Source organism: Amycolatopsis jejuensis, assembly GCF_000717335.1.
Lineage (GTDB): Bacteria > Actinomycetota > Actinomycetes > Mycobacteriales > Pseudonocardiaceae > Amycolatopsis > Amycolatopsis jejuensis.
The window spans coordinates 1-43,439 of record NZ_JNYZ01000052.1 but is presented as its reverse complement, the minus strand read 5'-3'; the positions used below and the strand labels follow the sequence as shown (position 1 = coordinate 43,439).

Here is a 43,439-nt window from a genome sequence, read left to right as displayed (position 1 = left end):
ACGGTCTGAATGGCTTGTCAAGGCATCTTTCCCGCCTTGACAAGCCATTCAGACCGTCGTGACAATCCAGCTTCGGGGTGCCCCCAACGCAACAGTTCCCAGCCCCCCACCCACCGCGACGGACAACAGCTCACGAGGACGAGAACGCGTCCAAAATCCGCTGCGCCCCCAACGTAGCCGTCAACTCCCCCTCCCGAACCGCCCTCTCCACCTCGGCGACCTCCCCCCGAACCCCGGGATGCCCGATCAACCGGTCGAGCAACTGCTCCCGGACCATCGCCCAGGTCCACTCCACCTGCTGCCGCTTCCGCCGCTCGGCCAGCTCCCCCGACTCACCCAGCACCTCCCGATGCCGGCCAACCGCCGCCCACACCTCGTCGAGCCCCCGCCCCTCCAGCCCGCTGCAGGTCAGCACCGGCGGCACCCACAACGCATCCCGGCCGTAGATCATCCGCAGCGCACCCTGCAGCTCTCGCGCCGCCCGCTTGGCGTCCCGCTCGAACGGACCGTCGGCCTTGTTCACCGCGATCACGTCAGCGAGCTCCAGCACGCCCTTCTTGATGCCCTGCAGCTGGTCGCCGGTGCGGGCCAAGGTCAGGAAGAGGAAGCAGTCGACCATGTTCGCCACGGTCACCTCGGACTGCCCGACCCCGACCGTCTCCACCAGCACCACGTCGAAGCCCGCGGCCTCCATCAGCACGATCGTCTCGCGGGTGGCGCGGGCGACGCCGCCGAGCGTGCCCGACGTCGGCGACGGGCGGATGAACGCGTGCGGGTCCACCGCGAGCCGTGCCATCCGGGTCTTGTCGCCGAGGATCGAGCCGCCGGTGCGCGTGGACGACGGGTCCACCGCCAGCACCGCGACCCGGTGCCCGGCCGCCGTCAGGTCCGTGCCCAGCTGGTCGATGAATGTCGACTTACCGACTCCGGGTACGCCGGTGATCCCGACCCGTTTCGCCCCGCCGGCGTGCGGCAGCAGCTCGACCAGCAGCTCCTGGGCCTGCCGCCGATGGTCCGCACGATGCGACTCGACCAGCGTGATGGCCTTGGACAGGGTCCCCCGGTTGCCGGCGAGCACGCCCTTCGCGTAGTCGCCGACGTCGATCCGCCGCGGCAAGGTTCAGGACTCCTGCGCGGCCAGCTGCTCGAGCAGGTCGATCGCGGCGTCCGCGAGCACCGTGCCCGGCCCGAAGATCGCCGCCGCGCCTGCTTCGCGCAGCTCGGGGTAGTCCTGCGGCGGGATCACGCCGCCGACGACGACCATGATGTCCTCCCGGCCCAGTTCGGCCAGCTCGTGCCGGAGCGCGGGCACCAGCGACAGGTGCCCGGCGGCCAGCGACGACACTCCGATCACGTGCACGTCCGCCTCCGACGCCTGCCGCGCGACCTCGGCCGGGGTGGAGAACAGCGGGCCGACGTCGACGTCGAAGCCCAGGTCGGCGAACCCGGTCGCGATCACCTTCTGGCCGCGGTCGTGGCCGTCCTGGCCCATCTTCGCGACCAGGATGCGCGGCCGTCGTCCCTCGCCCTCGGCGAACTTCTCGACCAGCTCACGGGCCTTTTCGACGTTGTCCGACTTCCCCACCTCTTCCCGGTACACGCCGGAGATCGTGCGGATCTGGCCGGAGTGGCGGCCCCAGATCTTCTCGAGCGCGTCGGAGATCTCGCCGACCGTCGCCTTCGCGCGCGCGGCGTCGATGGCCAGCGCGAGCAGGTTGCCGTCGTTCTGCGCGCCTTCGCTGAGCCGGCGCAACGCGTCGTCGGTCGCCTGCGCGTCGCGCTCTTCGCGCAGCCGTCGCAGCTTGTCCAGCTGCTGCGCGCGTACGCCCGCGTTGTCGACCTTCAGCACGTCAATCTGCTCATCGTCGGTGACCTGGTACTTGTTCACGCCGATGACCGGCTGTCGTCCCGAGTCGATGCGCGCCTGCGTACGCGCGGCAGCTTCCTCGATACGCAGCTTCGGGATGCCTTCGTCGATCGCGCGCGCCATACCGCCCGCGCCCTCGACCTCAGTGATGTGCGCCCACGCCTTGCGCGCAAGGTCGTACGTGAGCTTCTCGACGAAGGCGCTACCGCCCCACGGGTCAATGACGCGCGTGGTGCCGGATTCCTGCTGCAGCAACAGCTGCGTGTTACGTGCGATGCGTGCGGAGAAGTCGGTGGGCAGCGCCAGCGCTTCGTCGAGAGCGTTGGTGTGCAACGACTGCGTGTGCCCCTGCGTGGCCGCCATCGCCTCGACGCAGGTGCGCGTGACGTTGTTGAAGACGTCCTGCGCGGTGAGAGACCAACCTGACGTCTGAGAGTGCGTACGCAGCGACAGCGACTTCGAAGACTTCGGATCGAACTGCTTCACCAGCTTCGCCCACAACAGCCGCGCCGCACGCAGCTTCGCGACCTCCATGAAGAAGTTCATGCCGATGGCCCAGAAGAATGACAGCCGTGGCGCGAACTTGTCCACGTCCAGCCCGGCTTCGACGCCCGCGCGGATGTACTCGACGCCGTCCGCAAGCGTGTACGCGAGCTCCAGGTCGGCCGTCGCCCCGGCTTCCTGCATGTGGTAACCGGAGATCGAGATGGAGTTGTACTTCGGCATGTGCTGCGAGGTGAACGCGAAGATGTCGGAGATGATCCGCATCGACGGCTGCGGCGGGTAGATGTAGGTGTTGCGGACCATGAACTCCTTGAGGATGTCGTTCTGGATCGTCCCCGCGAGCTGCTCCGGCTTCACCCCCTGCTCCTCGGCCGCGACCACGTACAGCGCCAGCACCGGCAGCACCGCGCCGTTCATCGTCATCGACACCGACATCTGGTCCAGCGGGATGCCATCGAAGAGCTGGCGCATGTCGTAGATCGAGTCGATCGCCACGCCCGCCATACCGACGTCGCCGGACACGCGCGGGTGGTCGGAGTCGTACCCGCGGTGTGTCGCCAGGTCGAACGCGACCGACAGGCCCTTCTGCCCGGCCGCAAGGTTGCGCCGGTAGAAGGCGTTCGACTCTTCGGCGGTGGAGAACCCGGCGTATTGGCGGATGGTCCAGGGCTGGTTCACGTACATCGTGGGGTACGGCCCGCGCAAGTACGGCGCGATGCCCGGGTACGTGCCCAGGAAGTCCACATCGGACAGATCGGCGGCGGTGTACACCGGTTTCACGCCGATACCCTCGGGTGTTTCCCAGGCCAGCGCGTCCGGGCCCTTGCCGGTGGCGTCCTGCACGGCCTGCGCCCACGCCGCGCGGTCGCCCGGTTCCGGCGTGCCGAGCGGGATATCGGCGAAGTTCGGGATGCTCATGCGGACACTCCCAGCTGTGCATGGAGGCTGGTCAGGACTTCGAGCGCGTCGCACCCGGCGTACAAATTGCCGCTGACCCCATCGTACGTTCCCTTGCCCGCGAGCAGCACGTTTTGCGCGCCGAGCGACGCCGCGACGGACTCAGCCTGCTCCTCGTACGCCGCGTCGGTACCGCACAGGCAGGCGACTTTCGCGCCGCTCTCCCGGAAAGCGCCCGGCAGATCGTCCGTCGCACCCGGGTTGACCGGCTCGATTCCACCCGCTTGCAGCAGGTTCGCCGCGAACCCGGCCCGCGCGGTGTGCGCGGCTACCGGGCCGAGCGTGGCCAGGAAGACCTTCGGCCGCTCGCCGTGTTCGGCCAGGTAGGCGTCGGACGCGTCACGCAGCTTCTCGTACGCCTCGGCGTACCGGTGCCGCGGCAGCCCACCCTCCACAGTGGACGGGGCAGGTTCGCGGACGACCGGTTTCTCGGCCAGATTCGGGAACTCGCTCACGCCGGTCAGCGGATCCCGTCGCGTGGCCAGCCGGTTCGCGCGCTTTTCCCAGGTCTGCGCCAGCCGTTCGGCCAGTGCACCGGACGCGAGCTCGGCCTCGATGCCACCCGCCGCCTCGATCGCGGTAAACTCGCGCCACGCGGTTTCGGCCAGCTCGTCGGTGAGCTTCTCGACGTACCAGGAGCCACCTGCCGGGTCGATCACACTGCCCAGTTTGGACTCTTCGATGAGGATTGCGTTGGTATTACGGGCAATCCGTGCGGAAAACGCGTCCGGCTGGCCGATTGCCGCGTCGAACGGAAGCACGGTGACGGCGTCCGCGCCGCCGACGCCCGCCGCGAAGCACGCGACGGTGGTCCGCAGCATGTTCACCCACGGGTCGCGCTGGGACAGCATCGACGGCGACGTGACCGCGTGCTGATGCATGCCGCGTGCCTCGGCGGGCGCGCCGGAAACGTCGAGCACCCGGTCCCACAGGCGGCGAGCGGCGCGGAACTTCGCGATGGTGAGGAACTGGTCCGCGCTCGCGGCCAGGCGGAATTCGATCTGGGCAGCCGCGGCAGCGACGTCGAGACCGGCTTCGGTGAGCGCGCGCAGGTACGCGACACCTGACGCAACCGTGGCGCCGAGTTCCTGCGCGTCCGAACCGCCTGCTTCGTGGAACGGCAGTCCGTCGGCGACGACCGTACGCACCTTCGGGTACTTCGCGGCAACCTGCGCGGCCAGCGCTGCTGCTGGGCCCAGCGGGAGAGCGTGGCCTGTACGCGCGGTAGTGCCGATCGGGTCGGCCCCCAGCGTGCCGACGGCTTCGCTGGCCGGGACCTCGCGCTCGGCGAAGAGGTCGAGGAGCGCCTGAGCGGCGGCTTCGTACTCGACGCCCGCTTCGAGCACCACTGGCGCGAGGCCGACGTACACCTCGTTCAATGCATCTGCGAGCGCGGAGATCGGCAACGCGCCTTCGCCGAGCCGTAGCCACACCGAGGAGGCGCCACCTTCGAGGTCGGCGAGGATCGCTGTGTTGACCGCGCGCGCGTCGGAGCCACCGTGGCGCACCCGGACGTCCCACCCGGTCTCGACGACGCCTTCCGCCCGCGCGCCGCGTACGAACGGCGGCAGCCCAGGGAAGCCGAGGTCGCCCGAAGCGTCTTCGGCGGTGTACAGCGGCTGGATCTCGATCCCGTCGTACGTACGCGAGACGAGCTTGCTCTCCGGCGCACCCGGGAAGTCCTCCGGGAGGCGGCCGCTCTTGCGCAGCACCCCCGCCACCAGCTCCTGCCACCGGGCGCGATCCGCGGCGGGGAACTCCGCGGCGAGCGCGAGCCCGGGCTCGGAGTGCGGTACCGACTCCGGACCAGCCACGTTCGTCATACCCAGTGATGGTAGAGGCACGCCACTAGCTGCACCTGTGACTCTGCTCGCCCCCCGTACGGGTGATAGCCGCGAGGCGGCACTGGGTCGAAGACTGTCGGTGCCTTGCGCCACAATCAAGGGGTGTCGTCGGAAAACAGTGGGCAGGACAGCACCGGCCCGGGCAGTGCGGGGTCGGCAGGCGGCCAGCGCGTGGTCGCCGGGCGATACCGCCTGCGCTCCGTGCTCGGCGCGGGGTCGATGGGCACCGTGTGGTCGGCCTACGACGAGTTCCTGCACCGCCCGGTGGCGGTCAAGGAGATGAAGGTGCCGCCGGGCATCCCGGCGGCGCAGGCGGATGAGCTGCGAGAACGCACGCTGCGCGAGGCGCGGGCGATCGCCGTGCTGTCACATCCGAACGTGATCATTCTGCACGACGTCGCCCGCGAGCACGACGAGCCGTTCGTGGTGATGGAGCTGCTGCCCTCGCGCAGCCTGGCGCACATCCTGCGGGACCACGGCCCGCTGAGGGTCGAACAGGCAGCAGCAGTCGGCATCGCGGTGGCGGCCGCGCTCGAAGCCGCGCACGAGGCAGGCATCACCCACCGTGACGTGAAGCCGGGCAACGTGCTCGTCGCCGCCGACGGCCGGATCAAGCTCACCGACTTCGGCATCGCGCGCAACGTCTCGGAAGCCACCATGACGCGTACCGGGATCATGCTCGGTTCGCCCGCGTACATCTCGCCGGAAGTCGCCTCGGGCGGCGCGGTCACCGCGAACGCAGACCTGTGGGGCCTCGGCGCGACGCTGTTCGCCGCAGTCGAAGGCGCCCCGCCGTACGACGCCGACGGTGACCCGCTGGAGACCGTCGGCAAGGTCGTCAACGGCAAGGTGCCGCGCCCGAAGCCGGGCCCGCTGTCTGACGTGATCACTGCGCTGATGAAGAAGGAGCCGGAAAAGCGGATCTCCCTGCGCGAGGTACGCCACCGGCTGTATCCGATGCAGGGGAAAGCCGCGCTGGACCTGTTCGGGCCGCACCTGTTCCGTACTCCGGACGGCAAGAAGACGGCCGCGCATCTTGATGCCACGGACACCCAGGTGGTCAAGACGGTCGCCCCGGCCCCCGAGCCTTCCGACGAGTCCACCCCGCTGGCCGCCGATCCTGGTCCGTTGCCGTTCATGAACCGCTCCGGTGGGACGGGGTCCTTCGGTGGGCCCGCGGCGCCGGGTGGGGCCGGGTTCGGCGGGTTTGCCGGAGCCGGTGGATTCGCCGGATCGACCGGGACGGGCGGGTTCGCGGGATCGGGAGGTACCGGTTCTGGCGGGTTCGCTACGCCTGGCGGAACCGGCGGAACCGGCGGATCGGGTGGGGGCTCGGGATCGGGTGGGTTCGGCGCCGCTGGTGGAGCTGCCGGGTCTGGTGGGGCTGCTGGATCGGGCGGGGCTGCTGGATCAGGTGGGTTCGCTGCGTCCGGCGGGCCCGGTGGAGGCTCCGGATCGGGTGGGTTCGCTGCCGCCGGTGGGCCCGGGGCTGGTGGGGCCGGGTCAGGTGGGTTCGGTGCAGCAGCCGGGGCCGCCGCGTTCACCGGGGCTGCCGGAGCGGGCGCGCCCGGCGGGTTTGCCGGGCAAGCAGGACCTGCGGGTCAAGCAGGACACGCGGGTCAAGCAGGGTTCGCCGGACCAGGCGGAACCGGCGGAACCGCAAGGACCGCCGGACCGCCGCTGCCCATGCCAGGTCCGCCACCACCACCCCTACCACCCCCGGCACCGGCCCGACGCAGTGGCAAAGCGACAGCGGTGCTGACGATCGCCGCGGTGCTGGTGTTCGCCGTTGCGGGGGCGGGTGGTTTTGCTCTGGCGCGCGTGGTGAGCGGGCAGCCACTGCTACCGCCGACGGGCTCGGCAGCGGGGATCCTGGCCACCCTCGGCGGCGCGGCCGACCCTCAGGCGCCACTGAAACTGGTCAGCCAGACGGGAAACGCAAGCCCGACGGCGAACGTCTCGCGGGAGAGTGGATACACCCTCTCCGTGCCGGAGGGCTGGCAGCAGTTCGTCGCGTCGAGGAAGTCGACGTTCGGCACTTCTTCGGTGGTGCAGTACATCTCCCCGGACGGCCGCCAGTCGCTGCGCTTGGAACGGTTCCCGAACTTCGCGACAGACCATTCCGCAGGCGATCAACTGGACGCGCTACGACAATCGTCGTCACAGGATTCTTTCACCATCGCCCGCCCGGAAACGCCCACGAGCTATGGCACCGAAGTCGCGTACCGCACCCTGGAGCACTCCCGGGACCACACGCAATCGGGAATCACCCGTGCGACGTTCGCTTTGATCAAACCGTCGGGCAAAGACCTGTGGCTGCTCTCGCTCACCGTCCCGGCCGAACAAGAAGACACTGCCGCGGCAACATTCGGCCAGATCGAACCCACCCTGCGCTTCCCCACCATCCCCTAGCCGCACGGCCCCACCCACCGGACCGGGCACCCAGCCCCCGCCCTGCACCCCGATCCGAAACACGTCACAATCCAGCTTCGGGGTGCTCCCCCCGCGACAGTTCCGGCCGATCCAACCCAGCGGGATAACGCCGCGCAGATTCCGCGCCCTGCGCAAGCCTCCGCAACCCCTCGAACAACCGATCCCCCAGCACCGTCCCCACCACTGCCGCCTCCACGATCCGATCCACTGACGGCAGTGCGTCCAGCGTGTCCAGATCAACCTGCGCCACCTGGTCGGCCAGATCGGCGTAATCCCCGATCCCGTCCAGCAGTTTCACGTGGCCGAGTGCGCGGATCGTGCACAACGTGCCGACCAGGGCAGGCGCCACCGGGTGGTTCGGGCCGAACTGCCAGCCGTGTTTGCGGGCCAGCTCCGTCACCACCTCGAGCGCCCATTCCCGATCGTCCGGCGGGACGTCCGCGGCCAACCCGGTGAGCGCTCGTTGCGCGATGCCCAGCGCCTTGTGCGTCGGCTGGTGTGCATCCACCGCGGCGACCACGTCTCGGACCGTCGCCACCGACAGGCCGCCCACCTCGACCATCGCGCGGATCAGCCGTAGCCGCTGCACGTGGTTTTCGCCGTATCTGGCCTGGTTGGGGCTCGTCCGCTCGCCGGGCGGGAGCAACCCTTCCCGCAGGTAGTACTTGATCGTCGCGACCGGAATCCCGGACTCGGCACTCAGCTCCGCCATCCGCACGTCTCGACCTTACTTCCGGGAAATACCCTGAGGACTTCTCAGCATGGATAGCTTAACTTCCCATAACGGAGAGCATAACTATCCATTCTGGGAGGACCTCATGACCACGACCCTCGACCCACCTGCCGCACCCCCGCTCGGCGCCCGGTTGAGCACCTGGCACCGCCCGTCCCTGCAGCTCGCGGGCGTGCTCGCGGTTGCGACCGTCGCGTGCATCATCGCGTTGCTTGCCGACCGGCGGACCGTGCTCGGCGCGCCGGTGTGGGCGAAGCTGTTCAAATTCGCGATCTCCGGCGGGCTCTACTTCTTCACCTGGAGCTGGCTCGTCTCGCTCCTGCCTGCCCGGTTCCGCCGCGTCGCGAACGGCGCGACCACGCTCGCGAGCGTGCTGTTCGCCGGTGAGTACGCCGTGATGCTCCTGCAGGCGGCCCGCGGACGGCCGAGTCACTTCGGCAACGCGACCCCGCTCGACGCCGCGCTGTTCGGCGCGATGGGCGTCATGGTGACGATCATCTGGGTCGCCACGCTGGTGGTCACCGTTCTCCTGATGTTCACCAAGCTCGAAGACCGCGGCGTGCACTGGGCGGTGCGGACCGGCGCGGCGCTGTCGATGGTCGGCGCCGGGCTCGGGGCGCTGATGACCGGGCCGACGCCGGAGGAGCAAGCCGTGATCGCGGCCACCGGACACTCCGACCTCGTCGGCGGGCACAGCGTCGGCGTGGCGGAAGGCGGTCCGGGCCTGCCGTTGCTCGGCTGGAGCACCACCGGCGGCGACCTGCGGATCCCGCATTTCGTGGGGATGCACGCACTGCAAGTGCTGCCGCTGCTGGCTTTCGGCCTCAGTGTGCTCGCCACGCGGGTGCCGCGGCTGAACAGCGCGGTGCGGTCGCGTCTCGTGTGGACCGCGACGGCCGGGTACGCCGGTCTCGTCGCCCTCGTGCTGTGGCAGGCCGAACGCGGCGAACCGCTCATCCGCCCGAGCGCTCCGACGCTGATCGCGGCCGGGCTGCTCGTCGCGGCCATTGCCGCCGCCTCGGTGGCAGCGATCTTCATGCCGGTCCGGAAGGCAGCCCGGTGAGCGACCTGACGGTTTTCGCCTGGACCTTCCCAGTCGCCGTACCGTTCTGGGCGCTGATGATCCTCCTGCCCGGCTGGCGATGGACCCGCCGGATCATGACCTCGCGGTGGGTACCCCTGCTGCCGCTGGCGTGGTACTTCGTGCTCGCCATCCCGCATTTCGGCGAGCTGTGGAGGGCGGTGAGCCAGCCGGATCTCGGGGTGCTGCAAGCATTTCTGAGCACCCCGTACGGCGCCGCGCTGATCTGGGCGCACCTCGTCGCGTTCGATTTGTTCCTCGGCCGCTGGATGTTCTTCGAGGCTCGCGCGCACGGCGTCCGGTGGTGGGTGCTCAGCCCGATTCTGGTGCTGACGATCTTCCTGTCCCCGTTCGGGCTGGTCGCATTCCTCGCGGTACGCAGTGCCCGGATACGCTCGGGCGCATGAGCAACCTGGAGGAGGCGGCCGCGGCCGTCATCGCCGAGCACACCGGCGCCGAGCGCCACGACATCGCCGTGGTGCTCGGTTCGGGCTGGCGCCCGGCCGCGGAGGTGATCGGAACCGCCGATACGGAGATCCCGTTCGGCGAGCTGCCGGGCTTCACGCCGCCCGGCGCGGTCGGGCACGGCGGTACCGTGCGGTCGTTGCAGATCGGCGGCAAACGTGCGCTGGTGCTGCTCGGCCGCACGCATTACTACGAGGGCAAGGGCATCGACCCGGTGGTGCAGAACGTGCGCACGGCCGCCGCGGCGGGCGCGAAGACGGTGCTGCTCACCAACGCGGCCGGCGGCTTGCGCGAGGGCATGAACGTGGGCCAGCCGGTGCTGATTTCCGACCACCTCAACCTCACCGCGCGCTCCCCGATCGTCGGCGCGAACTTCGTCGACCTCACCGACCTCTATGCCACCCGGCTGCGCGACCTGGCCAGGGAGATCGACGGTTCGCTCGAAGAAGGCGTGTACGCCGGGCTTCCCGGGCCGCATTTCGAAACGCCCGCCGAAATCCGGATGCTGCGCACGCTCGGCGCGGACCTGGTCGGCATGTCGACCGTGCTGGAGGCCATCGCCGCCCGCGCGGCCGGGCTCGAGGTGTTCGGCCTGTCCCTGGTGACGAACCTGGCCGCGGGCATGACCGGCGAACCGCTGAACCACGAGGAGGTCCTCGAAGCGGGTCGCCAGTCGGCCACGCGGATGGGCTCGCTGCTGAAGGAACTCGTGACCCGCGCCTGACCCCCGCGAGCGCCCCAATGTGGCATTGGGTGCGTCACATGCAACCAATGTGGCATTGGGTGCGTCACATGCAACCAATGTGGCATTGGGTGCGTCAGATGCACCCAATGCCACATTGGGGTCGCGACGTCAGGCGAAGTCCGGCAGTTGCGCAGCCACCTCCTCCGGCGACGGCATGGCCGCGACTTCTGCAGCCAGCGCACGCACCACGTCCGCCACCGCACTGTCGGACAGCAACCGCCGGGCGTTTTCGCGGACCGCGTCCGTTGTGACCTCCTCGCCGAGCAGTTGCGCACCCGCTCCGACGGCTGTCACGGCCTCGGCGTTGGTGAACTGGTCTGCCCCTTGCGGCAGCACCAGCTGCGGTACCCCGGCGGAAAACGCACCCATCGTGGTGCCGCTTCCGCCGTGGTGCACCACCAAATCGACGTACGGCAGCAGCTCCGACTGCGGCACCCATGCCTCCAGCCGGACATTCGGCGGCACCTCGCCGAGCGAGGCGACGTCGACGGCCGGGCCGGTCGCGACGAGCACGTCCACCTCCAGCGCAGCCAGCCCCTGCAGCGCCGAGACGAGCAGTTGCGCCTGGCTGGCCATGGTGGTACCCAGCGTGAGGTACACCAGCGGGCGGCTGCGGTCGCGGCCCGCGATCCCGGACGGCAGGTCCGCCACTTCACTCCAGCCGATCGGGCGCAACGGCACGCGCCGGGCGCCGAGGTGCACGTCGGCGGCCTGCACCGACGGCGGGCAGATGTCGACGAACGGGTGGCCCCAGAAGAAGTGACTCTCGCCGGTGAGCCCGGCTTCGGTGGCGAGGGCGTCGATCTGCCCGCTGATCGCCCCCATGATCTCGCCGCCGGAAACCCGGCCGAAGCCGTGGGCCACCGCCGGAACCCCGGCGCGGAAAGCCGCGAAGGCCCCGCCCGGATTGCCCATTTCGTACACGAGCAGGTCCGGTTTCCGCTCGGCGATCAGCGGCGCGAGGTCGGCCGCGAACCGGGTGGGCAGCACCCGGCCGAACACCTGGCCGATCATCGCGGTGACCTCGTCCGGTGGGATGTCCTCGCGGCGGCGGGGTTCTCCTTCGAACGCGCCGGCGAACGCCTTCTGCAGCGTCAGCCCGGCGGCGGCCGTGTCGAGACCGGCCTTTTCGAGCGTGGGATGGAAGTCGGGGTCCGTCGCGAAGACCACCTCGTGCCCCGCGGCACGGGCGGCGACGGCGAGCGGCAGCAACGGGTACAGGTGGCCGTAGGAGGCAAGGGACGTGAAGATCATGCGCACCACCCGAGCTTATCGTTGACCGCCACCCGTTTTGCCGTTTCCGCGTAGGCTGTTCCGGTGTCCGACAGCCTCGCTTCCGAACTCCGTGACGCCGTCTACCGCTGGATCACCGAAGATCCGGACCCGGCAACGCGGCAAGAAATGACCGCCGTCCTCGCCCGCGCGATCGGACGGGAACCCGGTGCGGCCGCCGAGGTCGCCGACCGCATGGCGGGTCCGCTGGAATTCGGGACCGCGGGGTTGCGCGGGCCGGTGCGCGCGGGGCCGAACGGGATGAACGTCGCCGTGGTCACGCGGACCACCGCGGGGGTCGCGGCGTGGCTCACCGCGCACGGGCACGTGGGCGGAGTGGTCGTGGTCGGCCGCGATGCGCGGCACGGTTCGGAAGCCTTCGCCACGGCCGCCGCCGAGGTGCTCACGGCTGCCGGATTTGCGGTAAAGGTACTGCCGCAGCCGTTGCCGACGCCGTTGCTGGCGTTCTCCGTGCTGCATTACGGCGCCGTCGCCGGGGTCCAGATCACGGCGTCGCACAACCCGCCCGCGGACAACGGGTACAAGCTCTACGACGCCACCGGCGGCCAGATCGTGCCTCCGTCCGACGGCGAAATCGAGCGGGCCATCCAGTCGGCACCGCCTGCGCGAAGCGTTCCGCGCGCGCCTGGCGCCGAGGTCGTCGACCCGCGTGCCGCGTACCTGTCCGCCGTCGCCGCGCTCCCCCACGGCACCTCGCGGGAGTTGCGAATCGCGGCCACCGCGCTGCACGGCGTCGGCGCAGAGACCTTGCAGGCGGCGCTTTCCCGTGCCGGATTCACCGACGTACACCTCGTCCCGGCGCAGTCCGCGCCCGATGCCGACTTCCCCACCGTCTCGTTCCCGAACCCCGAAGAGCCTGGCGCGACCGACCTTCTGCTGGAGCTGGCGTCCGAAGTGGACGCTGACCTGGCCGTGGCGCTCGACCCGGACGCCGACCGCTGCGCATTGGGCGTCCGCGGCCCGGACGGCTGGCGAATGCTGCGTGGCGACGAAACCGGCGTGCTCCTCGGCGCCCGTCTGCTGTCCACAACGGACAATCCGGACCCGCTCGTGGCGACCACCATCGTGTCCTCGTCGCTGCTCGGGGAGCTGGCGAAGGAAAAAGGCGCGCGGTACGCCGAAACGCTCACCGGGTTCAAGTGGCTCGTCCGGGCGGGCGACGGGCTGGTGTTCGCGTATGAGGAAGCGCTCGGCCTGTGCGTGAACCCGGCCTTTGTGCGGGACAAGGACGGGATCGCGGCCGCGGTCGTCGCCGCGGACCTGGCCGCCTCGCTCAAGTCCGAAGGCCGCGGTCCGCTCGACGTCCTCGACGACATCGCGACCCGCCACGGCATCCATCTCACCGACCAGGTTTCCTTGCGGGTCAACGATCTTGCCGTACGCGGACGGCTGATGGCCGCGCTGCGGTCGGCGCCACCGGCCAGCCTCGGCGGCGTCGGGGTGACGCTCGAAGACCTGCTGCCGTCGGCGGACGTGCTGCGGTTGAGCGGCGACGGCGTACGCGTGGTCGTCCGGCCGTCCGGCACCGAGCCGAAGCTCAAGGCGTACCTGCAGGTGGTCACGCCGGTGACCGGCGACCTGGCCGACGCTCGGCGCAGCGCCGCGGAGGTGCTCGCTGCGGTACGCGACGACATCACCGCGCTGCTGCGCTGAGCCGCGGCCGATGGGAGGCTTCGGGGTATGGCAACGCTGTTGATCGTGCACCACACGCCGTCGCCGTCGATGCAGGCGATGTTCGAGGCAGTGCTCGCCGGGGCGAACCATCCGGACATCGAGGGCGTCGACGTGGTGCGCCGTCCCGCACTCGGTGCGACGGTCGCCGACGTGCTCGCCGCCGACGGTTATCTCCTCGGCACTCCGGCGAATCTCGGCAGTATGAGCGGGGCACTGAAACATTTCTTCGACACCATTTACTACCCGTGCCTGGATTCGACGAAAGGCCGCCCGTTCGGGGCGTACGTGCACGGCAACAACGACACGTCCGGGACCGTGCGGCAACTCGACGCGATCACCACCGGGCTCGGCTGGAACCGCGTCGCCGAACCGGTGCTCGTGACGGGTGAACCGGACAAAGCCACACTGGAAGCATTGACCGAACTCGGCGGAACCCTTGCCGCCACGCTCATGTGAGCAATTCCTGCTCGGCTGAGCAGGAATACCGGGGCGCATAAAAGAGGCCTGTCACCGGAAGCCCTGGGGGTCGACCTCCGGCAACAGGCCAGGTCGAGGGTTCGCAAGCAAGGCGATCAACCTCGACACCCCCAGAATACTACAAACAGGCGATCATGACGACCCTGCACCGGGCCACTGATCGAGCACGACTGGGGTACAAGGGCACCGTCCGAGTCCTTTCTTCCCGCCACCGGCCGTCGAAACCGGGTACCGCAGGCACGATTGACCCACCGGCGGGGCCCGCCGGAATTGTTTCCGCCGTGCTTTTCCACGGCCTGGCACAAAAAGGAATCCGACGATGACTTTCGAACCCGACGCGATCGTGGTCGGCGCGGGGCTGGCCGGCTTGGTCGCGACGCACGAGCTGGTGAAGGCCGGGCGCCGGGTGCTGGTGCTCGACCAGGAGAACCGCGGCAACCTCGGCGGGCAGGCGTTCTGGTCGCTCGGCGGGCTGTTCTACGTCGGCAGCCCGGAACAGCGGCGGCTCGGGATCAAGGACTCCTACGACCTCGCCCTGCGCGACTGGATGGACTCCGCCGGCTTCGACCGCGAGGACGAGGACCACTGGGCGCGGCAGTGGGCGGAGGCGTACGTCCGCTTCGCCGCCACGGAGAAACGGCAGTACCTGCGCGATCTCGGCCTCCGCGTGACCCCGCTGGTCGGCTGGGCCGAACGCGGCGGCGGGATGGCCGGCGGGCACGGCAATTCGGTACCGCGGTTCCACGTCACCTGGGGCACCGGGCCGGAGGTCGTGCGGGTGTTCCGCGAACCGGTGCTCGACGGAGAGCGGCGCGGGCTGGTGCAATTCGCGTTCCGGCACCGGGTCGACGAGCTCGTGGTGGAGGACGGCGCGGTCACCGGCGTCCGCGGCAGTGTGCTCGAACCGAGCGAAGAGCCGCGCGGGCACGAGTCGTCGCGGGTCACCGTGGGCGAGTTCGAGTTCCGCGCGAAGGCAGTGCTGGTGAGCTCGGGCGGGATCGGCCACAACCACGAGCTGGTCCGGCAGAACTGGCCCGTGGACCGGCTCGGCCCGGCGCCGGCCACGATGGTCGCGGGCGTGCCTGCCCACGTGGACGGCCGGATGATCGGCATCAGCGAAACCGCGGGCGCGAACGTGGTGAACCGCGACCGGATGTGGCATTACACCGAGGGCCTGCAGAACTGGAACCCGATCTGGCCGAACCACGGGATCCGGATCATCCCCGGTCCGTCGTCGGTGTGGCTCGACGCGACCGGCGCCCGGCTGCCTGCCCCGGACTTCCCGGGTTTCGACACGAACCGCACCCTCAAGGCCATTCTCGCGACCGGGTACGACTACTCGTGGTTCGTGCTCACCGAGAAGATCCTGGCGAAGGAGTTCATGCTGTCCGGGTCGGAGCAGAACCCGGACCTCACCGAGAAGAGCATCGTCAAGGCCTTGCTCCGGCGGTTGTCCGGCGGGCCGCCGGGACCGGTGCAGGCGTTCAAAGAGCACGGCGCGGACTTCGTCGTGGCAGGCGATCTTCCGGCGCTCGTCGCCGGGATGAACAAGATCGCCCGCGGTCCGGAGCTCGATGTGTCCACTGTGGAGCGTCAGATTGTCGCGCGGGACATGGAGGTGGCGAACAAGTACTCGAAGGACCTGCAGCTGATGGCGATCGGCAACGCCCGCCGCTTCATCGGCGACCGGCTCGCCCGGGTCACCAAACCACACCGGATGCTCGGCCGGCCGTTGATCGCGGTGCGGCTCAACATCCTGACCCGCAAGACGCTGGGCGGCATCCAGACCGACACCGATTCACGCGTCATCCAGGCGGACGGCTCGCCGCTGCCAGGCCTGTACGCAGCCGGTGAAGTGGCGGGTTTCGGCGGCGGCGGGGTGCACGGGTACAACGCGCTGGAAGGCACGTTCCTCGGCGGATGCATTTTCTCCGGTCGCGCTGCCGGCCGGGCAATGGCGGCGGCATGACCGTGGCCTGGCACCCCGGCGATGCGGGGTGCCAGGCTCGTCAGGTCACGCCGGGCTGATCATCCCCTGCACGGTGGACGGCACGTCCGCGAGCGGGACCTGGAGCTGCTCGCGCGTCGCGAGGCTGCGGACCGTGACCGCGCCCGCGGCCCAGTCCTCCTCGCCCACGATCACGACTGCCGCCGCGCCCGCCTTGTCCGCGCGGGTCAGCTCCTTGCCGAGCTTGCGCAGCTCCAGCGGGGTCGACGTGCGCAGCCCCGCCTTGCGCAAAGCCGTCGCGACCTCGCGAGCCGGGTCCGCCAGCTCCTCGGCGACCGGGATCACCACCACGTCGACCTCGCTGCGCGGGGCGGGCGTGAGGTCGTGCGTGTCGAGGAAGTCCATGAGCGTGACGTCGCCCATGCCGAACCCGATCCCCGGGATCCGCTCCTTGGTGAACAGCGACGCGAGGTCGCCGTACCGGCCGCCGCCGAAGAGGGCGCGGCGGTTCTGCGGCGAGGTGTCGAAGACCTCGAACACCGTCGACGTGTAGTACGCCAGCCCGCGCACGATCAGCGGCTCGTACCGGACCAGGCTCGCCGCGCTGCTGGACAGCACCTTCACCAGATTCGACTCCGCCTTGACCTCCGCGGGCAGCTCGTCGAGCAGCGCCGGACCGGCGCCGAGGACCTCGGTGAGCTTCTCGAACTGCTTGTCCGGCAAGCCGATTTCCTCGGCGCTCGCCGCGTGGTCGTCCGCCGACGTCTTCTCCCAGCGGTCCACGAGCGTGAACACCTGCGGCAGGTGGTCGGGCGAGATGCCGACGACGTCGGTGAGCGCCGACGACAGCAGGTTCCGGTCGTTCACCCGCACCGCGAACTTGTCCGGGCCCGCGCCGACCGCCCCCATCAGGTCGTGGATCAGCTCGAACATCTCGATCTCGCAGTTCGCGCTTTCCGAACCGAAGATGTCGGCGTTGATCTGCCAGTGCTCGCGGACCCGGCCGCGCTGCGGACGTTCGTAGCGGTGGCAGTTCGGGTGGCTGTACCAGCGCACCGGGAACGACAGCGACTTCGCGTGCCCGGCGATCATCCGGGCCACCGACGGCGTCATCTCCGGACGAAGCGCGAGCCGCTCGCCGCCCCGCGTGGTGAGGGTGTACAGCTGCTGGTCGGCGATTTCCTGGCCGGATTTCCGCTCGTAGATCTCGGCCTGCTCCAGCACCGGACCGTCGTAGCGGAGGTAGCCGTAGCGCTCCAGTACGTCGTAGAGATGGCCGAAGACCTGCGTGCGGACGGACATTTCGGCGGGGAGGAAGTCTCGGGTCCCCTTGACAGGCGCAGTCGACAGGTATTCAGGCACGTCATCAAGCTTAACGACCCGGTGCGAACGGTTTCGTCAGGGGAACGCGACGCCGTACGCGGTGAGCAGCATCGCGGCGCCGAGCAGGACCGCGCCGCCGGTGGTCACGCCCATGCCGAGCCGGGTGCGCAGCATCGCGAGGAAGAACCCGCCGGACTGCGCGAGTACCCCGAACAGCAACAGGAAACAGGCCACCCAGCGCGTACCGTCGGACAACCCGCTGGTGGCGAGCAGTTGCAGCGCGACGAGGGTGAGGACGAGCAGCACCCCGGCGTGCGCGTGCCCGGCGCGGAACAGCCCGCGCTGCTTGTCGGTGAGATCGCCGCGCCGGAGCACTCCGGCGAGTGCGTAGCCGCCGTACATGACCGTGGGCAGCGACACGAGCGCGATGACGGTGAACAGCTGAATCGGGCCGTGCATGAGGTCCTCCTTTGCTCCGGCCGCAACTGTAACAGTGTTTTAAAACGCTGTCACCAAACTTCCTCCGCGTTACCGAGGAGCACCCCAATGTGGCATTGGGTGCATGTGACGCACCGAATGCCACATTGGGTGCGTCAGATGCACCGAACGCCACATTGGGTGCGTCAGATGCACCCAATGCCACATTGGGTGCGTTGAGAAGGGAAGCGCTATGCCCGCTGGAAACGCAGGGTGAAGGTCGCGCCGACACCCGGTCGTCCGGCCGCGGCAATGGTGCCGCCGTGTCCCGTGACGACCTCCTGCACCAGCGCCAGTCCCAGCCCGAACCGGCGTCCTTCACCGTTCACACCGTGCGCGAAGCGTTCGAAAAGCCGCTCCGCGTCCTGCTGAGGGAAGCCCGCGCCGGTGTCGCGGACCCGGAGTTCGACATGCTGGGCGTCCGGGTTCTCGAGGCTCACCTCGATCGAGCCACCCGGTGGCGTGTGCCCGATTGCGTTGTCCAGCAAGGCAGACAGCACTCGCCGCAACGCCGTCGGCACACCGGGTACGACGTCCTCGAGCCCCGGTGAACGGCTCAGCCGGAGATCCACCCGGCGGTCGTTCGCGCGCACCGATTCCGCCGCCACCGCCTGTTCCGCCAGCATCGCCAGCGCCACCGGCTCCAGCTGCGGACGTTCGCCGGACGCCTGCGCGGACAACAGCAGATCGTCGACCACCGCGCCGAGCTCCCGGGTGCCCATGACCAGCGTTTCCAGGTCGGTCGTGCTGGCGATACCCCGATGCGCTAGCAGCTGGGTGCGGGTGTGCAGCCGGGTGAGCGGCGCGCGGAGTTCGTGCGACGCGTCGGCGACGAAGGTCCGCTGCCGCCGCAAGGCCTCGCCCAGCGGCCGGATCGCGCGGCCGGCCAGCACGTACCCGCTGATCACCGACGCGATCAGCACCACCAGCTCCGCCAGCCCGAGGCCGAGCAGCAGCTGCTCGCGGTCGGAGATCAAGTAGTGCTGGTTGAAAAACGCCTGCCAGACCTCGCCGCCGCGGTTGACCGTGCGGACGGTGTACCGCGCGCCGTCGAGCGTGAGTTCCTCGGTGACCACGTCGCCGTTCCGTGGCACCGGCGGCGCTGGCGGCAGCGTGAACGGCAACGGCCCGCCCGGCGCGTGCCCTCCCGGGGTGACCAGCCAGACGCAGCCGGGTGGCGTCGCGGACAGACCGCCGTCCAGCGTGTACGCGAGCTGCCGGTCGGTTTCGGCCGCCTGCCCGCGCAGCAGCACCCAGTACGCGATCGTGCCCGCGGCGAGCACGACCAGCGTGATCACCACGGCGATCTGGCTCGCGATCGTCCGCCGCGTGCGCCGCAGCGCCCGCGCCTCCGGGTCGACCGTGCGCACCCCGCGGCTCACACTGCGCCGATCTGATAGCCCAGCCCGTGCACCGTCTTCACGACGTCCCGGCCCAGCTTGCGGCGGAGATAGTACACATAAGTGTCCACAATGGACTCCGCGGCGGACTCGGTGAACACCCCCTCACGCAGCGAAGCCCGCGGATGAATGGCTTTCGGCCGCTGCGCGAGGGTGCGCAGGAGTTCGAACTCGCGTCCGGACAGCGTCACCCGCTCGCCGCGCGGCAGCACGACCTCGTGCCGCTGCAGATCGAGCGCGGCGGCACCGAGCGGCAGGGATTCGGCGTGTTCCGCATCGCGCCGGCACAGCGCCCGCACCCGGGCGAGCAGCTCGTCCGTTTCGAAGGGTTTGACCAGGTAGTCGTCGGCTCCGGCGTCGAGGCCGCGGACCCGGTCGGCCAGCTCGCCGAGCGCGGACAGCACCAGCACGCGGGCAGGCACCGCCCGGCGGCGCAGCTCCGCCAGCACGGCGAGCCCGTCGACCACCGGCAGCCGCCGGTCGAGGATCACCACCTCGAACTTTCCGGTGAGCCCGAGGTGCAGGCCACGCTGACCGTCGTGGGCCACCTCGGTCTCGTACCCGGCCGCGGTGAGCAGCTCGGCGAGCATCCCGGCGAGTTCGCGATCGTCCTCGACCAGGAGCACCCGGGAAGCCTCCGGGATCTCTGCCTCATCGTGCACGGACCCATACTCGCAGTGATCCGGCCGCCAGACCCTCGACTTTCGTAGGCAATCCCCGGGATCCGGCCAGTCAAGGGATTTTCGGGCAACTCTCGCCGATGCGGGAATACCGGGTTACTTGTCCACAATGCGGGCGAAGGACTCCGGATAGCGGGCTCCCGCAACCGCATCCGCCGGAGCTGCCCGTTCGATCGCCGCAATGTCCTCTTCGGACAGTGCGAGCCCGGCCGCGGCGACGTTCTCCTCCAGGTACTTCCGCCGCTTCGTGCCCGGGATCGGGACGACGTCGTCTCCCTTGGCGTGTACCCAGGCCAGCGCGAGCTGACCGGCGGTGACGCCTTTGTCCGCAGCGAGCGCCCGCAGCGCGTCGACGATCGCCAGGTTGCGGGCGAAGTTGTCCTCGGCGAACCGCGGCATGCCCCGGCGCATGTCACCCTCGGGCAGATCCTTCGCCGAACTCACCGTGCCAGTAAGGAAACCGCGTCCCAGAGGAGAGAAAGGTACGATCCCGATACCCAAATCTCGGCAGGTACCGAGGATTTCGTCTTCGATCCCGCGCGTCCACAGCGACCATTCGCTCTGCAGCGCGGTGACCGGATGTACGGCGTGCGCGCGCCGGATGGTTTCGGCACTCGCCTCGGAAATCCCGGCGTAGCGGATCTTTCCGGCCTCGACGAGCTCGGCGAGCGCACCCCAGGTTTCCTCGATCGGCACTTGCGGGTCGACGCGGTGCTGGTAGTAGAGGTCGAGGTGGTCGACGCCGAGCCGCTGCAGTGACTCGTCGCAGCACTGCTTGACATACGCAGCGTCACCGCGTGCGCCCATCCCGGCCTCGGTGTGCACGATGCCGAACTTCGTGGCGAGGACGACCTCGTCCCGGCGACCGGCGATCGCGCGGCCGACCAGCTTCTCGTTCTCCCCCGCGCCGTACACGTTCGCCGTGTCGAGCAGGGTCACCCCCAGTTCGAGCGCCCGGTGGACGGTGGCGACGGACTCCGCGTCGTCGTCGTGCACGCCGTACGCGTGGCTCATCCCCATGCAGCCGAGGCCCTGCGCACCGACCTCGAGCCCGCCGAGTTTCCTCGTTCCGATCACGCGGAGATCTCCTCCATGGCGGGCGCATTGCCGAAAGCCTTGCGCTCGATCTGCTCGTAGTTGGCGATCTTGTAGTCCAGGATGTCGAGGCAACCCTGCAATTCGGCGATCCGGTCGGCCACCGACTGCCGCTGCTCCACCAGGATCGCCTTGCGCCGCCCGGCGCTCGCGACCCCGTGCCTGCGCAGCGAGGCGTACTCGCGCATGCTCTTGATCGGCATCCCGGTGAGCCGCAGCTTCGTGAGGAAGCCGAGCCAGGTCAGGTCGTCGTCGGAGTAGGCGCGCCGCCCCGCCGAATCGCGGGCGGGCGGTTCGAGGAGCTTGATCCGTTCGTAGTACCGGAGGGTGTCGATCGACAGGCCGCTACGTCGTGCGGCTTCCGCTATCGAGTAGCTCATGCGGTCGACAGTACGACCTGGAGTGCACTCCAGGTCAAATGTCGCCGTTCGCGTTCCATAACGCTGTTGCGTTACGCTCGGTGCATGCCGCGCCCCCGTACCCACGACGAAGCCCTCCGGCTGAAACTCCTCGACCGGGCGGGCGAGCTGATCTCCGCCGACGGCCCGAAGGCCCTGTCGCTGCGTAAGCTCGCCGCGGATTCGGGCACGTCGACCACCGCGGTGTACTCCCTCTTCGGCAGCAAGCCCGACCTGGTCAACGCGCTGTACGCGGAAGGGTTCCGCCGGTTCGGGGCGCGCCTGGCGACGGTTTCACGCACCGGCGACCCGGTCACCGACCTCGTCCGCCTCGGCATCGCGTACCGGGAAAGCGCCCTCGCGGACCCGCACCTGTACGCGATCATGTTCACCCGCTCGGTACCGGGCTTCGAACCGAACACCGAGGCCGACGAGGTCGCCCGCGCAACACTGAAGCCACTGGCCGAAACCGTGCGCGACGCGGTGTCGTCCGGACAGTTCCAGGACGTCGCCCCGGAGGTCATCACGGTGAGCCTGTGGGGAATCGTGCACGGCCTGGTGACGCTGGAGCTGTCCGGACGGCTGCCGGAGGGGTTCGACGTTGCGGCTGCTTATGAGAAAGCCTTGCAGGTCAATGCTTCCGGGTGGCTGCGTTGACGGGTTGTTGCGTGGTTGGCCGGCGGTTGGTTCCTGGCTGGCGGTTGGTCCCTTGTTGCTGATTGGTCCCTGGCGGCTTCCCGGTCGCCGATCGGTTCCCGGTCGCCGATTGGTTCCCGGTCGCCGATTGGTTCCCGGTTGCCGATTGGTTCAGACCGCGCCGTATTGCCGGTCGCCGGCGTCGCCGAGGCCGGGCACGATGAAGCCGGAGTCGTTGAGCCGCTCGTCGATGCTCGCGGTGACCACGCGCACGGGTAGCCCGGTCCGTTCGAGGTGCGCAAGCCCCTCGGGCGCGGCGAGCGCGCAGATGGCGGTGACGTCGGTGGCCCCACGATCGGTGAGCAGGCGAATCGTGTACTCCATCGACCCGCCGGTCGCGAGCATCGGGTCGAGCACCATCACGGCCCGGTCCGCGAGCGACTCGGGCAGCGATTCGAGGTACGGGGTGGGCTTGAGCGTCTCCTCGTCGCGAGCGAGGCCGACGAACCCCATCTGCGCGTCGGGAATGAGCTTGTGCGCCTGGTCGGCCATCCCGAGCCCGGCCCGCAACACGGGAACCAGCAGCGGCGGGCTGGCGAGCCGATAAGCCTCGGTACGCGCGACGGGCGTGTGAATGCGCTCGGTCCGCACGGGCACGTCGCGAGTGGCTTCGTAGACGAGCATGACGGTCAGCTCGTGCAGCGCATCCCGGAACGCCGCGCTGTCCGTACGCGCATCCCGCATAGTCGAAAGCCGAGCCTTGGCCAACGGGTGATCGACGACGTGCACATCCATGCGAGACAACTTAGCCCGTCGGCGCCGTGGACCGCCGCCTCTTCCCGCCACGAATCCCCTTTCTCCAGAAGTCCGTGAAGGGAACCATGAAGGAATCTGATTCCGTGAAGGTTCCCTTCACGGAATCAGCCGCAGCTGCCGCACGGGTCACCGCCGCAATCGCCGCCCCAAGGTCACCGATCCCGGGCCTGCTCCGCGAACCACCGCACCCACCGCCGCTGCCACGGGGTCTCCACCGCCCGCTCATGGTGGTTCTCCCGCACCCACGCGACCGCGTCGTCCGGCGGCAGCCCGCCGAGCGTCGCCAGGCAGGCCAGCACCGTCCCGGTCCGCCCGACTCCCCCGTAACACGCCACTTCCACCGCTTCCCCCGCCTTCGCCCGCGCGTGCAAGCCCTCGATCTCCCGGCGGGCACCGTCGCGATCGGACGGGAGCAGGAAGTCGGGCCACCGGATCCAGCGGTGCTCCCAGGTCAGCGCGGCGTCGTACTTCGCGCGCATCCGCCGGGAACCCAGGTACAAACCGAACTCCGGATCCGGGCCGCCGGGAGCAGGCCGCCCGAGGCCGCGAGCCCGCAGTTCGGCACCGTCCGGGAGCACGAGGGTCCCCACCAACGCAGAATCCATCACGCAATGATGGCCTTATCCGTCGTTCGATGGACCCCGGTACCACCCGATGCGGCTAGGCTGCCCCGGGTGAGTGAACACCCAGCCACGCCGGGACCCGACCAGATGCGCATCTCGGACGCCGACCGCGAGCAGGTCGCGCAGGTGCTGCACCAGGCGCTGTCCGAAGGCCGTATCACGATCAACGAGCTGGAAGAGCGGCTCTCCACGGTCTACGCGGCGAAAACCGTCGGCGATCTGAAGCCCGTCACCGCCGATCTGCCTGGCAGCGCCGTCACGACCACCGCGTCCGCCGTCCAGCCGGCCGCGGCCCGCGCGCTCGGGCTGCCGGACAACCGCATCGGCGGGCATCCGGGTTCCACCGTGTCGGTCGGCGTGATGTCCGGCGCGATGCGCAAGGGCAGCTGGGTACTGCCGCAGCAGCACACCAGTTTCGCGTTCTGGGGCGGCACGCAGATCGACCTGCGCAACGCCCGGTTCGCGGAGAGGTCGTGCACGATCACCGCGGTCGCGATCATGGGTGGCATCGAGATCACCGTGCCCGACGACATCAACGTCAACGTCACCGGTTTCGGTCTCATGGGCGGCTTCGTGCTGGAGGACAAGTCCGGCGCCCCGCCCGCACCGCCGACCGCTCCGACGGTCACCATCAACGGCCTCGGTTTCTGGGGCGGCGTGGTCGTTTACCGCAAGTCGGCCAGGCAGCAGGACCCACCGCGGATCGAGTCCTGAAACCGGATGCACACGGCACCGACAAAATCCGCCGGGCGCGGACGACAGGTGTGGACAACTCCGCGCCGGAGCGCAGTCATCCACAGATTTCGATGAGCGCCCCGGCAGTGGCCGCGACGCACATACACTCAGCGGTATGACAGCTACCACCAGCCCGGCAGCAGCACCGGACGCCCCGGAGCAGCTGGCGGACGTCACCCGCGACGAAGCGAGTCTGCGGCGGTTCCTGCACGGGCTGCCCGGCGTCGACCAGGTCGGCGTCGAGCAGCGGGCGGCAGGACTCGCGACCCGGAGCATCAAGAAGGAGGCCAAGCGATGGGCGATCGACACCGCCATCTCGATGGTCGACCTCACCACGCTCGAGGGTGCTGACACCCGCGGCAAGGTCCGCGGGCTCGCGGCCAAGGCAATGCGGCCGGACCCGGAACGGCAGGACTGCCCCCGAGCCGCGGCGGTGTGCGTGTACCCGGATCTGGTGGAGACGGCCGTCGACGCGCTCGCGGGCAGCGGGGTGCGGGTGGCGAGCGTGGCCACCGGTTTCCCGGCCGGGCGCACCAGCCGTGAGGTGAAGCTGGCCGACACCCGGCTCGCCGTGGAGGCCGGCGCGGACGAGGTCGACATGGTGATCGACCGCGGCGCGTTCCTCGAAGGCCGCTACCGCGAGGTGTTCGACGAGATCCGCGCGGTGAAGGCGGCGTGCGGGTCGGCGCACCTCAAGGTGATCCTGGAAACGGGTGAGCTGGCCACTTACGACAACGTGCGCCGTGCGTCGTGGCTTGCGCTGCTGGCAGGTGGGGACTTCATCAAGACGTCCACCGGCAAGGTGTCGCCTGCCGCCACGCTGCCGGTCACGCACGTGATGCTGCAGGCGGTGCACGACTGGCACGAGCGCACCGGCGAGCTGCGCGGCGTCAAGCCCGCGGGCGGGATCCGCACCACGAAGGACGCGATCAAGTACCTCGTCGCGGTACACGAGGTCGCGGGCGAGCAGTGGCTCACGCCGGAGCTGTTCCGGTTCGGCGCGTCGAGCCTGCTCAACGATCTGCTGCTGCAGCGGCGCACCCAGGTGGACGGCCACTACAGCGGCCCCGACTACGTGACGGTGGACTGAAATGGGCATCTTCGAATACGCCCCCGCGCCGGAATCGCGCGACATCGCGAACCTCAAGGAGCACTACAAGCCGTTCATCGACGGCGAGTTCGTCGACGGGTCGGGTGAGCCGCTCAAGACCGTGAACCCGGCCACCGAGGAGATCCTGGCCGAGGTCGGCACCGCATCAGCGTCCGATGTGGACACTGCGGTGAAGGCGGCGCACAAGGCGTACACGTCGGTCTGGTCGAAGATGCCGGGCACGGAACGGGCGAAGTACCTGTTCCGCATTGCGCGGCTGATCCAGGAACGGTCGCGCGAGCTGGCCGTGCTGGAAACGCTGGACAACGGCAAGCCGATCAAGGAGTCGCGAGACTCGGACGTACCCACGGCGGCCGCGCATTTCTTCTACCACGCGGGATGGGCCGACAAGCTCGCGTACGCGGGTTACGGACCGGATCCGAAGCCGCTCGGCGTTGCGGGGCAAGTGATTCCGTGGAACTTCCCGTTGCTGATGCTCGCGTGGAAGATCGCCCCGGCGCTGGCCACCGGCAACACGGTGGTGCTCAAACCGGCCGAGACCACGCCGCTCACCGCGCTGGTGTTCGCCGAGATCTGCCAGCAGGCCGAGCTGCCGCCGGGCGTGGTCAACATCCTGCCGGGCGCTGGCGACATCGGTGCATCCATTGTGGAGCATGGGGACGTCGACAAGATCGCGTTCACCGGCTCCACCGAAGTCGGCAAGCTGATCCAGCGCACGGTGGCGGGCACTCGCAAGAAGCTCACGCTGGAACTGGGCGGCAAGGCGGCGAACGTGGTGTTCGACGACGCGCCGCTGGACCAGGCCGTGGAGGGGATCGTCAACGGGATCTTCTTCAACCAGGGCCACGTGTGCTGCGCGGGATCGCGGCTGCTGGTGCAGGAGTCGGTCGCCGACGAGGTGATGGAGAAGCTCCGGTACCGCGTGTCCACGCTGCGGCTGGGTGACCCGCTGGACAAGAACACCGACATCGGCGCCATCAACTCGGCCGAGCAGCTGGCGAAGATCCGCGGCCTCGTGGAGTCCGGCGACGCGGAGGGAGCCCAGCGGTGGACGAGCCCGTGCCCGGTGCCGGATCGCGGATTCTTCTTTGCCCCCACGGTGTTCTCCGACGTCCACCAGTCGATGCGCATCGCCCGCGAGGAGATTTTCGGGCCGGTGCTGTCGGTACTCACCTTCCGCACGCCGGAGGAGGCGGTGGCGAAGGCGAACAACACGCCGTACGGCCTGTCCGCGGGAATCTGGACCGAAAAGGGGTCGCGCATCCTGTGGATGGCGAACCAGCTCCGCGCCGGTGTGGTGTGGGCCAACACGTTCAACCGCTTCGACCCGGCCGCCCCCTTCGGCGGTTACCAGGAGTCCGGTTTCGGCCGCGAGGGCGGACGCACCGGTTTGGAGGCCTACCTCAGTGTCTGACCGTATTTCCGTCGCCAAGACCTACAAACTGTACGTCGGCGGCAAGTTCCCCCGCTCGGAATCAGGCCGCGTATACCCGGTCACCGACGCCAAGGGCAAGTTCCTGGCCAACGCAGCACACGCGTCCCGCAAAGACCTGCGCGATGCAGTTTCCGCCGCCCGCAAGGCTTTCCCGGGCTGGTCGGCGGCCACTGCGTACAATCGTGGCCAGGTCCTGTACCGGGTAGCCGAAGTACTGGAAGGTCGCCGCGACCAGTTCACCAGCGAAGTCGCCGCGTGCGAAGGAGTCCCGGCCAGCAAGGCGAAGTCGTTGGTGGACGCAGCCATCGACCGCTGGGTCTGGTACGCAGGCTGGACCGACAAGATCGCGTCGGTACTGGGCGCCGCCAACCCGGTGGCAGGTCCGTACTTCTCGTTCACCGTCCCGGAACCGACCGGAGTGGTGGGGGTGCTGGCGCCGCAGGAGTCGTCGTTGCTGGGCTTGGTCACGGTGCTGGCGCCGGTGCTGGCGTCGGGGTCCACGGCGGTGCTGGTGTCGAGCGCGGAACGTCCGCTACCGGCCATCACGCTGTCGGAAGTGCTGGCAACGTCGGACGTCCCCGGCGGAGTGGCCAACATCCTCACCGGCCGCGCCACGGAACTGGGCCCGTGGCTGGCCTCCCACGCAGACGTCAACGCATTGGACCCGACCGGCGCCACCCCAGCCGACCGGATCACCCTGGCCCGCGAAGCCGCCGGAACAGTGAAGCGGGTACTGAGTGTCCCGGACGCGGACCCGGACTGGACCGCCGAACCCGACCTGTCCCGCCTGAGGCGCTACCTGGAGGCAAAAACGGTCTGGCACCCACTGGGAGTCTGATCACAGCGACCGCGGGCCGCAGGCCACTGCCGCCCGACGTCAGGGCTCGCTTCCCTGGGCCTTCGCCGCGGGGCCGCTCGCTGCCCTACGACAGGGCTCGCTTCCCGGAGCCTTCGCTCCAGGGCCACTACCGCCCGACGACGGGGCTCGTGTCCTGGGGTTCCCGCCGCGGAGTTCTGCGGTCTGGATGCGAGGGCTCACACCGCGGGGGCTCTGCTGCGCAGCTATGGACCGTCGCGCAGAGCAGCGTCGCCCGCGGGTGACGGAACACTCGGCGCGGAGTTTCTGCGGTCTGGCTAGCGCGTGTCCTAGCTGGGCTCCCCTTGGCCCGTCACTCGCCGTCGGCTCACGTCGCTCGCCTTCTCCCGAGCGGCGAGGGCCTTCGGCCGTCGAAAAGCTTCCCCTGTTGCGCGGAGTCCGTGCCCGGACTGCCCACATTTTGACGTCACACGGTAAGCGATCGGCTACGGTGGAGTACCCGGGCGGGTGACGTCCGGGCAACGGAGGCACGCCGCGGGGAGGTATCGACACGTGAACGACCCGGCGCCCACCTGGTTGACCGGCCTTGGCATCACCATCACCCCCAGCACGTCCGCCGGGCCGGGCTTCACGTTGAACCGCGACGACGCGATGAGCATGCTCAGGCTGGCGAAACAAGCCCGCGACCAGCTCCGCGACATGCGGGCAACCGCGGCGAACCTGGGCAGGCTGACCCCGCCCGCCGACGACCCGGCCAGCACGGCGTACAACACCCGTCTGGTCGGCGACGGCCAGGCGACCGGCGCGTTCGGGGCCGGGGTCGCGCACGTGGACCAGATGTACACCTACACCGCCGATCTCGTGGTCAAGCTGCAACAGGCACTCGGAATCACCGAGAACGCCGACCGCACCGCCGCCGACGACGTGCGCCCCTCAAGCCCAGGCGGGCGGCCGGGATGAATACCCCACTCGTGGCCGGATTCGCGGCCAACACCGCAGCCGCCGACCCGCCACTCACCAGCACCGCAACCACCGAACCGCCAGCCACCAGCACCGCAACCACCGACCCGCCACTGACCGGTCCTCCGCAGGAAGCCGTTTCCTGATGGGGTTCTTCGACCGGATCGGGAACAACCCACCCGACACCCAAGCCGACAACGTAGGCGACCTACCCCCCGACCAAAGCCTCCCCGCACCGGACCTCGTGCGGAAAATCCTCGACGGCGCAGGCACCGAGAGCTGGCACGACGGAAGTACCCAGGCAACGACCCTTGCCCGGCAGCACGATGAAGTGAGCGACGTGATCTCTCGGATGAGCGCGGGCCTCGAAGCGGCCTGGACGGGCGGCGGGGCCGATGCCGCACAGGCGAGAATCCGCCCGCTGGTCGACAGCGCGGCGGAGGCTGCTCGGGTCTACGCCGCCAATGGCGCCAATCTCACCGATCTCGCGCATGCGTTCGATGCGATGAAAGCCTCACTACAGCCCATGCCGACGCCGCCGCACCAGGATCTCCACGGCAAGGCGGCTCCGTGGGACATCGACACCGAAACGGAAATCGCCGAGTACAACGCGTTGGCGCAGCAGAACGTCGATCGGTACCGCGACTACGTCCGGCATGCGCGGGCGAATGGCCAGGCGCTGCAAACCGAACTGCCCGGCCCGGGCCACGGCGGTTGAGGGCGCACGAACTGATGACGATCATCGAGCGGCCGGTCCGGATGCCGCGGCTCGCGTTTCTTGCCATCTGGGACCACGGCGAACTCGGCGACCCGCCGGCGGTCGTCGAGGAGACCCCGAGGTACGTGACCGACGACTTCACCGCCAAGCTGCGCAAGCAATCCCTCCGGCTGCTGGCCCAGTTCGGGCTCGCGGCGGGCGACTCGCCGACCCCGCGGCTGCGCGGCACGCTCCGGCTGCTCGCGGGCGCGCGACGCGAGGTGTACGCCTGGAGCGACTTCGGCCGTCACCGCGGCGACAACGGTGCGATTCTCGTCTCCGCGGCCGGGCGCGAGGCCGTCCGGCTGACCACCGACGAGCGCACGGTGCAGCTCGAACCCGTGTCCCCCAAGGACATTGCCGCGAGTCTCGTCGACGCGCTACCCGGGTGCGACGCGGCAAGGATCCGGCCGTTGCAGGTATCGAAGGCGTACTACGACGCCGCTTCCCCCGATCCGCTCGCCGAATCCTCCGCAGCAGCCGACCAGCTACGACACCTGATGCGCGCCGAACGCGATGCGCTGCACCAAATGCACGCGGCCCGGCGAGACAGCGACGGCGAGCGTGTACACAGCACCGCCCTGTCCGCCATCGACCTGACCGGACGCGGCCGCGTACTCAGCTTCGTCAACGACGATGACGACGGCGCGCCGCAGATCAACCTGTACTCGGGCACCCGCACGCACCTCGTCGACGCGCTCACCCTCACTCTCGGCGGACTGGTCTAAAACCGATCACACCGCAGGCGCAACCCCTGCCACGAGCGCACCGACGTCGATGGTGTGGCTGCCCTCGTTCGCGTCCACCGCGCCGAAGGGCCAATCCACCGTGACGCCGGGGACGGTGATCCCGTTCGGCGTCTGCTGCTCTTCCTCCGGCGCGATCGCGGTCCAGTGCAGCGGGACGTACGCCGACGAGCCGTCCGACAGCACCACCGGCGGTGCGTCGGCCGCGGCTTCGTTGTTCACCAGCACGTTGTGCGCGCCGATGAGTCCGACGTCGACCCGGCCCGGCAAGGAACAGCGCTCACCCGGGTTCGCGGTGAACTGCAGCGCGGCGTTGCGGTTGCCCGCGCCCGCGCCGCCGTACACGAGCTTGGCCGTGACCTGGTCAGCCGAGCACTGCACCGGCGAACTCGACGGCGCAGCACCGGCCGGACCGGCGAAGATCGCGGCCGCTCCCCCGGCAACCGCGACGGCCGCCCCGACCGCTATGGCAATACGGCGAACAGTCATGGTGGTCCCCTCCCCAACGATCACCGGCAACGGTCACCGGCGATCACCCGATAACGATCACCGGATAAGACGCCCGTACCCGCCATCGGATGTCCCACTGTGAGATCGCCCCCACCCAAGCAACCAGCCGGGCAACCCCGGGAACTCACAGCAGGTCGCGCCGCCCCAGCGGTCGCCCCGGCAACGGCGTACCCGGCTTGGCCTGCAGCCCGTCGATCATGATCGCGACGCTGCGCGCAGTCGCCACCTGCGGCGACTTCACGCGGTGCGCCGGCAGCTGCCGGATCATGCGCGCGAACAGCACCGCGATGTCGCCCGCCCCCACGTCCGGCCGCAGCGATCCCTCGGCCTGCGCGCGGACGACCAGCGACTCGACCTCGGTCAGCAGCTTTTCCCGCAGCTCCGTGACACCGGGATCGTCCTTGAGGATTTCGTGTGCCCGCTGCGAGAGCATCGCCAGCTGCATCGACAGCTGCAGGTCGAGGCCGTGGTACAGCAGCCGCACGAGGGCCCGCCACGCCGTCGGCTCCTCCTCGGTGAAATCCTTGGCTTTCTCGAGCACCCGGGCGAAGTTGTCCATCGCGACCGCGCGGATCAGCGCTTCGCGGTCCGGGAAGCGCCGGTACAGCGTGCCGACGCCGACGCCGGCCGCGCGCGCGATCTCCTCCATCGGGACCTCGGGGCCGTGCTCGGTGAAGATCGCCCTGGCGGCCGCGATGATCTGGTCCCGGTTGCGCTGCGCGTCCGCCCGCAGCGGCGCCTCGGGGTCTGCACTCATACCCGGCCTTCCGTTGGTTCGCGCGGATTCTCCCATGCCCGACCGGCGGCACAAACCAGACAGCAAACAGCGCCGGACAGTCATTGTCACCCCGTTGCTAGTGGACGACGATCCTCCACTTCGGTACCGTGGGCAATGAACCGGAATGTAATCCTCCACATTCGTTCCGTCACGGGGCAAACCCACCACAGGGGGTCCAATGACCGATTTCGCCCACGCCGAGCAGGTCCGCTTACCGGCGAAACGAACCTGCCCGTTCTCTCCGCCACCGGGGTACGAGCAGCTACAGGCGGCCCGTGCGCAGTACGTCGAGCTCGAGCACACCGGCCAGCACGTCTGGGTGCTGTCCCGGCACGAGGACGTGCGCGCGATGCTGAACGACCCGAGGTTCAGCTCCGACCGGCTGAACCCGGCCTTCCCCAACCTGTTCCGGGACGGCAACCGGCCGGCCGGGAGATTCCGCCCGTCGCTGATCTCGATGGACGCGCCGGAGCACGGCGAAGCCCGGCGGGAGGTGCTGGGCGAGTTCACCGTGAAGCGGATGAAGGCGCTGCAGCCGCGCATCCAGGAGATCGTCGACGAGCACCTCGACGCGATCCTGGACGGCCCCAAACCGGCCGACCTCGTGTCCGCGCTGTCGCTTCCGGTGCCGTCACTGGTGATCTGCGAACAGCTCGGGGTCCCGTACGCCGACCACGAGTTCTTCCAGGAGCACAGCTCAAGGGCGCTCAACCGGGAAGGACGCGACGGAGAGCGCAATGCGTCGGCGATCGCGCTGCAGGATTACCTGTCCGACCTCGTCACGGCAAAGGAAACCGCACCCGCCGACGATCTGCTCAGCCGGCAGATCGCGAAGAAGCGCGCCGAGGGCACCTACGAGCACGACGAGCTGGTGTCGCTGGCCGCGCTGCTGCTGATCGCGGGGCATGAAACCACCGCGAACATGATCTCGCTGGGCACGCTCGCGCTGCTCGAAAACCCGAGCCAGCTCGAGAAGATCAAGACCGACCCCGGCCGGACCGCCGACGCCATCGAGGAACTGCTGCGGTACTTCACCGTCGCCGAGGGGGCCACGTCACGGGTCGCGGTCGAGGACGCCGACATCGCCGGGGTCACCATCCGCGCAGGTCAGGGCGTGATGGGCCTGAGCCACGCGGCCAACTTCGACACGTCGGTGTTCCCCGAACCCGGGCAGCTCGACGTCGAACGCGGCGGCAGGCACCACATCGCGTTCGGGTTCGGGCCGCACCAATGTCTCGGGCAGAACCTCGCACGGATGGAACTGCAGATCGTCTTCGACACGATGTTCTGCCGCATTCCGACGCTTCGCCTCGCCGCGCCCGTCGACGAGCTGCCGTTCAAACACGACTCCGGGGTTTTCGGGCTGTACTGCCTCCCGGTGACCTGGTGAGGGGAGAAAACGATGACCACCACTGAAGAGTTCCGCATGCCGGTCGCCCGCACGTGCCCGTTCGCGCAACCCGAGCAGTACACGCAGATGCGCGACGAAAAGGCCCCCGTGCGCGTACCCCTTCCCAACGGCAGCAAAGCCTGGGTCGTGACCCGGCACGAGGACGCGCGCCGCGTACTCGGCGACCGCCGGTTCTCCTCCGACCGGTTCCACCCGAACTTCCCCTTCCTGACCGAAGGCGGGACCAGCATCCGCCCGTCGGAGAAGTCGATGATCGGCATGGACGCACCCGAGCACACCGAGGCCAGGAAAGTGGTGCTCGGTGAGTTCACCGTGCGGCGGGTGGAAGCACTGCGGCCGCGGATCCAGCAGATCGTGGACGGGCTGATCGACGACATTCTCGCCACCGAAGGCCCGGTCGACCTCGTCGAGAAACTCTCGCTTCCGGTGCCGTCGCTGGTGATCTGCGAACTGCTCGGCGTGCCGTATGCCGACCACGACTTCTTCCAGGAACAGACCATGGCGATCGTCCGGCGCAGCGTCCGCCCCGAGGACCGGCGGGCGGCCACGGAGCGGCTTCGCGAGTACCTCAGCGACCTGGTCAAGCAGAAGGAAGCCGACCCCGGCGACGATCTGCTCGGCAGGCAGATCACCAAGCGCCGCGCTGAGGGCACGTACCGGCACGAAGCGATGATCGGGCTGTCGTTCCTGCTGTTGGTCGCCGGGCACGAGACCACGGCGAACATGATCTCGCTCGGCACCGTGGCGTTGCTGCAGCACCCCGACCAGCTCGCGATGATTCGTAAGAACCCGGAGAAAACGCTCCCCGCGGTCGAGGAACTGTTGCGGTACTTCACCATCGTCGAGTCGGCGACCTCGCGGGTGGCGACCGGGGACGTCGAGGTCGGCGGGGTCACCATCAAGGCCGGCGACGGCGTGATCGTGCTGGGCTACGCGGCGAACTGGGACCCGGACGTGTTCGAGAACCCCGCGGAGCTCGACCTCGAACGCGGCGCACGCCACCACGTCGCCTTCGGATTCGGGCCGCACCAATGCCTCGGCCAGAACCTCGCGCGGATGGAACTGCAGATCGTCTTCGACACCCTGTTCCGCCGCATCCCGACCCTCGAGTGCCCCCTCCCGGCCGACGAACTCCCGGTCAAAGAGGATGCGGTGATCTTCGGGCTTTACCGGCTGCCGGTGACCTGGTGACGCACCGGGACCACGGCCTGTACCGGCGGCCGGTGACCTGGTAGAGATCAAGGTGCTCCCACCACGAGCGAGGAAGAGGCAACCATGAAGATCATCGCGGACACCGGCAAGTGCGTCGGCGCCGGGCAGTGCGTGCTCACCGAACCCGCGCTGTTCGACCAGAGCGAGGACGACGGCACGGTGATCGTCCTCAACGAAACGCCCGACGGCGCACTGGTCGAGGCAGCCCGCGAGGCGGTGAACGTCTGCCCCAGCCAGGCGCTTTCGTTGCAGGAGTAGCCGGTTACGCGCGAACGGCGGTCACCGCGGCGGTCGAGTAGGTCGTCGTCAGGTGGCCGCCGAGCGCGTCGATCGCCGCGCCAACCTCGGCCAGTACCTGGTCACGCTGCGCCGGCGTGGCGGCGGTGAGGCCGCCTTGCGTGGCGAGCAGGTCGAGCCACTGGTCGCGGTTGTAGTCCTGCGTCCATTCGTAGGGCCATTGTTCCGGCTCGGCGAAGGCGCCGGTGTCGCGAAGGCTGTCCGCAACCTTGTCCAGCAGCGGCTGGTATCCGGACAGGCTCGGCCGTTTCACGTAATCGGCGTCGAACGGCGCATCCGGAATCGCGCGCCGGATCGCGGCCGCGAGCGCCTCGCCGATCTCCTCGGGCGGCTGGAACACGTGCCAGAACGCGGCAAACCGGCCGCCAGGCCGCAGTACCCGCGCAGCCTTCGCAGCGCCGACCACCGGGTCGACCCAATGCCAGGCCTGCCCGGACACCAGCGCGTCGAAGGTACGCCCGGACGGGTCCCACTCCTCGAAAGTCGCGACCTCGACGTCGAACCCGCCGCGCCGCGCGAACTCGGCCATCCGCGCGTCCGGCTCCACGCCGAGCACCACGCACCCGGCCGCCCGGAACTGCCTGCCCTCGATCCCGGTCCCGCACCCGACGTCGAGAAACTCCCCGCCAGGACTCCCGCCGACGATCGCGGTGACCAGGCCATCCGGATAACGCGGACGAGCCCGGTCGTAACGGTCCGGGTCGACGCCGAACGACTCGGCCATCGCCCGATGCTGGTGCGGTAAAGTGGGCATGCGCCCACCATAGTGGGCAAGCGCCCACTTGACCAGAGAGGCGGCTGGAGTTGCCCACCGGGATCCACCTCCGCGACGTCCGCGCGCAACTCTTCGACGCCGCCGAGCGCGTACTCCTGCGCGACGGCCCGAGCGGACTGACGAGCCGCGCGGTGACCACGGAAGCAGACTGCGCAAAAGGCGTACTGCACAAACATTTCGCCGACTTCGACGCCTTCCTGGCAGACCTGGTACTGGACCGGATCCACCGACTGGAATCCCGCCGCGACGCTTTACTGGAGTCAGCCGGAACCGGCGACCTGATCACCACAATCGCCGACGTACTCACCGAAGTCTTCGAATCGGTAGCGGTATCGATCGTCGCCCTGATCACCTTCCGCGACGAACTACGCACCCGCCTCCGCAACGCCCGCCCCACCGGCGTCCCACTGGCAACCGACGCCGCACTACTGCTGGCGGATTACCTGGCCGCAGAACAATCCCTGGGCCGCCTGACCCCAACCGCCGACGTACAAACCCTGGCCCCCACCCTGATCGGCGCAGGCCACCTACTCTTCGCCGACCGCACCGCCCAGCCCCCCAACCACGCCGCCCTGCACAAAATGATCACCACAGTGCTCTCCAGCGCCCTACCCCCCACTCCACCCAACCGCAGCGGCCCACCCGCTGGACCCGGGCAGCCAGCCCCCGCCCTGCACCCCGATACGAAGCCCAAACACGTGCGGAGGGGGCTGTCAAGGCATCTTTCCCGCCTTGACAGCCCCCGCAGAACGTAGTCACAATCCCGGCTTCGGGGTGCCCCCACGCAACACCGGGTTCAGCTCAACCGCAACGTACTCCCCGGATCAAACGCATGCGTCTCCCCTTCCCCCCGAAGCGCGACCCGCACGTTATCCCCGATCCGAGGCGGAGTCCGCCCATCCACCCGCACCACGAACCGATCATCACCGACCTTCCCATGCAGGTAAGCGTCGGCCCCCAATTCCTCCACCAGCTCCACGACGAGCTCGAACCCCTCGTCCGCCTCCCCCACCAGCCGCAATGCCTCCGGCCGGATCCCGAACACGATCTCCGACAACCCGGCCGCCTGCGCCGCGGACCGCACCGAAGTCGGCAGCGGTACCACGAGATCCCCCAACTGCACCCCACCATTCGACAACGGCAAGGTAGCCAGATTCATCGCCGGAGAACCAATGAACCCGGCGACAAACGAATTGGCCGGATTCTCATACAACTCCCGCGGCGAATCGCACTGCTGCAGCACGCCATCCTTCAACACCGCCACCCGATCACCCATGGTCATGGCCTCGACCTGATCGTGGGTAACGTAAATCGTGGTGGTACCAAGCCGCTGCTGCAGCTTCGCAATATTGGCCCGAGTCTCCACCCGCAGCTTGGCGTCCAAATTGGACAGTGGCTCGTCCATCAAGAACACACTGGGCTCACGAACAATAGCCCGCCCCATCGCGACCCGCTGCCGCTGCCCACCCGACAATGCCTTCGGCTTCCGATCAAGGAACCGCGACAGATCCAGCATCGCCGCCGCCTCGTCCACCCGCTTCTTGATGTCAGCCGACGAAAACCCGCGCAGCTTCAACGCGAAACCCATATTGTCGGCCACCGTCATATGCGGATACAGCGCATATGACTGGAACACCATCGCAATGTCACGATCCTTGGGCGGCAAATCGGTGACATCGCGGTCGCCGATCCGGATCGTGCCCTCGTTCACCTCCTCCAGCCCGGCGAGCATGCGCAGCGCGGTGGACTTTCCCGATCCGGACGGGCCCACCAGCACAAGGAACTCGCCGTCCGGTACCTCGAGGCTCAGCTTGTCGACCGCGCGGACGCCCGGGTTGCCGGGGTAGACACGCGACGCCTGGTCGTAAATCACTTCTGCGGACATCTGCGCTCTTCCTTTACTTCACAGCACCCATGGAAAGGCCACGGACAAGGTGGTTCTGCGCGAACCAGCCGACGATCATCACCGGCAGCGAGGCCAGCAACGCGGCGGCGGACAGCTGGGCCCAGTACAGGCCCTCGCTGGTGATGAAGCCGACCAGGAACACCGGCACCGTGCCGGCCCGGGCGGCGGTGAGGTTGACCGCGTAGAAGAACTCCGTCCAGGAGAAGATCACGCAGATCAGCGCGGTCGCGGCGATTCCGGGGGCGACGACCGGCATGATGATCTTGCGCAGCAACGTCGGCAGGTTCGCCCCGTCGATCCGCGCCGCCTCGATCATCTCCCCCGGCACCTCCAGGAAGAACGACCGCATCATCCAGATCGCGAGCGGCAGATTCATCGAGGTGTACAGAATGATCAGCGCCCACACCGTGTCGAGCAGGTTGGTGTTCTGCGAGATCACGTACAGCGGAATGATCGCCGCCACGATCGGCAGCATTTTCGTGGACAGGAAGAAGCTCAGCGCATTCTTCGTGCCTTTCACCGGAGCCAGCGACAGCGCGTACGCCGCCGGAATTCCCAGCAGCAGCACCAGCAGCGTCGAAATCACGGTGACGAAAGCCGAATTCGCGAGGTATGGCAGGAACCCGCTGTTCAGCACGCCGGCGATCTGGTCGAATGTCGGCGAGAAGAACAGCTTCGGCGGATCGGTGTAGGCGTCGGATTCCTGTTTGAATGCGGTGAGAATCATCCACAGCAGCGGGAAGACGAACAGGATCGCGATCACCCAGGTCGCGACGGTCAGTGCGCCGGGGCCGTAGCGGCGTTTGGGCCGTCGGCCCGGGGGAGGCGCGGCGGCCGTGGTACCCGGTGCGGTGGCGGTTGCGGTGCTCACTTGGTGCCTCCGTCCACGGAGAACGCGCGGAACATCAGCCGCAGGGCGAAGGTCGCGACGATCATGGTCAGGATGACCACGACGACGCCCATCGCCGAGGACTGGCCGATGTCGAAGCCTTCGAATGCGCGCTGGTAGATGTAGAACGGCAGGTTCGTGCTCGCCGTGCCCGGACCGCCTTGCGTCATCAGGAAAATCGCGTCGAAACTGTTCACGATGTAGATCGCGCCGAGCAGCGTGGCCAATTGCAGGAAGCGCGACAGGTGCGGCAGCGTGATCGACACGAAGGTGCGCCAGCGGCCCGCGCCGTCCACCGACGCGGCCTCCAGCACTTCTTTCGATTGGCTCTGCAGCCCGGCGAGAATCAGCAGCGTCATGAACGGCGTCCACTGCCAGATGATCTGCGCCATCACCGCGGCGAGCGGGAATTGCGACAGCCAGTCGAGGTCGGTGCCGAACACGAAATGCAGCAAGCCGTACGTCGGGTCGAACATCGTGGTCTTCCACAACAACGCACCGGCCGCCGGAAGAATGAGGAACGGCGTGATCAGCAGCGTGCGCACGAAACCGCGGCCGAAGAACTTGCGGTCCAGCAGGATCGCCAGCCCGAGGCCGAGCAACAGCGCAAGGAAGACGCATACCAAGGTGAGGACCACGGTGTTCACCAAGGCACCGAGGAACGTCGAATCGGTGAAGACGTCGATGTAGTTGCGGAACCCGACGAAATGCCGGGAGCCAGGGCGGACGAGGTTCCACGACTGGAACGAGTAGTAAATGGTGAGCAGGAACGGAACCTGGGTCACCGCGATCACGAAGATCAGTGCGGGCAGGAGCGGCAGTCGCCGTTTCCCGGATGCGGCGGGCGCCTTTTTCGCGGCGGCAGGCGCGGCCGCCGGAGCGGTCACCGACAGGGTGCTCATCGCTGCACCTCCTGGTAGGACTTACCGACGGATTCCGCGTATTTCTGCGCCTGCGCGAGCGCGTCGGCCACCGAAGTCTGCCCGGCGATCGCGGCGGACAGCTGCTGACTCACCCGGGTACCGAGGTCCTGGAACTCCGGAATTCCGACGAACTGGATGCCGGGATACGGCACCGGATTCACCATGGTCTTCTGCTGATTGGCCGCCGCGATACCTTCCAGCGTCGGCTTTGCGTACGCCTTCGCGGCGTCTGCGTATTGCGGGATTTCGTACGTCGAATTGCGAGTGCCCGGCGGCACGCGGTTCCAGCCGAACGTTTCGCCGACCTTCTTCGCGTACGCCTTGTCGGTCATCCACGCCATGAACTTCCAGGCGTCGTCCTTGTTCTGCCCGACCTTCGGAATGCCCAGCGCCCAGGTGTACAGCCAGCCGCTGGCCTGCGTCTTCTCCACCGGCGCCGCGACGTACCCGTTCTTGCCGCCGACGCGGCTGGTGGCCGGGTCCTCGGTGGTACCCGTCATCGACGTGGCGTCGTACCACATCGCGGCCTGCCCCTGCGCATAACGCGTGCCGCATTCGGTGAACCCGGCGCTGGCGGCGCCGACCTCGCCGTGCTCCCGCAACAGGTTCACGTAGAAGTTCGCCGCCTGGGTGAATTCCGGGCTGGTCAGCTTCGCGTTCCACTGCTGGTCGAACCACTGCGCACCGAAAGTGTTGGCAACAGTGGTGAACGGCGCGAGGCTTTCGCCCCAGCCGGGCTTTCCGCGCAGGCAGATTCCCGCGATCCCGGCTTGCTTGTCGTCGAGTTTCGCGGCGTACTCGGCAATCTGCTGCCACGTCGGATGGTCCGGCATGCTCAAGCCGGCCTTCTGGAAGAGATCCTTGCGATAGACCACAAAGGACGATTCACCGTAGAACGGCACGGCGTACATCTGGTTCTCGTACGACAGCGACTGCCGGATACTGGGGATGAAATCGTTCTCGTCGTACCCGAGCGTGGCCTTCATGTGCGGTTCGAGGTTTTCGAGCCAGCCGTTGGCCGCCCATTGCGGGGCCTCGTAATTGCTGATCATCACCACGTCGAATTCCCCGCCTTGCGTGGCGGTGGACGCGGTGATCTTGGCCCTGGCCTCGTTTTCCGGCAGGGAAACGAACTTCAGCCGGATGCCGGGGTTGGCCTTTTCGAACTCGCCCTTGAGCGAGATCGCGTCTTTCATCTGCGGGTTGGACACGATGGCGACGACCAGTGTCCGCCCGCCGGTACCGAGCGAACCGGCTCCGGCGCATCCCGTCACGAACAACGCTGTTGCGGCAAGGAGGCACAAGAGCTTACGCACGGCCACCACCTCCGGGGAGTACCTGGATCTTGAGACCGGACCCGCTGCGCATTTTCGCCAGCGCTTCGGGGTACTGCTCGAGCGGAAGAGTGTCGGTGATCAACGCGTCGGTATCGATGTACCCGTTTGCGACCAGGTCGAGTGCATTGGCATAGCTGTTCAACACCGCCATGGAACCGACAATGGTGATCTCGTCGTTGTAGATACGGAACGGTGAAAGCGCAACGCGGGCTTCGGCCGGTGCAACGCCGAATACGAGCAGCCGTCCACCGCGGCGGAGCGCGTCGAAAGCGGATTCGATGGCGGGCGCAGCGCCGGTGCAATCCACTGCAGCGTCATAGAGTTCGCCGTCCAGTGCTTTCACGTCCTCGGCCACCCCGACCGCACCGAGGCCGGTCGCGCGCGGCAGCCGGGAGGCGTTGCGATCGACCATCGTCACTTGGGCGCCGGCCCGCTGCAGCAGCTGCTGCATGATCAGGCCCATCGTTCCGGCGCCGACCACAAGGAACCGTTCGCCCGCTTCCACGCCGATCCGGCGCACGCCGTGCACCGCACAGGACACCGGCTCCACCAGTGCGCCCTGCTCCCAGGTCAGCGAGTCGGGCATCTTGTGACAGGTGTCGGCGGGTACGGCGACGTACTCGGCAAACGCGCCGTTGACGGTGTCGCCGGTGGCATTCCAGTTGGCACAGAGGTTTCCGTGACCCGAACGGCAGGCCGGGCAGTACCCGCAGTAGATCGACGGGTCGACCGCGACGCGGTCGCCGATCTGCCACTCGTCCGGCACGTCCGCGCCGAGGTCGACGATCTCCCCGGCGAACTCGTGCCCGGGGACGATGGGGTACGGGGTCGGCGGGAAGTGCCCGTCGGCGATGTGCAGGTCCGTGCCGCAGATCCCGCAGGCACCCACCTTCACGACGACCTGACGCTCCCCTGGCTTCGGATCGGGAACCTCACCGACCCGGATCTCCCCGGGCCGGTCCACGATCGCGGCACGCATGCCTTCATCCCCTTCCTCAACGCTCGAATGAGCAAAATTGGCCTATGGCGCAGGTAACATGCGTAGGCATTACAGGCGCTACCCTGGGGATCCGTCAACCGCCAAAGCTCATTTTTGCGCTATCATGCTCAAGTGAGCAGGAAAAAGGGTCCTCCGCCGCTGACCGAGACGCTCGTGCTTGCCACCATGGCCAGGCGCTTCTACGTGCAGGGCGCGTCCAAGCTGGAGATCGCCGACGAGTTCGGGATGAGCCGGTTCAAAGTCGCGCGGATGCTGGACACGGCACTCGACAGCGGGCTGGTGCGGATCGAGTTCGACCTGCCCGCGCCCATCGACGTCGAACTGTCCGACGACGTCCGCCGCGCCTACCATCTGGACCGCGCGCTGGTGCTCGAACGAGCGTCGGAGAACGAACCGCGGGAAATCGTCCGCAAGCAGGTCGGCGCGCTGGCCGCCCGGCTGCTGGAGGAGACCACCACGCTGGACGACGTGATCGGGCTGTCCTGGGCGCGGTCGGTGAACGCGATGACCGAGGCGATCCGGACCCTGCCACGCTGCCCGATCGTTCAGCTATGTGGGGTACAAGCGGGCATGGACATGCGTGGCCGCTCGGTCGAGACGGTCAGCCGCGTGACGTCGGTGTCCGGCGGCGATTCGTACCCGATCTTCGGCCCGCTCGTCCTGCCGGACCGGCGGACCACCGAGATCCTGCGGCACCAGCCGGGTATCGCGGAAACGTTTGCGCAGTTCGGCAAGCTCACCAAGGCCGTGGTCAGCATCGGTGCGTGGGAGGCCGGAGAGTCCACTGTGTACGACGCGCTGGACGAGGCCGAACGCGCCGCCATCGCCGCCCGCGGCGCTGCTGCCGAGGTCGCCGCGCGGCTGTTCGACTCCGCCGGCAACCCACTGGGTACCGGGCTGGCGCACCACGTGCTCGCCATCAGCACCGAGGAGCTGATGGCCGTCCCGGAGGTGATCGCGATCGGGTACAGCCGCCCGAAAGCCGAGGCCGTGGACGCGGTCCTGCGGTCAGGGCTGGTGTCCACGCTGGTCACCGACGCCGCAGCAGCCGTGCCACTGCTGGAACTCGCCCGGAAGAAGCCGGTGCCCGAGCCGTCGTAAGCGCCGGTGCCTATGCTGGAGCCCGAATGGGGGCGCGGCATGGGCAAAGCAGTGGTCGTCGGCGGAGGTATCGGCGGGCTGGCGGCAGCGATCGGGTTGCGGCGGATCGGCTGGGACGTCACCGTCTTCGAACGGTTACCCGGCGAGCTGGACGACGCCGGGTCCGGAATTTCGTTGGCCGCCAACGGAGTTCGCGCATTGGACGCGCTCGGCGCGGGTGCCGCACTCCGCGCCGCCGGGTGCTTCCAACGCACCGTGAGCACCCGAAGTCCGCGCGGCGCCTGGCTTGCCCGCATGGACGGAACCGAACTCGAACGCGTCGCGGGTACGCCGATCGTCGGCATTGCGCGGTACGAACTCCACCGGATTCTGCGTGAACTCCTGCCCGGCCAAGTGGTACGCGCGGAAGTCACCGGAGTTGACGGCACCCGCGTGGTCACGACGGATGGCGACCACGAGGCAGACGTGATCGTCGCCGCCGATGGCGTGAACAGCCTTCTGCGCAAGCATTTCTTCCCCGCGCACCCCGGCGCTGTCTACAGTGGATCCACCGTGGTCCGCGCCATCACCGCCGAGCCACTGTCCTCTTCGGACTTCAACCTGACGTGGGGCCGGGGGGTCGAGTTCGGGCACATCGCACTCACCGACGGCCACGCCGAATGGCACGCCGTCCTCACCGCACCGGCAGGCGTCCGTTACCCCGACCCGCTGGCGGAAATGCACCGCCGCTTCGGCACCTGGCACGAGCCGATCCCGGCGCTGCTGGACGCAACACGCCCGGAAGACGTGCTGCACCACGATGTGTACGAACTGGTCACCCCATTACCGTCCTATGTGTCCGGTCGAGTGGCCTTCCTCGGCGATGCCGCGCACGCCATGCAACCGAACCTCGGCCAAGGCGCCTGCCAAGCCCTGGAAGACGCCGTCGTACTGGCGAACTCGCTGGCCACCAACGATATCGACCCTGCCTTGACCCACTACGACCGCGTACGCCGCCCCCGCAGCCAGGCAATCGCCCGCGCCGCCCGGCAAGCCGGCCGGATGGGTCAGCAGGTGACGAATCCCGTGGTGATCGCCGCCCGGAGTGCGGCATTCCGGGTCACGCCGCCGAAGCTGTTCGCGCGGTCCCTGCTGCGGCATACCCGCTGGCTGCCGCCGGACCTCGCCCAGCCCTAAGAGTTCCTAACAGAAGGTTTTGATGTGGCGGTAGCAGATCACGCATGTCGCCAGACCGAGGAACGCTTCGTGGATGTCATCGCGGCGTTCCCAT

40 protein-coding genes and 2 pseudogenes are annotated in these 43,439 nt (G+C 68.6%); 21 read left to right on the top strand and 21 right to left on the bottom strand.

Annotated features, from left to right (window positions below):
- Positions 1-130: 130 nt before the first annotated feature.
- Genes meaB through OO71_RS43555 form a run of 3 tightly spaced genes read right to left on the bottom strand, consistent with a single transcriptional unit; the run spans position 131 to position 5,151 of the window.
- Positions 131-1,117, bottom strand: coding sequence for a methylmalonyl Co-A mutase-associated GTPase MeaB (meaB, locus tag OO71_RS43565; protein ID WP_033295961.1), 987 nt, complete (start codon positions 1,115-1,117; stop codon positions 131-133).
- 3 nt (positions 1,118-1,120) lie between these two features.
- Complete coding sequence (scpA, locus tag OO71_RS43560) at positions 1,121-3,289, bottom strand: methylmalonyl-CoA mutase (RefSeq protein WP_033295960.1); 2,169 nt, start codon at positions 3,287-3,289, stop codon at positions 1,121-1,123.
- Positions 3,286-5,151, bottom strand: coding sequence for a methylmalonyl-CoA mutase family protein (locus OO71_RS43555; RefSeq protein ID WP_211260835.1), 1,866 nt, complete (start codon positions 5,149-5,151; stop codon positions 3,286-3,288). The genes scpA and OO71_RS43555 overlap by 4 nt, the downstream gene beginning before the upstream one ends.
- Positions 5,152-5,391: 240 nt before the next feature.
- Here OO71_RS43555 and OO71_RS43550 point away from each other — a divergent pair.
- Positions 5,392-6,357, top strand: a pseudogene (locus OO71_RS43550) (serine/threonine-protein kinase); the annotation flags it as partial.
- 1,291 nt (positions 6,358-7,648) lie between these two features.
- On the opposite strand, the gene OO71_RS43540 reads toward OO71_RS43550, so the two are convergent.
- On the bottom strand, positions 7,649-8,317 hold the full coding sequence (locus OO71_RS43540) for a MerR family transcriptional regulator (RefSeq protein WP_051793135.1): 669 nt from the start codon (positions 8,315-8,317) through the stop codon (positions 7,649-7,651).
- A 106-nt stretch (positions 8,318-8,423) separates the two neighbouring features.
- Here OO71_RS43540 and OO71_RS43535 point away from each other — a divergent pair, with 106 nt between their 5' ends.
- The 3 genes from OO71_RS43535 to OO71_RS43525 are packed head-to-tail and all read left to right on the top strand — an operon-like array spanning position 8,424 to position 10,608.
- The gene (locus tag OO71_RS43535; protein ID WP_051793134.1) at positions 8,424-9,401 is read left to right on the top strand and encodes a hypothetical protein; all 978 of its coding nucleotides are present in this window, start codon (positions 8,424-8,426) and stop codon (positions 9,399-9,401) included.
- Positions 9,398-9,826 carry an ABA4-like family protein gene (locus OO71_RS43530; RefSeq protein WP_156096844.1) on the top strand — a complete coding sequence of 143 codons (429 nt, stop codon included), beginning with the start codon at positions 9,398-9,400 and terminating at the stop codon, positions 9,824-9,826. The genes OO71_RS43535 and OO71_RS43530 overlap by 4 nt, the downstream gene beginning before the upstream one ends.
- A complete protein-coding gene (locus OO71_RS43525) occupies positions 9,823-10,608 on the top strand; it encodes a purine-nucleoside phosphorylase (protein ID WP_033295959.1) in 786 nt (261 codons plus the stop codon). Before OO71_RS43530 ends, OO71_RS43525 begins: the two co-directional genes overlap by 4 nt.
- Before the next feature lie 129 nt (positions 10,609-10,737).
- On the opposite strand, the gene OO71_RS43520 is transcribed toward OO71_RS43525, so the two are convergent.
- On the bottom strand, positions 10,738-11,883 hold the full coding sequence (locus OO71_RS43520; protein ID WP_342669989.1) for a glycosyltransferase: 1,146 nt from the start codon (positions 11,881-11,883) through the stop codon (positions 10,738-10,740).
- Between the two features lie 63 nt (positions 11,884-11,946).
- On the opposite strand from OO71_RS43520, the gene OO71_RS43515 reads away from it, so the two are divergent.
- From OO71_RS43515 to OO71_RS43505, 3 genes are all read left to right on the top strand, one after another.
- Positions 11,947-13,575, top strand: coding sequence for a phospho-sugar mutase (locus OO71_RS43515; RefSeq protein ID WP_033295958.1), 1,629 nt, complete (start codon positions 11,947-11,949; stop codon positions 13,573-13,575).
- 27 nt (positions 13,576-13,602) lie between these two features.
- Positions 13,603-14,052 carry a flavodoxin family protein gene (locus tag OO71_RS43510; RefSeq protein ID WP_033295957.1) on the top strand — a complete coding sequence of 150 codons (450 nt, stop codon included), beginning with the start codon at positions 13,603-13,605 and terminating at the stop codon, positions 14,050-14,052.
- Positions 14,053-14,392: 340 nt separating this feature from the next.
- Positions 14,393-16,042 (top strand): FAD-binding dehydrogenase, encoded by a 1,650-nt coding sequence (locus OO71_RS43505; protein WP_033295956.1) that lies wholly within the window; start codon positions 14,393-14,395, stop codon positions 16,040-16,042.
- 45 nt (positions 16,043-16,087) lie between these two features.
- Here OO71_RS43505 and hisS read toward each other — a convergent pair whose 3' ends face one another.
- The 6 genes from hisS to OO71_RS43475 form a co-directional block, all read right to left on the bottom strand.
- The gene (hisS, locus tag OO71_RS43500) at positions 16,088-17,383 is read right to left on the bottom strand and encodes a histidine--tRNA ligase (protein WP_033295955.1); all 1,296 of its coding nucleotides are present in this window, start codon (positions 17,381-17,383) and stop codon (positions 16,088-16,090) included.
- A gap of 36 nt (positions 17,384-17,419) precedes the next feature.
- Positions 17,420-17,803, bottom strand: a complete 384-nt coding sequence (locus OO71_RS43495; protein ID WP_033295954.1) for a hypothetical protein — start codon at positions 17,801-17,803, stop codon at positions 17,420-17,422.
- Between the two features lie 209 nt (positions 17,804-18,012).
- Positions 18,013-19,191 (bottom strand): sensor histidine kinase, encoded by a 1,179-nt coding sequence (locus OO71_RS43490; protein ID WP_033295967.1) that lies wholly within the window; start codon positions 19,189-19,191, stop codon positions 18,013-18,015.
- 8 nt (positions 19,192-19,199) lie between these two features.
- Positions 19,200-19,847 (bottom strand): response regulator transcription factor, encoded by a 648-nt coding sequence (locus tag OO71_RS43485; protein WP_033295966.1) that lies wholly within the window; start codon positions 19,845-19,847, stop codon positions 19,200-19,202.
- A 150-nt stretch (positions 19,848-19,997) separates the two neighbouring features.
- On the bottom strand, positions 19,998-20,978 hold the full coding sequence (locus tag OO71_RS43480) for an aldo/keto reductase (RefSeq protein ID WP_033295953.1): 981 nt from the start codon (positions 20,976-20,978) through the stop codon (positions 19,998-20,000).
- A complete protein-coding gene (locus OO71_RS43475; RefSeq protein WP_033295952.1) occupies positions 20,975-21,376 on the bottom strand; it encodes a MerR family transcriptional regulator in 402 nt (133 codons plus the stop codon). Before OO71_RS43475 ends, OO71_RS43480 begins: the two co-directional genes overlap by 4 nt.
- Before the next feature lie 84 nt (positions 21,377-21,460).
- Between OO71_RS43475 and OO71_RS43470 the strand changes: the two genes are divergently transcribed.
- Complete coding sequence (locus OO71_RS43470) at positions 21,461-22,051, top strand: TetR/AcrR family transcriptional regulator (RefSeq protein ID WP_033295951.1); 591 nt, start codon at positions 21,461-21,463, stop codon at positions 22,049-22,051.
- Positions 22,052-22,201: 150 nt separating this feature from the next.
- Here the strand turns inward: OO71_RS43470 and upp are convergent, their stop codons facing one another.
- Positions 22,202-22,825 (bottom strand): uracil phosphoribosyltransferase, encoded by a 624-nt coding sequence (gene upp, locus OO71_RS43465; RefSeq protein ID WP_033295950.1) that lies wholly within the window; start codon positions 22,823-22,825, stop codon positions 22,202-22,204.
- Positions 22,826-22,998: 173 nt separating this feature from the next.
- Complete coding sequence (locus tag OO71_RS43460) at positions 22,999-23,451, bottom strand: protein-tyrosine phosphatase family protein (RefSeq protein WP_033295949.1); 453 nt, start codon at positions 23,449-23,451, stop codon at positions 22,999-23,001.
- A 105-nt stretch (positions 23,452-23,556) separates the two neighbouring features.
- Here OO71_RS43460 and OO71_RS43455 point away from each other — a divergent pair, with 105 nt between their 5' ends.
- The 7 genes from OO71_RS43455 (at position 23,557) to OO71_RS43425 (ending at position 30,012) form a co-directional block, all read left to right on the top strand.
- Complete coding sequence (locus OO71_RS43455) at positions 23,557-24,183, top strand: DUF1707 SHOCT-like domain-containing protein (protein WP_033295948.1); 627 nt, start codon at positions 23,557-23,559, stop codon at positions 24,181-24,183.
- Positions 24,184-24,319: 136 nt separating this feature from the next.
- On the top strand, positions 24,320-25,294 hold the full coding sequence (gene deoC / locus OO71_RS43450) for a deoxyribose-phosphate aldolase (protein ID WP_033295947.1): 975 nt from the start codon (positions 24,320-24,322) through the stop codon (positions 25,292-25,294).
- A gap of 1 nt (position 25,295) precedes the next feature.
- A complete protein-coding gene (locus tag OO71_RS43445; protein WP_033295946.1) occupies positions 25,296-26,729 on the top strand; it encodes an aldehyde dehydrogenase family protein in 1,434 nt (477 codons plus the stop codon).
- Positions 26,722-27,588 carry an aldehyde dehydrogenase family protein gene (locus OO71_RS43440; RefSeq protein WP_033295945.1) on the top strand — a complete coding sequence of 289 codons (867 nt, stop codon included), beginning with the start codon at positions 26,722-26,724 and terminating at the stop codon, positions 27,586-27,588. Before OO71_RS43445 ends, OO71_RS43440 begins: the two co-directional genes overlap by 8 nt.
- A gap of 531 nt (positions 27,589-28,119) precedes the next feature.
- Positions 28,120-28,527, top strand: coding sequence for a hypothetical protein (locus OO71_RS43435; protein ID WP_051793133.1), 408 nt, complete (start codon positions 28,120-28,122; stop codon positions 28,525-28,527).
- Between the two features lie 145 nt (positions 28,528-28,672).
- Positions 28,673-29,245, top strand: a complete 573-nt coding sequence (locus OO71_RS43430; RefSeq protein WP_033295944.1) for a PPE domain-containing protein — start codon at positions 28,673-28,675, stop codon at positions 29,243-29,245.
- Positions 29,246-29,259: 14 nt separating this feature from the next.
- Positions 29,260-30,012, top strand: a complete 753-nt coding sequence (locus OO71_RS43425) for an ESX secretion-associated protein EspG (RefSeq protein ID WP_033295943.1) — start codon at positions 29,260-29,262, stop codon at positions 30,010-30,012.
- Positions 30,013-30,018: 6 nt separating this feature from the next.
- Here OO71_RS43425 and OO71_RS43420 read toward each other — a convergent pair whose 3' ends face one another.
- Positions 30,019-30,519 carry a DUF4232 domain-containing protein gene (locus OO71_RS43420; RefSeq protein ID WP_033295942.1) on the bottom strand — a complete coding sequence of 167 codons (501 nt, stop codon included), beginning with the start codon at positions 30,517-30,519 and terminating at the stop codon, positions 30,019-30,021.
- 145 nt (positions 30,520-30,664) lie between these two features.
- A complete protein-coding gene (locus tag OO71_RS43415; RefSeq protein ID WP_033295941.1) occupies positions 30,665-31,297 on the bottom strand; it encodes a TetR/AcrR family transcriptional regulator in 633 nt (210 codons plus the stop codon).
- A 199-nt stretch (positions 31,298-31,496) separates the two neighbouring features.
- Here OO71_RS43415 and OO71_RS43410 point away from each other — a divergent pair, with 199 nt between their 5' ends.
- From OO71_RS43410 to OO71_RS43400, 3 genes are all read left to right on the top strand, one after another.
- Complete coding sequence (locus tag OO71_RS43410) at positions 31,497-32,708, top strand: cytochrome P450 (protein ID WP_033295940.1); 1,212 nt, start codon at positions 31,497-31,499, stop codon at positions 32,706-32,708.
- A gap of 12 nt (positions 32,709-32,720) precedes the next feature.
- The gene (locus OO71_RS43405; protein ID WP_033295939.1) at positions 32,721-33,920 is read left to right on the top strand and encodes a cytochrome P450; all 1,200 of its coding nucleotides are present in this window, start codon (positions 32,721-32,723) and stop codon (positions 33,918-33,920) included.
- 84 nt (positions 33,921-34,004) lie between these two features.
- Positions 34,005-34,199: a ferredoxin gene (locus tag OO71_RS43400; protein ID WP_033295938.1), complete on the top strand. Its 195-nt coding sequence runs from the start codon at positions 34,005-34,007 to the stop codon at positions 34,197-34,199.
- Positions 34,200-34,203: 4 nt separating this feature from the next.
- On the opposite strand, the gene OO71_RS43395 is transcribed toward OO71_RS43400, so the two are convergent.
- Entirely contained in the window at positions 34,204-34,992 is a 789-nt protein-coding gene (locus tag OO71_RS43395; RefSeq protein ID WP_033295937.1) for a class I SAM-dependent methyltransferase, read from the bottom strand.
- Positions 34,993-35,042: 50 nt separating this feature from the next.
- Between OO71_RS43395 and OO71_RS43390 the strand changes: the two are divergent.
- Positions 35,043-35,624, top strand: a pseudogene (locus OO71_RS43390) (TetR/AcrR family transcriptional regulator); the annotation flags it as partial.
- A 185-nt stretch (positions 35,625-35,809) separates the two neighbouring features.
- On the opposite strand, the gene OO71_RS43385 reads toward OO71_RS43390, so the two are convergent.
- From OO71_RS43385 to OO71_RS43365, 5 genes are all read right to left on the bottom strand, one after another.
- On the bottom strand, positions 35,810-36,898 hold the full coding sequence (locus tag OO71_RS43385; RefSeq protein WP_033295936.1) for an ABC transporter ATP-binding protein: 1,089 nt from the start codon (positions 36,896-36,898) through the stop codon (positions 35,810-35,812).
- A 13-nt stretch (positions 36,899-36,911) separates the two neighbouring features.
- Complete coding sequence (locus OO71_RS43380; protein ID WP_033295963.1) at positions 36,912-37,700, bottom strand: carbohydrate ABC transporter permease; 789 nt, start codon at positions 37,698-37,700, stop codon at positions 36,912-36,914.
- Positions 37,701-37,786: 86 nt separating this feature from the next.
- Complete coding sequence (locus OO71_RS43375; RefSeq protein WP_033295935.1) at positions 37,787-38,710, bottom strand: carbohydrate ABC transporter permease; 924 nt, start codon at positions 38,708-38,710, stop codon at positions 37,787-37,789.
- Positions 38,707-40,053, bottom strand: coding sequence for an ABC transporter substrate-binding protein (locus OO71_RS43370; RefSeq protein WP_033295962.1), 1,347 nt, complete (start codon positions 40,051-40,053; stop codon positions 38,707-38,709). Before OO71_RS43370 ends, OO71_RS43375 begins: the two co-directional genes overlap by 4 nt.
- On the bottom strand, positions 40,040-41,047 hold the full coding sequence (locus OO71_RS43365) for a zinc-dependent alcohol dehydrogenase family protein (protein ID WP_033295934.1): 1,008 nt from the start codon (positions 41,045-41,047) through the stop codon (positions 40,040-40,042). The genes OO71_RS43370 and OO71_RS43365 overlap by 14 nt, the downstream gene beginning before the upstream one ends.
- A 132-nt stretch (positions 41,048-41,179) precedes the next feature.
- On the opposite strand from OO71_RS43365, the gene OO71_RS43360 reads away from it, so the two are divergent.
- Together OO71_RS43360 and OO71_RS43355 are read left to right on the top strand one after the other, a co-directional pair.
- A complete protein-coding gene (locus OO71_RS43360) occupies positions 41,180-42,169 on the top strand; it encodes a sugar-binding transcriptional regulator (RefSeq protein WP_033295933.1) in 990 nt (329 codons plus the stop codon).
- A 39-nt stretch (positions 42,170-42,208) separates the two neighbouring features.
- A complete protein-coding gene (locus OO71_RS43355) occupies positions 42,209-43,345 on the top strand; it encodes an FAD-dependent monooxygenase (protein WP_033295932.1) in 1,137 nt (378 codons plus the stop codon).
- Positions 43,346-43,439 lie beyond the last annotated feature (94 nt).

Bases quoted from the DNA above. Each gene is read 5' to 3' on its own strand.
- scpA (WP_033295960.1), bottom strand. From the start codon at position 3,289: ATGAGCATCCCGAACTTCGCCGATATCCCGCTCGGCACGCCGGAACCG.
- OO71_RS43555 (WP_211260835.1), bottom strand. From the start codon at position 5,151: ATGACGAACGTGGCTGGTCCGGAGTCGGTACCGCACTCCGAGCCCGGG.
- OO71_RS43540 (WP_051793135.1), bottom strand. From the start codon at position 8,317: ATGGCGGAGCTGAGTGCCGAGTCCGGGATTCCGGTCGCGACGATCAAG.
- OO71_RS43535 (WP_051793134.1), top strand. From the start codon at position 8,424: ATGACCACGACCCTCGACCCACCTGCCGCACCCCCGCTCGGCGCCCGG.
- OO71_RS43525 (WP_033295959.1), top strand. From the start codon at position 9,823: ATGAGCAACCTGGAGGAGGCGGCCGCGGCCGTCATCGCCGAGCACACC.
- OO71_RS43520 (WP_342669989.1), bottom strand. From the start codon at position 11,883: ATGATCTTCACGTCCCTTGCCTCCTACGGCCACCTGTACCCGTTGCTG.
- OO71_RS43510 (WP_033295957.1), top strand. From the start codon at position 13,603: ATGGCAACGCTGTTGATCGTGCACCACACGCCGTCGCCGTCGATGCAG.
- OO71_RS43505 (WP_033295956.1), top strand. From the start codon at position 14,393: ATGACTTTCGAACCCGACGCGATCGTGGTCGGCGCGGGGCTGGCCGGC.
- OO71_RS43495 (WP_033295954.1), bottom strand. From the start codon at position 17,803: ATGCACGGCCCGATTCAGCTGTTCACCGTCATCGCGCTCGTGTCGCTG.
- OO71_RS43475 (WP_033295952.1), bottom strand. From the start codon at position 21,376: ATGAGCTACTCGATAGCGGAAGCCGCACGACGTAGCGGCCTGTCGATC.
- OO71_RS43470 (WP_033295951.1), top strand. From the start codon at position 21,461: ATGCCGCGCCCCCGTACCCACGACGAAGCCCTCCGGCTGAAACTCCTC.
- upp (WP_033295950.1), bottom strand. From the start codon at position 22,825: ATGGATGTGCACGTCGTCGATCACCCGTTGGCCAAGGCTCGGCTTTCG.
- OO71_RS43460 (WP_033295949.1), bottom strand. From the start codon at position 23,451: ATGGATTCTGCGTTGGTGGGGACCCTCGTGCTCCCGGACGGTGCCGAA.
- OO71_RS43455 (WP_033295948.1), top strand. From the start codon at position 23,557: ATGCGCATCTCGGACGCCGACCGCGAGCAGGTCGCGCAGGTGCTGCAC.
- deoC (WP_033295947.1), top strand. From the start codon at position 24,320: ATGACAGCTACCACCAGCCCGGCAGCAGCACCGGACGCCCCGGAGCAG.
- OO71_RS43445 (WP_033295946.1), top strand. From the start codon at position 25,296: ATGGGCATCTTCGAATACGCCCCCGCGCCGGAATCGCGCGACATCGCG.
- OO71_RS43430 (WP_033295944.1), top strand. From the start codon at position 28,673: ATGGGGTTCTTCGACCGGATCGGGAACAACCCACCCGACACCCAAGCC.
- OO71_RS43425 (WP_033295943.1), top strand. From the start codon at position 29,260: ATGACGATCATCGAGCGGCCGGTCCGGATGCCGCGGCTCGCGTTTCTT.
- OO71_RS43420 (WP_033295942.1), bottom strand. From the start codon at position 30,519: ATGACTGTTCGCCGTATTGCCATAGCGGTCGGGGCGGCCGTCGCGGTT.
- OO71_RS43415 (WP_033295941.1), bottom strand. From the start codon at position 31,297: ATGAGTGCAGACCCCGAGGCGCCGCTGCGGGCGGACGCGCAGCGCAAC.
- OO71_RS43410 (WP_033295940.1), top strand. From the start codon at position 31,497: ATGACCGATTTCGCCCACGCCGAGCAGGTCCGCTTACCGGCGAAACGA.
- OO71_RS43405 (WP_033295939.1), top strand. From the start codon at position 32,721: ATGACCACCACTGAAGAGTTCCGCATGCCGGTCGCCCGCACGTGCCCG.
- OO71_RS43400 (WP_033295938.1), top strand. From the start codon at position 34,005: ATGAAGATCATCGCGGACACCGGCAAGTGCGTCGGCGCCGGGCAGTGC.
- OO71_RS43395 (WP_033295937.1), bottom strand. From the start codon at position 34,992: ATGCCCACTTTACCGCACCAGCATCGGGCGATGGCCGAGTCGTTCGGC.
- OO71_RS43385 (WP_033295936.1), bottom strand. From the start codon at position 36,898: ATGTCCGCAGAAGTGATTTACGACCAGGCGTCGCGTGTCTACCCCGGC.
- OO71_RS43375 (WP_033295935.1), bottom strand. From the start codon at position 38,710: ATGAGCACCCTGTCGGTGACCGCTCCGGCGGCCGCGCCTGCCGCCGCG.
- OO71_RS43365 (WP_033295934.1), bottom strand. From the start codon at position 41,047: ATGCGTGCCGCGATCGTGGACCGGCCCGGGGAGATCCGGGTCGGTGAG.
- OO71_RS43355 (WP_033295932.1), top strand. From the start codon at position 42,209: ATGGGCAAAGCAGTGGTCGTCGGCGGAGGTATCGGCGGGCTGGCGGCA.